49 protein-coding genes and 1 pseudogene (1 of these 50 running past the window's edge) are annotated in these 57,671 nt (G+C 61.0%); 29 read left to right on the top strand and 21 right to left on the bottom strand.

Annotated features, from left to right (window positions below):
* Both AQZ52_RS14225 and AQZ52_RS14220 read left to right on the top strand, forming a co-directional pair.
* A protein-coding gene (locus tag AQZ52_RS14225; RefSeq protein WP_205626498.1) for an HpcH/HpaI aldolase family protein crosses the window boundary here: on the top strand, nucleotides 1-328 show its final stretch. The gene continues 437 nt to the left of window position 1, outside the view; only the last 328 of its 765 coding nucleotides appear in the window; the start codon falls outside the window, past its left edge; it ends in the stop codon at nucleotides 326-328.
* Nucleotides 329-336: 8 nt separating this feature from the next.
* Nucleotides 337-1,548: an MFS transporter gene (locus AQZ52_RS14220; RefSeq protein ID WP_067912356.1), complete on the top strand. Its 1,212-nt coding sequence runs from the start codon at nucleotides 337-339 to the stop codon at nucleotides 1,546-1,548.
* A gap of 186 nt (nucleotides 1,549-1,734) precedes the next feature.
* Here the strand turns inward: AQZ52_RS14220 and AQZ52_RS14215 are convergent, their stop codons facing one another.
* The 5 genes from AQZ52_RS14215 to AQZ52_RS14200 all read right to left on the bottom strand — a co-directional run bounded on the left by AQZ52_RS14215 (nucleotide 1,735) and on the right by AQZ52_RS14200 (nucleotide 4,576).
* Nucleotides 1,735-2,100, bottom strand: a complete 366-nt coding sequence (locus AQZ52_RS14215) for a thermonuclease family protein (RefSeq protein WP_067912353.1) — start codon at nucleotides 2,098-2,100, stop codon at nucleotides 1,735-1,737.
* A gap of 180 nt (nucleotides 2,101-2,280) precedes the next feature.
* On the bottom strand, nucleotides 2,281-2,445 hold the full coding sequence (locus AQZ52_RS18595; protein ID WP_169793752.1) for a hypothetical protein: 165 nt from the start codon (nucleotides 2,443-2,445) through the stop codon (nucleotides 2,281-2,283).
* Nucleotides 2,446-2,562: 117 nt separating this feature from the next.
* Nucleotides 2,563-2,787 carry a helix-turn-helix transcriptional regulator gene (locus AQZ52_RS14210; RefSeq protein WP_067913971.1) on the bottom strand — a complete coding sequence of 75 codons (225 nt, stop codon included), beginning with the start codon at nucleotides 2,785-2,787 and terminating at the stop codon, nucleotides 2,563-2,565.
* 95 nt (nucleotides 2,788-2,882) lie between these two features.
* Nucleotides 2,883-3,377 (bottom strand): helix-turn-helix domain-containing protein, encoded by a 495-nt coding sequence (locus tag AQZ52_RS14205; protein ID WP_169793751.1) that lies wholly within the window; start codon nucleotides 3,375-3,377, stop codon nucleotides 2,883-2,885.
* Nucleotides 3,378-3,835: 458 nt separating this feature from the next.
* Nucleotides 3,836-4,576 (bottom strand): DUF7146 domain-containing protein, encoded by a 741-nt coding sequence (locus tag AQZ52_RS14200; protein ID WP_067912347.1) that lies wholly within the window; start codon nucleotides 4,574-4,576, stop codon nucleotides 3,836-3,838.
* Between the two features lie 89 nt (nucleotides 4,577-4,665).
* On the opposite strand from AQZ52_RS14200, the gene AQZ52_RS19295 reads away from it, so the two are divergent.
* Entirely contained in the window at nucleotides 4,666-5,358 is a 693-nt protein-coding gene (locus AQZ52_RS19295) for a lytic transglycosylase domain-containing protein (protein WP_420806454.1), read from the top strand.
* A 356-nt stretch (nucleotides 5,359-5,714) separates the two neighbouring features.
* Here AQZ52_RS19295 and AQZ52_RS14195 read toward each other — a convergent pair whose 3' ends face one another.
* From AQZ52_RS14195 to AQZ52_RS18590, 3 genes and pseudogenes are all read right to left on the bottom strand, one after another.
* Complete coding sequence (locus AQZ52_RS14195; RefSeq protein WP_067912344.1) at nucleotides 5,715-6,767, bottom strand: tyrosine-type recombinase/integrase; 1,053 nt, start codon at nucleotides 6,765-6,767, stop codon at nucleotides 5,715-5,717.
* A gap of 32 nt (nucleotides 6,768-6,799) precedes the next feature.
* Nucleotides 6,800-6,976: pseudogene (locus AQZ52_RS19290) on the bottom strand (hypothetical protein); the annotation flags it as partial.
* 53 nt (nucleotides 6,977-7,029) lie between these two features.
* The gene (locus tag AQZ52_RS18590) at nucleotides 7,030-7,248 is read right to left on the bottom strand and encodes a MerR family transcriptional regulator (RefSeq protein WP_156424960.1); all 219 of its coding nucleotides are present in this window, start codon (nucleotides 7,246-7,248) and stop codon (nucleotides 7,030-7,032) included.
* A gap of 109 nt (nucleotides 7,249-7,357) precedes the next feature.
* Between AQZ52_RS18590 and AQZ52_RS14190 the strand changes: the two genes are divergently transcribed.
* From AQZ52_RS14190 to AQZ52_RS19135, 3 genes are all read left to right on the top strand, one after another.
* The gene (locus tag AQZ52_RS14190) at nucleotides 7,358-7,747 is read left to right on the top strand and encodes a helix-turn-helix domain-containing protein (protein ID WP_067912341.1); all 390 of its coding nucleotides are present in this window, start codon (nucleotides 7,358-7,360) and stop codon (nucleotides 7,745-7,747) included.
* Between the two features lies 1 nt (nucleotide 7,748).
* On the top strand, nucleotides 7,749-8,186 hold the full coding sequence (locus tag AQZ52_RS14185) for a hypothetical protein (RefSeq protein WP_067912338.1): 438 nt from the start codon (nucleotides 7,749-7,751) through the stop codon (nucleotides 8,184-8,186).
* Nucleotides 8,187-8,278: 92 nt separating this feature from the next.
* On the top strand, nucleotides 8,279-8,983 hold the full coding sequence (locus AQZ52_RS19135; RefSeq protein ID WP_240481672.1) for a lytic transglycosylase domain-containing protein: 705 nt from the start codon (nucleotides 8,279-8,281) through the stop codon (nucleotides 8,981-8,983).
* A 17-nt stretch (nucleotides 8,984-9,000) separates the two neighbouring features.
* Here the strand turns inward: AQZ52_RS19135 and AQZ52_RS14180 are convergent, their stop codons facing one another.
* Nucleotides 9,001-9,510 (bottom strand): helix-turn-helix domain-containing protein, encoded by a 510-nt coding sequence (locus tag AQZ52_RS14180; RefSeq protein ID WP_067912334.1) that lies wholly within the window; start codon nucleotides 9,508-9,510, stop codon nucleotides 9,001-9,003.
* 761 nt (nucleotides 9,511-10,271) lie between these two features.
* Between AQZ52_RS14180 and AQZ52_RS14175 the strand changes: the two genes are divergently transcribed.
* The 19 genes from AQZ52_RS14175 (at nucleotide 10,272) to AQZ52_RS14085 (ending at nucleotide 30,822) form a co-directional block, all read left to right on the top strand.
* On the top strand, nucleotides 10,272-10,592 hold the full coding sequence (locus AQZ52_RS14175; protein ID WP_067912331.1) for a hypothetical protein: 321 nt from the start codon (nucleotides 10,272-10,274) through the stop codon (nucleotides 10,590-10,592).
* Nucleotides 10,593-10,675: 83 nt separating this feature from the next.
* The gene (traL, locus tag AQZ52_RS14170) at nucleotides 10,676-10,960 is read left to right on the top strand and encodes a type IV conjugative transfer system protein TraL (protein WP_067912328.1); all 285 of its coding nucleotides are present in this window, start codon (nucleotides 10,676-10,678) and stop codon (nucleotides 10,958-10,960) included.
* Nucleotides 10,961-10,962: 2 nt separating this feature from the next.
* A complete protein-coding gene (locus AQZ52_RS14165) occupies nucleotides 10,963-11,529 on the top strand; it encodes a type IV conjugative transfer system protein TraE (RefSeq protein WP_067912325.1) in 567 nt (188 codons plus the stop codon).
* A complete protein-coding gene (locus AQZ52_RS14160) occupies nucleotides 11,526-12,359 on the top strand; it encodes a type-F conjugative transfer system secretin TraK (protein ID WP_240481670.1) in 834 nt (277 codons plus the stop codon). Before AQZ52_RS14165 ends, AQZ52_RS14160 begins: the two co-directional genes overlap by 4 nt.
* Nucleotides 12,356-13,696 (top strand): TraB/TrbI/VirB10 family type IV secretion system protein, encoded by a 1,341-nt coding sequence (locus tag AQZ52_RS14155; RefSeq protein ID WP_067912321.1) that lies wholly within the window; start codon nucleotides 12,356-12,358, stop codon nucleotides 13,694-13,696. Before AQZ52_RS14160 ends, AQZ52_RS14155 begins: the two co-directional genes overlap by 4 nt.
* Nucleotides 13,697-13,709: 13 nt before the next feature.
* Nucleotides 13,710-14,528, top strand: coding sequence for a DsbC family protein (locus AQZ52_RS14150; RefSeq protein WP_067913965.1), 819 nt, complete (start codon nucleotides 13,710-13,712; stop codon nucleotides 14,526-14,528).
* Between the two features lie 4 nt (nucleotides 14,529-14,532).
* On the top strand, nucleotides 14,533-15,258 hold the full coding sequence (locus tag AQZ52_RS14145) for a hypothetical protein (RefSeq protein ID WP_067912318.1): 726 nt from the start codon (nucleotides 14,533-14,535) through the stop codon (nucleotides 15,256-15,258).
* Nucleotides 15,259-15,264: 6 nt separating this feature from the next.
* Nucleotides 15,265-17,814, top strand: a complete 2,550-nt coding sequence (gene traC, locus AQZ52_RS14140) for a type IV secretion system protein TraC (RefSeq protein ID WP_067912315.1) — start codon at nucleotides 15,265-15,267, stop codon at nucleotides 17,812-17,814.
* Entirely contained in the window at nucleotides 17,811-18,128 is a 318-nt protein-coding gene (locus AQZ52_RS14135) for a hypothetical protein (protein ID WP_240481668.1), read from the top strand. Before traC ends, AQZ52_RS14135 begins: the two co-directional genes overlap by 4 nt.
* Complete coding sequence (locus tag AQZ52_RS19130; protein WP_067912312.1) at nucleotides 18,121-18,630, top strand: TrbI F-type domain-containing protein; 510 nt, start codon at nucleotides 18,121-18,123, stop codon at nucleotides 18,628-18,630. The genes AQZ52_RS14135 and AQZ52_RS19130 overlap by 8 nt, the downstream gene beginning before the upstream one ends.
* A complete protein-coding gene (locus AQZ52_RS14125; RefSeq protein ID WP_067912309.1) occupies nucleotides 18,614-19,159 on the top strand; it encodes a S26 family signal peptidase in 546 nt (181 codons plus the stop codon). The genes AQZ52_RS19130 and AQZ52_RS14125 overlap by 17 nt, the downstream gene beginning before the upstream one ends.
* Nucleotides 19,156-19,809 carry a type-F conjugative transfer system protein TraW gene (gene traW / locus AQZ52_RS14120; RefSeq protein WP_240481666.1) on the top strand — a complete coding sequence of 218 codons (654 nt, stop codon included), beginning with the start codon at nucleotides 19,156-19,158 and terminating at the stop codon, nucleotides 19,807-19,809. Before AQZ52_RS14125 ends, traW begins: the two co-directional genes overlap by 4 nt.
* The gene (locus AQZ52_RS14115) at nucleotides 19,806-20,114 is read left to right on the top strand and encodes a hypothetical protein (RefSeq protein WP_067912307.1); all 309 of its coding nucleotides are present in this window, start codon (nucleotides 19,806-19,808) and stop codon (nucleotides 20,112-20,114) included. The genes traW and AQZ52_RS14115 overlap by 4 nt, the downstream gene beginning before the upstream one ends.
* Nucleotides 20,114-21,118 (top strand): conjugal transfer pilus assembly protein TraU, encoded by a 1,005-nt coding sequence (gene traU / locus AQZ52_RS14110; RefSeq protein ID WP_067913955.1) that lies wholly within the window; start codon nucleotides 20,114-20,116, stop codon nucleotides 21,116-21,118. The genes AQZ52_RS14115 and traU overlap by 1 nt, the downstream gene beginning before the upstream one ends.
* A gap of 10 nt (nucleotides 21,119-21,128) precedes the next feature.
* Complete coding sequence (trbC, locus tag AQZ52_RS14105; protein ID WP_067912304.1) at nucleotides 21,129-21,881, top strand: type-F conjugative transfer system pilin assembly protein TrbC; 753 nt, start codon at nucleotides 21,129-21,131, stop codon at nucleotides 21,879-21,881.
* A 41-nt stretch (nucleotides 21,882-21,922) separates the two neighbouring features.
* Nucleotides 21,923-25,624, top strand: a complete 3,702-nt coding sequence (gene traN, locus AQZ52_RS19125; protein ID WP_240481746.1) for a conjugal transfer protein TraN — start codon at nucleotides 21,923-21,925, stop codon at nucleotides 25,622-25,624.
* A 35-nt stretch (nucleotides 25,625-25,659) separates the two neighbouring features.
* Entirely contained in the window at nucleotides 25,660-26,589 is a 930-nt protein-coding gene (locus AQZ52_RS14095) for a conjugal transfer protein TraF (RefSeq protein WP_067912302.1), read from the top strand.
* Nucleotides 26,589-28,031: a conjugal transfer protein TraH gene (locus AQZ52_RS14090; protein WP_067912299.1), complete on the top strand. Its 1,443-nt coding sequence runs from the start codon at nucleotides 26,589-26,591 to the stop codon at nucleotides 28,029-28,031. Before AQZ52_RS14095 ends, AQZ52_RS14090 begins: the two co-directional genes overlap by 1 nt.
* A 19-nt stretch (nucleotides 28,032-28,050) precedes the next feature.
* The gene (locus AQZ52_RS14085; RefSeq protein WP_067912296.1) at nucleotides 28,051-30,822 is read left to right on the top strand and encodes a conjugal transfer protein TraG N-terminal domain-containing protein; all 2,772 of its coding nucleotides are present in this window, start codon (nucleotides 28,051-28,053) and stop codon (nucleotides 30,820-30,822) included.
* 6 nt (nucleotides 30,823-30,828) lie between these two features.
* Here AQZ52_RS14085 and AQZ52_RS14080 read toward each other — a convergent pair whose 3' ends face one another.
* Genes AQZ52_RS14080 through AQZ52_RS14055 form a run of 6 tightly spaced genes read right to left on the bottom strand, consistent with a single transcriptional unit; the run spans nucleotide 30,829 to nucleotide 45,971 of the window.
* Nucleotides 30,829-31,167: a hypothetical protein gene (locus AQZ52_RS14080; RefSeq protein WP_067912293.1), complete on the bottom strand. Its 339-nt coding sequence runs from the start codon at nucleotides 31,165-31,167 to the stop codon at nucleotides 30,829-30,831.
* A 56-nt stretch (nucleotides 31,168-31,223) separates the two neighbouring features.
* Complete coding sequence (locus AQZ52_RS14075) at nucleotides 31,224-34,523, bottom strand: DUF499 domain-containing protein (protein WP_067912291.1); 3,300 nt, start codon at nucleotides 34,521-34,523, stop codon at nucleotides 31,224-31,226.
* An 11-nt stretch (nucleotides 34,524-34,534) separates the two neighbouring features.
* Entirely contained in the window at nucleotides 34,535-37,342 is a 2,808-nt protein-coding gene (locus AQZ52_RS14070; protein WP_067912288.1) for a DUF1156 domain-containing protein, read from the bottom strand.
* Nucleotides 37,326-41,570 carry a sacsin N-terminal ATP-binding-like domain-containing protein gene (locus AQZ52_RS14065; protein ID WP_067912285.1) on the bottom strand — a complete coding sequence of 1,415 codons (4,245 nt, stop codon included), beginning with the start codon at nucleotides 41,568-41,570 and terminating at the stop codon, nucleotides 37,326-37,328. The genes AQZ52_RS14070 and AQZ52_RS14065 overlap by 17 nt, the downstream gene beginning before the upstream one ends.
* The gene (locus AQZ52_RS14060; protein ID WP_067912282.1) at nucleotides 41,567-45,070 is read right to left on the bottom strand and encodes a protein NO VEIN domain-containing protein; all 3,504 of its coding nucleotides are present in this window, start codon (nucleotides 45,068-45,070) and stop codon (nucleotides 41,567-41,569) included. The genes AQZ52_RS14065 and AQZ52_RS14060 overlap by 4 nt, the downstream gene beginning before the upstream one ends.
* A gap of 22 nt (nucleotides 45,071-45,092) precedes the next feature.
* Entirely contained in the window at nucleotides 45,093-45,971 is an 879-nt protein-coding gene (locus tag AQZ52_RS14055) for a BrxR family helix-turn-helix transcriptional regulator (RefSeq protein WP_067912280.1), read from the bottom strand.
* A gap of 87 nt (nucleotides 45,972-46,058) precedes the next feature.
* On the opposite strand from AQZ52_RS14055, the gene AQZ52_RS14050 reads away from it, so the two are divergent.
* Genes AQZ52_RS14050 through AQZ52_RS14035 form a run of 4 tightly spaced genes read left to right on the top strand, consistent with a single transcriptional unit; the run spans nucleotide 46,059 to nucleotide 49,217 of the window.
* Entirely contained in the window at nucleotides 46,059-46,295 is a 237-nt protein-coding gene (locus AQZ52_RS14050; RefSeq protein ID WP_067912277.1) for a DUF2188 domain-containing protein, read from the top strand.
* Between the two features lie 20 nt (nucleotides 46,296-46,315).
* Complete coding sequence (locus tag AQZ52_RS14045) at nucleotides 46,316-47,305, top strand: CBASS cGAMP-activated phospholipase (RefSeq protein ID WP_067913952.1); 990 nt, start codon at nucleotides 46,316-46,318, stop codon at nucleotides 47,303-47,305.
* Nucleotides 47,306-47,309: 4 nt separating this feature from the next.
* Entirely contained in the window at nucleotides 47,310-48,560 is a 1,251-nt protein-coding gene (locus AQZ52_RS14040) for a nucleotidyltransferase domain-containing protein (protein ID WP_067912274.1), read from the top strand.
* Nucleotides 48,561-48,572: 12 nt separating this feature from the next.
* A complete protein-coding gene (locus AQZ52_RS14035) occupies nucleotides 48,573-49,217 on the top strand; it encodes a hypothetical protein (RefSeq protein ID WP_067912272.1) in 645 nt (214 codons plus the stop codon).
* A gap of 24 nt (nucleotides 49,218-49,241) precedes the next feature.
* Here AQZ52_RS14035 and AQZ52_RS14030 read toward each other — a convergent pair whose 3' ends face one another.
* The 6 genes from AQZ52_RS14030 to AQZ52_RS14005 all read right to left on the bottom strand — a co-directional run bounded on the left by AQZ52_RS14030 (nucleotide 49,242) and on the right by AQZ52_RS14005 (nucleotide 57,635).
* Complete coding sequence (locus AQZ52_RS14030) at nucleotides 49,242-49,775, bottom strand: RES family NAD+ phosphorylase (RefSeq protein WP_205626497.1); 534 nt, start codon at nucleotides 49,773-49,775, stop codon at nucleotides 49,242-49,244.
* Nucleotides 49,772-50,134: an antitoxin Xre/MbcA/ParS toxin-binding domain-containing protein gene (locus tag AQZ52_RS14025; protein WP_169793750.1), complete on the bottom strand. Its 363-nt coding sequence runs from the start codon at nucleotides 50,132-50,134 to the stop codon at nucleotides 49,772-49,774. Before AQZ52_RS14025 ends, AQZ52_RS14030 begins: the two co-directional genes overlap by 4 nt.
* A gap of 93 nt (nucleotides 50,135-50,227) precedes the next feature.
* On the bottom strand, nucleotides 50,228-50,755 hold the full coding sequence (locus AQZ52_RS14020) for a hypothetical protein (protein WP_240481664.1): 528 nt from the start codon (nucleotides 50,753-50,755) through the stop codon (nucleotides 50,228-50,230).
* Complete coding sequence (locus AQZ52_RS14015) at nucleotides 50,752-52,200, bottom strand: peptidase M16 family protein (RefSeq protein WP_067912261.1); 1,449 nt, start codon at nucleotides 52,198-52,200, stop codon at nucleotides 50,752-50,754. The genes AQZ52_RS14020 and AQZ52_RS14015 overlap by 4 nt, the downstream gene beginning before the upstream one ends.
* A gap of 8 nt (nucleotides 52,201-52,208) precedes the next feature.
* Nucleotides 52,209-55,208 (bottom strand): MobF family relaxase, encoded by a 3,000-nt coding sequence (gene mobF / locus AQZ52_RS14010; RefSeq protein WP_067912258.1) that lies wholly within the window; start codon nucleotides 55,206-55,208, stop codon nucleotides 52,209-52,211.
* Between the two features lie 3 nt (nucleotides 55,209-55,211).
* Nucleotides 55,212-57,635, bottom strand: coding sequence for a type IV secretion system DNA-binding domain-containing protein (locus AQZ52_RS14005; RefSeq protein ID WP_067912254.1), 2,424 nt, complete (start codon nucleotides 57,633-57,635; stop codon nucleotides 55,212-55,214).
* Between the last annotated feature and the right edge of the window lie 36 nt (nucleotides 57,636-57,671).

The raw sequence follows: 57,671 nt of genomic DNA, 5'->3' as shown, positions 1-57,671 counted from the left end.
CGTTGCGCAGATCGAAGACCTTGAGGCAATCGACAACATCGATGCCATTGCGGCGGTTGATGGTATCGATGCGCTCTTCGTTGGGCGGATCGACCTCACCGTGGCCCTCGGCTGCACCTCACCGGATGATCCGTTGGTCATTGAGGCAGTAAAACACGTCCTCTCGGCAGCACAAAAGGCAGGGCGGCCCTCGGGACTGTTCACGCCTCGCCCGGCGGACGTTGCGCTTTGGCGTGACCATGGTGCAAGCCTGTTCCTGCTAGGATCGGATCATGGGTTTCTGCGTAGCGGTGCAGCGCAGCTGCGCACGCAGGCCGGTCTGGACTGATCAGGGGTATGGAAGCATCGAGCCAACCAAGCCCAGCCCGCCGGATCGGGGCTCTTGTCTTTCTGCTGGTTGGCTACTTCTTCTATGCCTGGTCGTGGAACACGGTTGACATCCTGCGCCCCTATTTCAGGGCAGATTTCGGACTTACGCTGGGACAGACGGGCGCACTGTACTCGCTCCAGGCCATCGGCGGCATTTGCGGAGCGATAATCCTGGGTCAGGTTGCCGACGTCATTGGTCGGCGCAACACGCTGGTGATCGCGATGTTGGGATATGGCAGCATTCTGGCTGCCGGCGTCTTCCTGCAAAGCTATTCCGAACTGGTCGCACAACGCGTCGCGATGGGGTTCTTTATGGGCGCGATGTATCCCGTTGCAGTCGGGATTTATTCAAGCCTCTTTCCCCGTTCGGTACGAGGTCTGATCGCTGGCATCGCTCTGGCCGTGTACAATCTAGGCGTCGCTGCGCTGGGATTTTGTTCTGCTGCTGCCTTTCGCTCCGGCTTGCACTGGCACACATTGTTGTGGGCGGGCGTCATCCCTGCGGCACTTGCTCTCTTGGCCTTTGTCTTTATTCCGGATGATCGCAGGTTGAAGCCTGTCGACACCATCGTCGAGGTCGATGCTACGCCTAAGGCGCGGTTTCCAATTGCCGAACTGTTTCGTCCTGCGGTCGCGCGGCAAACAATCCTGCTTGCGCTTATGTCCGGACTTAATCTCTTTGCCTATCAAGTCTTCACGGGTTGGGCGAGTATTTATCTCAAATCTGAACGGTCTTTCGATGACGCCATCGTTGGCGACATATTGGGCTGGCAGTTTGCAGGTGCAGCCTTGGGAGGACTATTGTGGGGCTGGCTCAGTGATAGATTTGGGCGGAGGACCGGGTCGATCGGGTTTCTGATCGCGGCCTCCATCATCCCCGTTTATCTGTTTGCGCCCTTCCCCGTAGCGCTCGTGAAGCTTGTTGGCTTCCTATATGGCACCATGTTGTCCGCATCTGCGATCTGGGGGCCCTGGTTGTCCGAACTCTACCCGCCACATCTGCGGTCGACAGCGGCATCTATTTACAACTGGGGACGAGGCCTGAGCATGGTGGCCCCCCTGGTGACCGCCCCGCTCGCTGAAGCATTCGGGCTAGGTCCAGTGATGGTGATCGCTTCAGGGTGCTTTCTCCTCGCGGCCCTGATTTGGAGAACCTTGCCAGAGACGATTCAATTATAAGATATATGATCCCATATTGGCAAAAAAATCCAAGCTAATTTCAATGACGACCAAAAATATAAAAATAAACTCCGATCAAATTTTCTAAAATTATAAAATATGTTGGATGTTTTTTGGTTAAAATGCATGAATTAACGGTCTTTTTTTGGATTTTTTCAACATAACTCAACAGATTTATCGTCGTAATTATTTCCAGCGCCGCGCGAGTCCTTGCGAAATGAGATAGCGTCCCGCATCTAGTCCGTTTACGCTGATCCGCGCCAATGTCCTGCCATAGCGGTCGGTGCCAAGACGCCAGATGCGCGGCTTACCAGAAGCCATGAACGACGACAGCGCATCGCGTGCCAGCATTCCCCGATAGAAATCACACCATGCGGGGTTCTTTGTATCCGCTAATTCCTGCGCGCGCGCGCGGCTGCAGCGTTCGGAACCTCGCAGCTCAGGCGCGTCAATGTTTGCGATGCGGATCCGCTCACCAGAGCATAGGCGCACAGTGTCGCCATCATGGACCGATGCGATGCAGGAAGCGGCGTAAGCAAGGGCGAAGATCATGCTGGCGTTCTCCAAGGCATTATCACGCAGTCATAGCCCAGCAACTTTCGGATTGTGGCGTGACCCTGCGGCGTACCTGCCGTGAACAGGTTGACCATCACGACGAGTTTGGAGCCGTCGCCAGGCCCTTGGCGCTCAAGGCGATAATGACAGCGACCGCAGAGCCGAAGATTGCCGTCATTACGGATGCGACATGATCGGGCACACCTCGGAATGATGCCACCATTTAGCCGAGCCATCGTCGAGCCTTACGTAGGCTTCCAACTCGCCGATCTCCGACACCAGCTGCTCAATGACGCCCTTGCGCAAATCGGGCAGCTGAACCGTCTGTCCCACCCTCAGCACGTGAAGCAATCCTTTCCCGTCGGCAGCGACCAATTGCTGGGCTATCGCCTCACCTTATTGCGATGCTCGCACGCAAGTCCAGCTCGGCAAGCAATCTGGAAAACTGTGAGCTGCGCATTATCTTTGTTGATCCAAAGGTTCGTCCTGCTCGTCTCCACTTGCAGTCACGGCGGCGATCCACGCGTCGATCTCTGCTTCAACCCATACCGTACACTTCTGCCCGAGCGAGCGCCCTTTCGGAAAGCGGCCCTCTGCCATCCGCTGATAGATCGACGAGCGCTTCAGCCCGACCCGAGCGATTACTTCCGGCAAGCGGATCAGGCGCGCAGGTGCGGCCTTCATCGATGCGGTCTCAAGAACAGGCTCAGCAGCGCGCTCTGCAAAAACTTGTGACATGGTCATGGTCTCCTTGTTTGGTCACGCCACCCCCGATCCCCTCACCGGCCGAGCACGAGAGAAATGTCGCGCTCGGTAAAATCATCAATATGTTTGGCCAGGAGCCGCGCAACGAGGCGCGAGGTGCCGATGGCCCAGCGCGGGCGCAGATCGGCAATGCGGGGGCCAAGTGTTTCGTTCATGGTCACCGGGAGTGCGGCGAGGAACTGATCGAGGAAGGCGCCCGCGTCCTCGCCGAGCCATTCGACGGCCAGATCCTCGTGCCCCAGGATGGCAAGCAGCAGGGCACCGTTGGAGGAAAACCCACAGGCATCGAGCACCCGCGACGTCTCCTCGATCGTCACGGCTTTCTCACCGCGGAGCACGCGCAGAAAGGTGTCCTTGTTCATCGCGGCCGCCCGGGCGACCTCGCGCCGCGACTTGCCCGACCTGTCCACGGCGGCAGTGAGAAGCCGTGCCAGTCTGGCGTTGATCCCTAAGGTCATATCGCTGCAGGTCATGTCCACAATCGGTCCTGGATGGTTCGACTCGGACATGTAGCGCGAGTCCGCTTCGCTAGGAACAGAAAAGAACATAGATGGAACATATCGGTTATCCTAGAATGAACCGATTCGGGGCGCTGTCTCGCAAAATGGCCTGCTTTGGCGCAGATTCTCGGCATAGATCGCATAATAATCCGCCTCACTCGGCCAACTGAGCAGCATGGCGGTTACGACAGTCGTCCAGATTTGTCCGAGAACGCTTCCTCGATTAGCCTTCTCTTTTCCTAGACCCAGTTCTCCGGCCAAGACGGTGGGGCAGCGGCGATGACCCGCTGCATCAACCCCGCTCGGAGAACGCTCCATGACCTTGCTTGCCCTCCCCTCGCCGCGCCTTTCCAAGGCCCATATCGCCAAGTCCGCTGCCCTCATCGTTCCGGCCCTCGCGCTCACGCTCGTCGCCGGTACGGCCTACGCGGGCACCGATGCCACCTTCACCACCGCGCTGACCAAGTTCACAGTTCGCTTACGCTCTCGGGGATCGAGGCCAGCCCGTAACGCTCGGTGCCGAGTGTTGCCCAGCAGGGGATGCCAAAGAGCTCCCTCGCAGAAAGGGCCGTCTCGATCCCCTCGGCGAGACCAAGCTTACCGCCGCGAGGCCCATGAAGGCGCACCGCTCCCCGGCCAAGCGCGCCAAGCGCGCGTTTCGGGCCGTCGAACCGGGCAACCGTAAAGGTCTTGAACTCCAGAAAGGTGCGATGCAGCGCGATGATCCCGAGGTCGTTGCGGACAGCAGCCAACAACGCGGGAAGGAACCTCACTGCGCCCTTGGGCCCGAGCGGGGTGCGCGGATGATACCGCAGATCGGGTGATCCCGCGGAGATGCCGCGACCTGCAAGATATCGTTCGGCAGGGCTGTCCGCGAGGCAAGTCGCTTCCCGCCAGAGCCGCTGGATATTCTCGCTCGGCACAGATTCCGGCAGAACGGTTCGAACGGGCTCGGCCCGTCCATCGAACAACGACGAAGCCTTCACGCCGCGCTGGGCCAGCGCAGCGAGCACAGCGTCATTCGGACATCCGGCAAAGCAGTGGAAAAGGATGGCCCGCGAGCCCAGCGTCACGCTGAGCGACGGCGTGCGGTCTTCGTGCGCCGGACATCGGCACATGCCGCGCGAGCGCGACCAGGTCCCGCCAAGGTCGGCAACGATCTGGCGGGCACGGACTTCGAGGCGATCGGTAACAGGGGCATTGAGCATTGGGCATCTCCATCAAGGATGCCACCGCCCGCGCAGCCTCCGCTCTGCGCCCATTCGAAACGCGCTTTATCGCGCGCTATGTTCTATATATGTTCTCACACGAGTCGGCTAGAGGAACGTTCGAGATGACCAGACTATCAGCATGTGTCTTGCCATTGGCGTTGGGACTGGCCTCGACAAGCACTGCATCGGCCGCCGAAGCTCCACTCGCGATGCCCGCACACGCTTCCAATCCTGCTGCAGGCGTAACGACTCAAACTGGACAAGGCGGGTTTGCGCTTGTGACGTTCGGTGCTTGGCCAAATCAGGAACTGAATCCGCGTCGAAGTCCATCACTCCCAGTGACCGTTCGCCCTCTTCGTGCGGTGGCGGGTGGCGATAGGCCTGGGAGTTTCAGACGAGCGATCTACCTCCCCCACGTAGCCGCGGCGGAGCGACAGTACGCGCTGCCTCCGGGACTGCTCGACGCTCTGATCTGGACTGAGTCACGCTACAACCCATGGGCTCGCAGCAAGGCCGGCGCAGTGGGCCTGGGGCAGCTCATGCCAGGCACAGCGCAGGCAGTCGGGGTCGCCAATCGCTATGACCCGAAGGCAAGTGTTTGGGGTGCTGCTCGCTATCTCAGCCAAATGATTCAGCAGTTCGGAGCGATCCACTTAGCCGTTGCAGCATACAATGCTGGACCTGGTGCGGTACAAGCGGCCAGAGGCATTCCAAGCAACGCGGAAACGCCAAAATACGTCCAGAAAACACTGCAGGCATGGCGACAATCCACGCGCTGATTCCCGAGAGTTCGAATTCTTCGGCCTCCGCCAAACGCCGATGGAAGAGACGGGCCTGAAGCTCTTCGTCAGGCTCGGCCGGCTCAGTCGGGTTCCCCGACCAAAAAACAGCAACCCTGAGGTGCAAATTGGGCCAAACCGCCCGTAATCCGGGACTGCCGAAAAGTGTGGGATAAAGTGTGGTCTGTTAAAAATCTTGTTTATAAATTTTGCCATATATTCCGATGTTTATCCAATTTTATCGGCTTCCTCCGTCTCCGCCATCGCCTTGATTTTGGGCGATTTTTCATAAAGCCGAAATCCTTTCGTTACCGGCCAACGGCTCAAAACCGTTGGTGCTGTGACCACTTTTGTGACTACCCCAGCTTGGCTGCCTGTTGCTGGTCGGGTGTCAGGAAAGCGAGATAGATCTCCGTCGTCTTGACACTCGTGTGACCCAAAATGCCCTGAAGTGCGTAGATTCCGCCGCCATCCCGCAGGTAGCGAACGGCGAAAAGGTGGCGCAAATCATGGAATTTGAAGCGCACGAAGGGGTGTCCGCGGTGTGACCACTTTTGTGACCACTTGCTCGCCAATCTTCGCGCCGTCGCCCCGAACTGGGAGGAGACCCAATCCATCGTTTTTCCATCCGCACGGTGGAAGACGATCTGCGATCGATTGGTCTTGGGCTGACGCCTGAGAATGGCGATGGCACCCTTGGAAAGCGGCACCGCACGAAGCTTGCTACCCTTCGTCTTGTGAATGGTCGCTACGGCCCGGTTGAAATCGATGCACTGCCATTCGAGCTGCACGATTTCATCCTGACGCATGCCGGTCTCTAGGGCGAACGCGCAGACGTCAGCTACCTTCGGCGGCAATTCCTCGAGCATCACAGCGATCGAAGAATCTGTCGGCAGAAGGATGGGGTCACGGCGTTCGCGAATGCGCTTCCGGTTGATCTGCAAAGCTGGGTTCTCGACGATCCAGCCCTCGTCCTGAGCAACCGAGAGAACTCCGGAAATCGCGGTGAGGTCACGACGTATCGTTGCATTGCTGACGCCGTTAGCACTGCGGGCCTTAATCAGGTCTCGCAAGCAAGCCGTGTCGATCTCGCGAATGCCCTTGTTGTCCAGCCATTCTCGGCATTGCGTCAGGCTGACCAGATAACGTTTATAGGTGCTCTCAGCGATTGAGCCCGAAGCGTGGTCATTCCAAGCAATCACGGCGTCCTGCCAAATCTTCGGCGGAGCAATGCCGTGATGGATCTGTTCCTCGATCTCTTGCCGGACTCGCTCTAGCGCCCGGATTGCCTTTGCCTCGGCGCGCTTCGCTGGCTCAACACGGACATGTAGTGACTTTCGGTACGTGCGTCCGGCAACCTGGAAACGGCCCCAGTAGACACCGTTGCGGATGGATATGTTCTTGGGCATGGCGTGACACCTTCGGGCGTTTCGCGCGCCCATTTCCTGAGTTTTGCGATATCGAACGTCCATCGGCCTGCGGGCTTGGCAGCACCCGGAATCGCCCCCTGAGCGGCGAGGTTCTGTAGGGTCCTCATCTTGAGTCCCGAAATCCGCATGGCATCCTCAATGGAGACCCGTTCGAGTTCAAATTGTGCAAAGGATTGAGACTTCCCCATGGAAATTCACCTCTTGGGGGATGATCGGATTGACGTGTTGAGCTCGGCTTCGATCACGCCGTCGAGTGCTGGATGTGATCGCCTTGATCCGCGCGCGGCGAGGCCGGCTCCACAAAGTGGTTGGCAACGAAAACATCGATCGCGTTCGACGGCAGCATCAGTCGTCCGTTCACGCGAATGTGAGGAAGTTCCTGATTGGCCACCAACCGCCGGATGCGGCAAACTGACCATCCGGTCTGGGCGGCAAGCTTGGGGAGAGTGAGGAATTGCATAGATCCTACCTTTGTTGTAATTCAGCTCTAATGGACCGCAAGAATCACAATCGAATGATTAACTCATGTTTGTGAGTATGATCAAGCGTTTTATGCAAAGCGCTGGCACATGAGCATCGGAGGGCGATTCCTGGAGGTCCGGAAGGCGCGGGGGATCAAGCAAACCGACGTTGCTGAAGCGATCGGCATCTCTCACGGCGCAGTGGTCAACTATGAAAAGGGCAGAGACCCGCCAGCAAACGTGATCATCGCCTTCAGTAAGGCATTCAACGTCAATCCAATGTGGTTGCTCATGGGCATCGGCCGGGCCGACCAGAGCAGCACCGACGACCTATACGGCCGATCAATTGAAATCGCCTGGACCTACCTCGCCCGCGGAGGGGACGAAGTCGCGAAAGCCGATCTCGTCAAGCTAGGCAGCGCGTTGTTCCAGTACCTCATGGAGCATGGCGACATCAGTGAAGCCATGGCCGAGAAGCTGCTTTCGTTGAGTGCATAAAATGAACGACAACAGGACTGATCCAATCTCCGACGCCCGGATTTTAGCCGCAATGCAGGCGGTGAACCCATCGCTGGAAGTTCTGATGGCTGACCGCCTCGCGCTCCGCCAAGATGCCAACCGGACTCGCGCCGAATTGGAAAGCGAGCGACAGCACGCAGCCGAACTTCGCCGCTTTCGCGAACTCCTGATCCCACGCTACATCGCTGCGGCAAAGACAATCACGCTGACTGCAGCCACGATTGGCGTAATCGCACTGGCGGCCGCCTTCTTCACGGGTCTGCTAGAGATCAAAACCACCGCCTCCCTCTTCATCTCTCTTTTGTTGCCGCTGTGGTTGGTCGAATTGGCCGAACGCAAATTTGGCCGTTGGGAGGTTTCATCGCTCGCCCCCGGCGGCATCAAATTCCGGCATGCGGGCAGCGCAGCCGAGGGGTGAATTCGCCAACACCTTGCGCCTGCGCTTGAATTCCATGACAATGATACCGCGATAACCGGACCCGGGCCGCTCGAAAGAACGGAGCCGAGTAGGTGAATTACATATTGCGCGGATTAGTCGCCGCAACGCTGATGTGGCCGACAGGCGCGGGTGCCCGCGACATCGATTTTCAAAATTTCGAGCAAGCCACAGCGCACGCGCCCAGTTTCGTCCTCGGCGAGCCCAAGGCAAGTAGCTCCGCGCCTCTGGCTTCGACGCAGGCGAACGACAGGCTTGCCGATGCATTCGGAGCGCTGGGCGATGCGGATTCGCCCCCCGCATACCTTCTTGGGGCCAGCTTGCCGCAATCGCCATGCTATTTAGCCCGTTACCAACCGAGCCCCGGTCTCTCACCTGCAGCGGAGCGACGACGTGCCGTCTGGTTTCCGTCCATGGCGGAAGCTGCTTGTAGGTCGGGTGTTCCGGTGCCGCTGCTTGATGCCCTCATTATCCAAGAGAGCCGCTACAATCCCTCCGCGCTGAGCCCGAAAGGTGCGTCCGGCATCTCACAGCTAATGCCCGAGCGGGCTCGAATTCTAGGAGTTCGGGACGTCTGGAACCCCGTCGATAATATGCGGGGCAGCGCCCGCTATCTCCGATCGTTGCTGGATGAGTTCGGGCGTTTCGATCTGGCCTTGGCCGCCTACAACGCCGGTGAAGGTCGCGTCCGCGTTCGACATCAGGTCCCGCGCATACGCGAAACTATCGGCTATGTGTCGCGAATCCTTCTGACGATGCGAAATGGGATTGCGCGCTGAAGTGGGCCCTCGCTTGGCTAGATCTCTGGCAACTTCATGAAAGTGTCACGCCGGTTCCTGATTTGCTCTTCGTTGGTGATGATGGTGTCGGCGAGCCAGTCCGAGAGCCGATCTTGCGCTGGCTTGGTCAAGGGCTGAATGGCGAAATCGGCTCGAGCCCGAAGCCTTGTGACGACTGGGTAAAGCAGGTGCATCACGACGCCCAAACCCGGGTCATCGTAGCATTGCCAGTCGCCAATTACCTCGATAGCGACAACCGCTCGAGCTGGATCGATGCGAAGCACTTCAGTGAGTTTCAGCAGTTCTGCGATGCGCATGGGGCGATGCCCATTCAACATTCTGCCCAACTGCCGTCGACTTATCTTCAGAATCTTGGCAATCGCCGACAAAGGCCGGGAATCCCGATCTACGTGATGATTGATCAAGGCCAGAAAGGCCGAGGCTCGAGGATCGATGTCCAAGTGACTGTCGTAATGGCCTGACTTTTCAATATTTTGCTCGGATTCGATTATCAGGTCTTCGCACATTCGGTCCCTCGCCGCGTTTCCGAGTGGGTCAATTCCGTGATGAGTGGCGCCGCATTGTCAAGTGCAACTCTCTTCGGATTTGGCGTCAACTCAGTTGTCGTTCATCCCGCTCTTACAGGCATAGATTGCTCCAGGCACACATACTGGCCTCCCAGGTCGCAGTTCAACATCATCCGGAGGTTCACGAAGACTGCCGCTGATCCTGGGAACAAACGATATCCTTCTCTGCACACTCCGTGACTAAAAACGAATTCATGAAATGCGACAAACAACTGAATGTATTATGCAAAATTTCATCCTCCCCGTTCCAAACATCGCAGACCAAAAGACGTCACGACAAATAGGCCGAACGTCCTCGAGCTGAGAAGTTGCACGCTGCAAGGCGCATGCCCCGAACGTGGCGGTGTCGATGTGAACCTGACGCGCGGCCTGCGCCAAGGCCCCTTCAAAACTTTTACATTTGTATCAGCCGGTACATCGCGCCCGCAGCAGCGGTTTCCGGCAAGGCGCTTATCGCCCATTCGTGGGCGCTGAGCGCCCGGCATAGGGCGTTAAGCGCACGCGCTCTGTCCTCATGCGCCCACGCGTGCGCGATGGGCGCGCGCTAACGGGCGCGATGGGATAAATGCCGCATTTTCTGAACGTACCATCAAGTTTTTTTCGCAAACCTGGCCGCGGCAACTTGTCGCATTGAATGGAACAGGAGGACTTTCGGGATCGGCAACCGCTCGGGTCGCCATACAACTCCGAAAGGACATCCCATGTCGACTGCGTCTCCCGATGCTCGCACCCGCGCATCGCTCCTCGCCTACCTTGTGCCGGCCGTCGTGGCAGCGGTGCTGGTGGCACCCGCGGCCTATGCCGGCACCGACACAACGTTCGGCACCGCGCTCACCCAGTTCACGAACTTCCTTTCGGGTTCGGGCGGCAAGGTGATCACCGTGCTCAGCCTCGCCGGCGGCATCGTCGGGCTCGCTTCGGGCCGCTTCTCGCTCGGCCAGGTTGCCGTGCCGGTCGGCACCGGCGTTGCGGCGGGCACCGGTGTTCCCATCGTCACCGCCATGGTGACGGCGACCATCTGACAAGAAGCCCGGCCGACCACCTGCCCCCTGGCGGTCGGACCGGGCTCACCTTCCCCCAAAACCTCATGTGACGGCGGGCCACGATGGATCGATATGCCATTCCAAAGCATCTGGATGACCCCGAGTTGATCGGGTTCTGGACGCTCGACGAATTTCTGGTGATGGTCATCCCCTTCATCTGGGGTGTCCTGGCCCAGCATATCGTGATCGGGCTGATTGTCTCAACCGCGGCCTGGTTCGGTTATCGCAAGCTTCGAGCTGGCCGGTCGATGTCCTGGATCCTTCACTTTGGATATTGGCATCTTCCCGGTGAGTTCTTCGGCCTGAAAGCGTTCCCGCCGTCACATCTTCGCGTTCTGGCGGGCTGACGATGGATCTCGATCTCGCTCATGCCAGCGCGCAGCGGGTGCTGCGCCAACGCAACGTCCTTGCCGTCGCCTCGCTTGTCCTCGGAGTCCTGCTGGTCGGCACTTTCGTTGTTGCCCAGAAGCGCGACCGCGAAGTGGTCCTCGTTCCCACCCTGCGCGCGCCGGTGACTCTGTCGAGTGCCGCAGTGGCGCCCGAGTATCTCGAGATGGTCACGCGTGACGTGGCTGCGGTCGCCCTCAACCGGTCGCCGGAAACGCTGACCTGGTGGATGAACTCGATCCTTGAATTCACGGACGAGCCGGCCCGCGGCCAGGTCAAGAGAGACCTGATGAAGATCGTCGCCGAGCAGCAAGGCTCGCAGATCACCCAGTTTTTCACGCCCGACATGATGCAGGTGGACCCGGTTCACCTCCAGAGCCAGGTCGGAGGCATCGTCCACACCGTCGTCGCGTCCAAGGAAGTGACAAATGAGCACCGGGTGTTCCGTTTCACCTGGGCCTACAACGGTGTGTCCTTGAAGCTCAAAGGCTTCGGCATGGTCACCAAGCCGACGGAACCGGCGAAATGACCGGCACCCTATCACAGGAACTGAACCGCATGGCATGGCTGGAATTGGCCGCGGGGGCGTCGTGCGCCTCCCGCGTGTGGCGGCGTGAGCGCCTCGTTGGCGCAGCCCTCGTCGCGCTTGGCCTCGCGGGCATCGCTGAGCCGGCCTTGGCCGATCAGAACGTGCTCGCCGCCGACAATGGCACGGTCCGCTGCGATGCATCGCTCAAGGACCTGACCCGGATCACGCTCAAGGACGACCAGTTCGCCTCGGTATCCAAGATCCAGACGAGCAGTGCCGCCGAGGATTTTCAGGTGGTGAACGAGCCGCTCCGTGGCGACATCTACCTTTCGGTCGGCAGCGGCTTCTCGCGACCATCAATTTCCTTTTTCGGCACGACCAAGAAGGGCTTCGTCTACAAGTTCGTCTGCGCCGTAGCTGGCAGCGAAGCCAAACAGGTCTTCGTCGCCAATGCCGACTCGGAGCATCCCGCGGCCGTTGGCGAACGCTGGCCCGTTGGTTTGTCGGAACAGGATGGCGCTGCGCGGCTGATCTCCGCGATGTACGTCCAGAAACCGGTCGAAGGCTTCGACATCACCTGGCGTCCGCTTGCGCCCGTCAATGTCGGAAGCCTCAAGGTCCAACTGGTCGGCCAGTATTCCGGGTGGTCGCTGACCGGCAAGCTGCTCAAGCTGGCGAACACCGGAAACAAGCCGGTGACCCTCAGCGAAGATCAGGTCGCCCCGGCCGATGCCCTCGCCGTGAGCCTTGCCCAGTCCAGACTCGAGGTAGGTCAGGAAACCACGGCATTCGTCATCATGCGCGCCGCGCGGCCGGGAGATCAGCCGTGACGCCCACCAACGCTAACCCGAAGGGTAGCGAAGCGCCTTCGGGCGCGAGCGAACTGGACCACAACGCTGTCACGCGCCGGCGCCAGCGGCTCGCGATGTACGGGCTCGGCGCCACCATCGTGGTCGCCGGGGTCTGGTGGATCACCAGTACCCCCTCATCCGATCCGAAACAGGCCGGGCAAGCCGACCCGACCAGGTCGGTCAAGATTTCGACTGACGACATGGTCAACCGCTCGATGGCCGACAAGGAGTGGATGGCGCTCTCGGAAAACCAGATCACGACGCAAGGCACCGAGATCAAGTCGCTCCAGAGCGACAGCACGCGGATCGATCAGCTCCAGCACCAGCTTCAGGATCTGCAAGGGCAGAACACCGCGCTCAAGGCGGACGGCGGCAAGGTTCTGTCGGCCTACCAGACCGAGAACGACCAGCTACGCTCGCAGATCTCCGCGCTATCTACCCAGGTCCAGCGGGCAACTGCCGGACCGACGTCGATGTATGGCGCGGGCGCACCTGGCACTTACCAGCGCGCCGCGACCGCACCGCAACCAGGCGGCACCGTGCCGGGAAGCGGCGAGCCCGCCCTGGCAGCGCCGCAGGTGCGCCCCAACGAAGTTAGGCTGATTGCCTTTGCCGGAGACGCCGGGGGCACCGCGACGCGCATGGTGCCGAGCAAGACCACCCAGTTCACCGACAGCGAAAACTACCTCCCGCCCAATTCGATCGCGACTGCCAAGGTCGTGGTCGGCGTCGATGCGACGACCAACACCAAGAGCCAGACGGACCCGCTGCCGGTGGTCTTGCGGATCACCGGGCCGGCGCGCTCGGTCTATGCGGGAGGCAAGCTCCTCAAGACCAACCTTGTCGGCTGCATGGTCAATGGCGCGGCGATGGCCGACCTCTCGTCCGAGAAGGTCTATGTGAAGTTGCAGCGCATGACCTGTCCGCAGCCCGGCGGGCGCGTGGCGGTCAGCGAGGTCAAGGGCTTCATCGCGTTCGGCGGCAAGACCGGCGTGCGCGGGCGGGTGGTGAGCCGCGCCGGCAATCTTGTCGGTCAGGCCTTCATCGCCGGCACGCTCGGCGGGTTCGGGCGCGGGTTCTCGGCGAACTCGCAAAGCCTGCTCACCGCGCCAACGGTGAGTGTGAACGGCCAGAAATCGACCCTGTCGCCCACCGATATTGCCCAGGGCGGTCTCGGCCAGGGCGTCGCCCAGTCGGCCGACATGGTCTCCAAATATCTGATCGAGCGCGCCGAACAGTACCAGCCTGTCGTCGAAATGCCGACCGGGCTCGATGTCGAGGTCGTGTTCCTCGACGGCGTCTTCATCCGCAATTGAGGGAATGCTTGCCATGACAGGTCTCAAACTCATTGGCCTTGCCGCACTGGCGGGCATCACCACCAGCCCGGCGCCGAGCTTCGCAGGCCCGGCGAATGGCGAGGCGGTTGCCCATGCCATCGCCGCACGGCTGCCCCGCACGCAGGTCGCGCATGTCGATTGCGCCAAGGTTCCGGGCATCTGTGAGGTCCAGGCCGGGACGAACATCTTTTACGTCGATGCCACGGCGCGCTACCTCATCGTCGGGCGCGTTTACGACATGGAAACGCGGCAGGATCTGACGGCGGCCCGCCTGCTGGAGATCAACCCGGATCTCCTGCTCGGCGGCGCGCCGTCCGCCAGCGATGAAGGCACGCAAACCGCCTACATCCGTGACGGGCACGGGCAACCTGCGCCATCGGCGAGCCCCAGCATGGCACAGAAGGTGTCGCTGGCGGGGCTTCCCGCCAATGGCGCGATCGAATGGGGCGGACCTGGTCCCAGCGTCACCGTCTTCAGCGATTTCCACTGCGGCTATTGCCGGATGCTTCACCAGACCCTCAAGACGATGGGGGTTCACGTCTCCGAACGGCCGATCTCGGTGCTCGGAACGCGCGCGATTTCCGATGCGGTGATCTGCGCGGAAGACCGTATCGGCGCGGTCGAGAAGGCCTATTCCGACCAGGAAATTGCCAAGAGGGCCTGCGATACCAGCGGCCTCGATGCCAACGAGCGGTTCGCGCAAGGTCATGGCTTTACCGGAACACCGGTGATTGTGCGCGGTGACGGCGCCGTCGTCCTCGGCTTCCGGCCCCGGGAATTCCTCGAAGCCTGGCTCAAGGGAGGAGCGTGATCCCATGCGCCTGGCCCCGCCGATCGTGCTTGCCAGCCTCGTCGCGCTGTCGGGCTGCTCGCTTTTCCATTCCAACATCAAGGGCGGGTTCGCCTGCTCGGCCCCGAAGGGCACCTGCGCGCCCTCGATGCGCATAGACGATGCCGCCATCCACGAGATTGGAGGACAGGACGAACATGGCAGCGACAAGTCGGCAGCCGATTCCGAATCGCGCGCCGAGCGGCCGCAAAAGGCTACCGACGCGGGACTGGGACGGACCGCGAGAAACCGCGAATGGGTCTTCGTGCGCGGCGCGCGCCCAGAACTCAGGATCGTCTATCCAGAGTGGCACGATGCCGCCGGCCAGCTGCACCCGCGCACCACGGCCTATACGCCGGTGGACGTTGCGCCCGCCGTGCCTCGCGCCATCACCCCGCTCGATCGCCGCAGCCTTGGCGGCACAGATACCGGCAGCCTGCTCGCGATTGCGGAAATGGCGCCCGAGATCGCGGCGATGCCCGCGCCGCCGCAAACCGCCGATCGACCCGCCAAGAGCGATGACAAGCTGGCGCCTGCGCCGGACACCCACGCCGGAACGCAAGCGGCTCGTCCCGGTGCGCTCGATGCGATCAAGGATCAGGTGAAGGAAATTCTGTCGAACGCAGGACGCGCAGGCGGCAGCGCGACGCCGGCGATGCCCGCAAAGCCCGATGCCAAGCCGGTCGCCAGCTTTCCGCCGGCGGGGAACTGACCTCAAATGCTGGCCCGTCTCACCGAACTCGTCACCGGCGACACGCAAAAGCCCGAGGCTCGTCCGGCCTCCCGGGATGTCCCGATGCTCGCGCATTTCCTTGGATACCGCGCCTACAGCCCCGGCGAGCAGCTGTTCCATCTGACCCGCTCGAAGGGCTTCATACTCGAACTGGCGCCACTGGTCGGTGCCGACGAGCGCATCGGCGACATCCTGAATTCGGTGTTTTCGGACATCCTGCTGCCCGGCTGCGAATTCCAGCTCATCAATTACGCCAGCCCCCGCATCGCCGAAAAGCTGCAGGAATGGGCGCTGCCGCGCGTGCGTGCCGGCGCGGTGTTCGACAAGCTCGCCCGCTACCGGCTCGACCTGCTGCGAAAAGGAGCCTGGTCTTCGCTGGCGAGCGACGGCCCGTTCCATCTGCGCCACTTCCGTGTGCTGCTTGCCGTTGGCGTCGGCCAGAGCGCGGGCATCGATGCCGAGCAACTGTTGGCAATCCGCGAAGGGCTCGTTTCGGCCTTCGATTCGATCAACGTCGCCACGCGCGTCCTCGATCCGACCGAATTGATCCGCTTCATCGACGACGTCGTGTGCCCTTCGACGGGCGCGGGCGACGATGCACCCGACTACTCGCCGTTCGATCCGATCAACGAGCAATGCGTGCGCCGCGATCTCGTCACCCGCATCGAGCGCGACAGGCTGATCCTCGAGGCACCCTCGCTGCGGCCGTCCGGTCTCGTCGCCGATGGCGCCCCCGACTTTGCCGAGTACAGCCCCCACGAGTTCGACGTGCGCACGATGTCGGTGCGCTATTTCCCCGAGCGCTGGGCACCCTGGGATACCCAGAAGGTCATCGGCGACGTGTTCAATCCCAAGCTTTGCCTGCCGTGTCCCGTGCTTCAGTCGATCTCCGGGGTCATCCCTGCTTCCGACGTGTCCGAGACCAAGGCGGGCTGGAAATTCACGCGCACGACCTCGCTGGCCGACGGCAAGGCGGCAAAACTGGTGCCGCAGCTCAAGAGCCAGTCGGTCGAATGGCAGCATGTGCAGCAGCAGGTCCGCCTCGGGCAGAAGCTGGTCCAGATCTACTACAGCGTTACCATGCTGGCGCCCAAGGGCCGCGGCGACGTTAACGAACGCACCCTGAAGGCGATCTACAAGGCCGCCGGCTGGGACCTGATCGACGAAACCTACCTGCAATTGGGCGGCCTGATGGCCTCGTTTCCGCTGCTACTGGCAGATGGGCTCTCGGCCGATCTCACACGGATGCGCCGCTTCCGCACGGTGCTTTCCGCCAACGTCGCCTCGCTGGCGCCCGTGCAGGGCGAGTACAACGGCGGGCATATTCCCCACCTGCTGTTTGTCGGCCGGCGCGGGCAACCGCAGTTCTGGTCGCCGTTCCAAAACTCGGCCGGCAACCACAATGTCGCGATTGCCGGCAAGTCGGGCTCGGGCAAGTCGGTTCTGCTGCAGGACCTCACCGCGAGCTTTGCCGGGGTCAATGCCAAGGTCATCGTCATCGATGACGGGCGCTCGTTCGAGCACATGGCCAAGGCGCTCGGCGGCACCTTCACCGAGTTTCGCCAGTCGGCGGGGATTTCCCTAAACCCGTTCCGGATGATCGACCTCGATCAGGCCGATGCGGACGAAGACTACCTCGTTGACTGCATGGCGATGCTCAAAGCCATCGTCAGCCAAATGGCGCGCTACGAGAATCGGCTTAATGATACCGAGCGCGGACTGATCGACGCGGCGGTCAACGCGGTGTGGTCGGCGCATGGACGCGATGGGACCGTCGATGCGGTGATGGCGGCGCTGCGCGAAGCAGGCCACCCCCAGGCCGACGATCTCGCGACCGCGCTGCTCCCGTTCTCGGAAAAAGGCACCTTCGGACAGTTCTTCCTCGGGGCAACCAATCTCGATCTCTCGGCCGATCTCACCGTGTTCGAGCTCTCCGACCTCGCCTCGCGTGAGGAACTGCGCAGCGTGGTGCTCACCTCGATCATGTTCGTCGCCTCGCAGACGATGCGCAAACTCGACCGCGCGCGGCCCAAGGCGCTGATCATCGATGAGGCCTGGCAGATGCTTCAGGGCGGCGCGATGGCCGACTTCGTCGAGACCTATTCGCGCACCTGCCGCAAGTACGGCTCGTCGCTCATCACCGCGACCCAGTCGATCAACGACTTCTACAAGTCGGGCGGTTCGAAGGCAGCGCTCGAGAATTCCGACTGGATGCTGGTGCTCCAGCAGAAGCCCGAGACGATCGCGGACTTCCGCAAGTCCGATCGCTTCGAGATGGACAACTACACTGATGCGCTGCTGCGCTCGCTGAAACGCCAAGGCACCGACTATTCCGACCTTCTGATCCGCGGTCCCGAAACCCAGACCGTCTGCCGGCTCGTGCTCGATCCGTTTTCGGCGACGCTCTATTCCTCGAGCCCGGCGACCTATGCCCGCATCGAAGCGCAGATCGAGCATGGCGCATCGATGGCGGACGCGATCGAGACGGTCGCCTTTGCCGGTCGCACCGATCCCCTGAAGGGCAACGCACCATGAGCGGGCAGCGCCATCCGCTCGACTGGGGCGCGATTGCCGCCGCAGCCTTGCGGCTTTCGGGATGGCTGGCGGTGAACACGCTGGCCGCAGCCGGCATTGTCGCGCTCGTTTTCTTCGCGATCGGCAGCTTCTCGTTGCCGCTCACCATGGCGCAGCTCGCCAATCTCGCCGACCGCTACGTCGCTGCATCGTCCGCGCGGCAGGGACAGTTCAACCACATCATCGCCTATGCCTTCGCGCTTGCCTTCGTCGCGGTCGCCTTCTTCCGCCGCGCCAGCTTCACGCGCGCCCTCGGAGTTTCCGACCATGAGTGAGTACGGCAGGTTCCGCGCCGAATACCGCCGCATGTTGGCTGTCGCCCTTGGGGCCGGGGTCCTGCTCTGGGGCGTATGGGCGAGCCACGCGATCATCGACCTGCGCCGCAGCGGCCCGCACCTCGTTAAGGTCCAGCTCGCCGAGCTGGTGCGTGAATTCGTTCAGAACGAGGCACGTTCAGGCGTCCCGTCCGGTCGCATCACCGCAGAAACCGCCACCTTCCTGAAGGCGATGGGCGACGCGGTAAACGCACATGGCGCGCGCGGCGAGACCGTGCTGCTCGCCAATGCTGTGGTGGGCGGCGACGTCCCCGACATCACGATGGCCGTCCGCCGCGAAGTCTATGCCCACGTGCCCCACCCGCAAACCGGAACGGCCGAGGGGCTGTCGCCGCAGATGCAGCAGTTCTTCGACGCCCAGGGCCAGCTTCAAGGGCCGGGCCAGATCCAAAGCCAGGGCCAAACCCAAAGTCAGGGAACGCAGGGTGGCCAGTCGAAGTGATCCGATCCGCCCCCCGTGCGAGCGGCGCCTTCCCGCGTGGGTGCAGCGCTGGGGCGGCGCGGGCCTGCTCGTCGCAATCGGGCTTGGCCTACAATCGCTCGAGGCCTGGCACGACCGGCATGCGATCTTCATCAATGCCAGCGAATCGCTGCCCAACTGGGCACTGTTCGTTGAAGCTGGGCGAGTGCCCAAACGCGGCGACTACGTGGTCTTCGATCCCGGCCGCGATCCGCTGGTGATCAAGCACTTCGGGACGAGCCCGAAGCCTTTCGCCAAGATCGCCTATGGCGTCGCCGGCGACACCATCAGCCGCGATGGCACCGGGGTCCTGGTCAATGGCCACGAAGTCGCGCGCCTCAAGCCGCTCACCCGTCAGGGGGAAGTCCTCACCCCCGGACCGATCGGGAAGGTGCCGCCGGGCTGCGTGTTCGCGGCGACCCCGCACAAGGACGGGTTCGACAGCCGCTATGCGGCGATCGGGTTCGTCTGTGGGCATCGCCTGCTCGGGGTCGGGGAGCCGATCTTGTGACCCGCCTCGCGCGCCCGACCCTCGTGGCCATTACACTGTTCGCCTGGCTGATCGGCATCGCGCCGGCCTCGGCGAAAGACTACGGCACGCTTGGCGCGACCTGGGCGATTGCCGAGCCTGATCTGCTGCAGGTGATCCGCGCGCGATTGCTGGCAGCCCAGCAGAGCGGGGCGCTTGATGCGATGAACCGCAAGTTCGTCGAGTCCGCCCAGGCAAGCGTACGGCGTCCCCATGCAGTTGCCGGCATCACGCCCGCCAGTTCCGATCGGCACTGGTCGTTCGATCCCAGCGTCACGCTCGCCGAGGACATCCGCAATGCGCGCGGGGCAATCATCGCCGCCAAGGGCCAGCGGTTTAATCCGCTGCACGTGGTGGGCATGGCCCATTCCTTTGCCTTCATCGATGGCGACAGCACCGATGAGGTGAGCTGGGCCCTGAAGCAGGGCGCGGCTGACAAGCTCTGGATCGTGCTGGTCAAGGGCTCGCCGACTGATCGGATGAGCGAGCTCAAGCGCCGCTTCTACTTCGACCAGCAGGGCGTGCTGACCGCACGCTTCGGCATTGAACACACGCCCGCGCTTCTCGTCCAGAAGGGCGATGCGCTCGACCTCCGCGAGGTGGCGCTCCCGCATGGAGGCGCAACGCCATGATGGTCACGCGGATCCGCGCCCGCCTTGGCGCAGCCAAGCGCTCGATTGGTGATCGGCTCCCTGCGCCGATGGCTGCGCCGGAAACGCCGCAGCTGCGCCGCATGCGCGTGACCTTGATCACCGGACTCGCGATGCTGGCGGTCTTGACCGCCGCGGTGCCGGCACTTTCCCAGGCCTGCCTGCGGGCGATCGGCGCGTTCGCCTGGCTGGCGCTTGCAGGCTCTAGCGTCATCGTCGGCTTGCGTTGGCTCACTGCCAAGATCCGCGCCGACGATGCGTGGGCGGTGCGAGAGCGCGAGGAATGATGCCGCGGCGCCTTCTCGCCGCGCTGCTGGCGCTTGTCGGGCTTGGGACCGCAGAGGCCGCGTCGGCGCAAGGGTCGGTGACCTGTCATGGGCACTTTCCGAACCCGATCACCGACATCTGCTGGGATTGCTTCTTCCCGCTGTCGATCGGCGGCTTCGACCTCTGGCCGGGCGACAAGCCCGATCCCTCCAATCCGTCGCTGCCGGTCTGCCTGTGCGGCCTCAGGCCCGGGCTGTCGTTCGGCTTCTGGGAGCCAGTGCGGCTCGTCGATGTGACGACCAAGCCCTTCTGCTTCCCCAACCTCGGCGGGATCACGATCAATCCCGGCATGTATGTCGGCAATGGGCACGTCTCGTCGGCGGCGCAGAAGGGCGGCAACACCGAGATGACCGCCCAGTACCAGGCGCACTACTACGTCTATCCGCTGTTCTACCTCCTGGAATTGCTCGCGGATTTCATCTGCTTTGAACAGGCCTCGTTCGATCTTGCCTACATGACTGAGCTCGATCCGACCTGGCAGGACGATACGCTGGCCGCGCTGGTCTATCCCGAGACGGTGGTGTTCGATTTTCCGCTCGCGCAGGTCGCCTGCGCGGCGGACTGCGTGGCCGCGACCGCCGCGCTTCCGCTCGATGCACTGTTCTGGTGCGCGGGCTGCAACGGCTCGATGTACCCGATGACCGGAAACATCGGCAACAACACGACGATGGACCAGTCGATGCGGCTCGCGGCCGAACGCATGGTCTACAAGATGCACCGGACCGCGCTCGCGTGGGGGACGATGGGCAGCCAAGGCCTTTGCGGCAAATACCTCATGCCGATCATGAAGAAGCAGCAGTACCGGCTGCAGATGGTGAACCCCGTGGCGGCGACCTCAGGCCGCTTCGCCTGCCAGCCTCCCGGCGGCTCGACCGTCGTCCAGCTCACTTCCCACACGTACCCGGTGATCGGCGAGGACGTCGGCTACCTCGTGTGGCGCAAGCGCAATTGCTGCGCATTCTGACAGGGGAGCCATGACAAGACGTCACCTCCTTGCCGGCCTCGCCATCGCGGCCCTCAGTATCGGCGCCGCGCTCGCGCAAACCACGGTCGATGGCCTCGATCTCGAGGCGATCGACAAACGGGCGAAGGCAGGTGCCGCCGACCTGTCACAGTTCGTGGATCAGGTGCTGCACGCCCAAGACAAGGCCAATGCCGAGCAGCACGCGAGCGTTGAGAGCCTCGTCGATGCCGCGACCGACAAGGTTGCCGCTCTCAAACCCACCGGCACCAAGCCGGGCGTTGATGGCGTCGATCTCGATGGGCTGGTTGCGGACGCCGGGCAAGCGATGAAACCCGAAGCGCGCTCGGCGCCGATGTTCATCGCCTTTGCCAGCCTTTCGATGCCTCCGGATTCGTTGTCACGTGTAATCGCCGACGTCTCGAAAGCGGGCGGCGTGGTCGTGTTCCGCGGCTTCTCGGCCAGCGGCGGCCGCACTTTCATGGAGCAATTGCGCAAGGTCACCGCCCAGGGCGAAGCCGTGCATGTCAGCATCGATCCGCGCCTGTTCAGCGCCTACCACGTCGAGGCCGTGCCGACCTATGTCGCGGCCTCTTCGAGCTTCGCGCTTTGCTCGGCACCTGACTGCACCAACGCCCCGCCGCCCTTCGATCGCCTCGCGGGCAACGTCACTACGCACTTTGCCCTCGAAACTTTCCGCGATGGCCAGGGCCCAGGGGCTCCGGTTGCCAAGCGCGCGCTCGCCAATCTGGACGCGCCTGAGTGAGGTGCCTTTCTGCCCTTGCCTGCCTTGCCGGCGCCATGTCGATGATCGCGACATCGGTCCTGCAGGCGCAGACTACCGATCCCAAGGCAACGGCGGCACAAATTGCCGGCCAGTTGCAGGATCAGGTGACGGGCACAGTGACCAGCCAGAGCGCGCCGAACGCGGTGCCCGGCTACAGCGGTTCGGACCTGCCGCAGGGCCAATACATGGCGCGGCCCGATCTCCTCGGCAGTGACGGCGCGGTCAAGGCGGTGACCAGCGAGCCCTATGCGATTGTCACCAATCCCAATCGTCCAACTGTGGACACGTCCACACTGGGGCTCACCAACGCCCGAACCGTCGAAGCGAGCCCGAACGCGTTCACCGGCGGCGGCATCGGCGCCGGCGGCAGCCAGGGCAATTGCCAGCAATTGCCGCCAAGCTCGGGCACGCCGAGCACGTACTACGATTCCTGCCAGATCGGACAGGCTGAAAGCGATACCAGCTTCACCTGCAGCATCGGGTGGAACAACCAGCTTTCCAGTACCAACCAATTCACCTGCCACACGTCCGAATGGGACGTCTTCAACCCGAACCTGAGCCAAACCTATTATCTGGCTCAGGTGTCGGACTGCGGCACGTTCGCAAGCCAGCCCACATGTTCACAAGTGAGCCAGTCCACGAAGGCGCCGCAGACCACCTGGCCGCCGGGTGCAGGTTGGGCCATGGTCTTCACGGAGACCGACAAAACCTATCAATGCACCGACGCTACTAACTACGGCACCGGCGCGTCGAATACCTACTGTATCAACCACACCACCTATTGCCTCGTGCCCCCGGCAATGGACCAGGCACCGGGAGTGCCCGGTGCCAGCGCCGATGGCCCGGTTCAGACTTACCAGGGCTCATCGATCGACAATTCCGATTGTCAGGCCAAACTCGGCACCGCCTCCGCCTGCCCGACGGGCTACGTCCAACAGGGCACCCAATGCGTCCAGACGACGGCGGCAACGGTTACCTGGTCCTGCTCTTCGGGATGGCACCTTGCCGGAAATGAGTGCAGCCTCGTCACCGTTCAGCCAGCGAATCTCACCGGCTATACCTGCAATGCCGGCTTCACGCTCTCGGGCACCACCTGCACGCAAACCCAGCCAGCCACGGTATCGGGATATTCGTGCCCCGGCGGCTTCGTGCTCGCTGGCACGAGTTGCACCAGCAACCAGAGCCAGGCCGCAACGCCGACCTACACCTGCCCCGCCGGTTGGAGCCGTTCGGGCACCTTGTGCTCGGGGCCGCTCAGGCAGGCGGCCGGCACCCAGTATTCATGCCCCACCGGGTGGACGCTGGCCGGCACGAACTGTACCCAAACGACCAGCCAGGCCGCGAGCCCCAGCTACTCCTGTCCGGCAGGCTACACGCTCAATGGCTCGGTCTGTCAGCAGGTCCTGACCCAGGCCGCCGCGCCAACCTACTCGTGCCCCGCAGGCTATGCCGTGTCAGGCTCGAACTGCGTCCAGACCACGTCCTATGCGGCCACTACGAGCTATTCGTGTCCTTCGGGACTGACCCTGTCGGGGACGAATTGCACGGGCGCGTCGAGCTATGCGGCAAGCGCAGCCTGGTCATGCCCCTCGGGCTGGACGCTTTCGGGCACGACCTGTTCGCAACCGGTCAACTACCAGACGGCAACCATGTCCTGCCCGTCGGGCGGCACGGCGAGCCAGTTCCGCTTTGCGTGCCATTCTTCGGAGTGGGACATCGTCTACTCGTACTCGACCCAGACATATTATCTCTCGACGCTCACGGACTGCGGCACCCTTGCCAGCGAGCCCACTTGCTCGTTGACCTCGCAAACCAGCCAGGCGCCGCAGACGACATGGTATAATTATTACGGTCTCGGCAGCCAGTTCACCCAAACCGACTACGTCTACACCTGTGCGGGTTCGACCAACCTCGGCACTGGCCCATCGAACACTTATTGCATCACCAGCAGCGGTTGCTACGACGAGACCGGTGTCGCCGGCGTGCCGGGGGTGCCCGGGGCCAGCTATGTCGGCGCAACCTGCACCGGCGCATCGACGCAAGCTGCAACGCCAACCTACAGCTGTCCCTCGGGCGGGACGCTGTCAGGTTCGACCTGCATCACCAGCACCTCGCAGCCTGCCGATGTCGCCTATGTCTGCCCGTCGGGCGGAACCCTGTCCGGCGCCAATTGCACGACCACGGCATCGCAGGCGGCAAGCGTGCTCTACACCTGCCCGATTGGCTTCACGCTGAGCGGTACCATCTGTTCCGAGACGCTGAGCCAAGGCGCCAGCGCCACTTATAGCTGTCCGCCGGCCGCCAAGCTGTCGGGGAACCAATGCGTTTCGACGGCCAGCCAGGCGGCGTCGGCAAGCTACGGATGCCCGGCCGGCTATACCCTCTCGGGCACCACCTGCACCGGGACCGGCACGCAGGCTGCCAGCATCAGCTATGCCTGCCCGACGGGCTGGACACTGACGGGCACGAATTGCACGCTGGCGACGACGATCGCCGCGAGCCCCGCTTACGCCTGCCCCACCGGGATGGCGCTTTCGGGTACGCAATGCATCGCGTCGGAGGCGGCAACGCCCGCCTATTCGTGCCCGACCGGCTTCATCGTCGATGGCACGACCTGCACCCAGAGCCAGGCGCAGGCCGCGAGCGCCACCTATTCATGCCCAGCAGGAACAACGGTTTCGGGTGCGAACTGCATTGCTACCGCGACCGCGTCGGGACCCGGCGGCGCGGGCGGGATGAGCTGCATGCCGCCCACGCAAGTCTGCGTCGACTCGTCACCTGCTACCCGGATCGTGGGGGGCGTGCCGGTCACCCACGACTGCTGGCAGTGGCAGGCGACCTACCAGTGCGGCACGCTGACCAGCGCCAACGACTGCTCGGCGTTGCAGGCCAAGAGCAATTGCAGCTTTGACCACGAGGTTTGCCTCGACGATCCGCAGAATGGCCCGTGCCAGGTCAGGAGCGAGATCTACAAATGCACGACGCCGGCGGCATCGACCGGCAGCCCGGCCTATTCGTGCAGCGGCGACGTCTATTGCCTTGATGGCAGCTGCACCCAGCTTCCCCGTTCGGCCTCGCCGGACCTCGCCAAGGCGCTGACCGCGATCAACGCAATGGGCGATGCCACCAAGCAGTTCGACACGGCCAATCTCACGATCTTCGACGGCCAGGCGACCGGTTGCCACAAGCCGCTGTTCGGGCTCGTCAACTGCTGCGCGGGCAAGGTGTCGGGTCTGCTGACCGGGGCCTCGGCCGTCACCGCCATGACCGGGCTGCTCACCGGCAACTTCACCATGCTGCTCGGCCTGGTCACCCAGTTCCTGCCGCTGCTCTTGTGCTCGCGCGAGGAGATGCTGCTCGACGTCAAGGATCGCCTGGGCCTGTGCCACTACGTCGGCGAATATTGCTCGTCGCACTTCCTGTTCGTCTGCGCGACCATGCGCAAAACCTACTGTTGCTACCAGTCGAAGCTTGCCCGCGTGATCCAGGAACAGGGCAAGGCGCAGCTCGGCCTCAATTTCGGGACGGCGAAGAGCGCCAACTGCGCGGGCTTCACCGTCGCCCAGTTCTCGCAGCTCGACCTCTCTAAGATGGATTTCACCGAAGTCTTCTCGGACTTCACCAGCGCGGTGTCGCTGCCGAACTCGCTCCAGACCTCGACCGAGATTCAGCAAAAGGTCCAGGCCTACTACCAGAACCACGGCCCGGGGACGGGACCATGATCCCGCGCCGGCCCCTCTCGACAAGGAACCCGACGATGATCGGACGTTTGACCGGCGGCACTGCCGTATCGGGGATGGCCGCCCTGGCTGCCCTCACACTCATTCCCGCATCGGCGCTAGCCGCGCCTGCGCGCGCGATGGATGGCAGCCACGCGGCCGAGGACATTGTCGCCGATAGCGACCGCGTGCCCGATCAGCCTGATACCGCGCCGGAAACGGTGACCGGCGTCGATGAGCCGGCAGCAGTGCCTGGGCAGGATCCGTTCTATTGCGGCGAGCGCAAGCTCGGAACCTGGTTCTATTGCGAGCGGCCTAAACCTGTGACCCGCAAACCCGCCGATCCGGCCGCGCCCAGCGTCACCTATCGCCAGCGGCTCGACCAGATCGGCGCACGCCTCGAGGAGCTGAAGGCCAAGGCCGTGCTCGAGCCGACCAGCGAAAACATCATCGCCTATGTCCGCTACCAGCGCGAACAGCTCGACCGTGCCTCGATGTTCGCTGATGTCTGGGAGCGGGCGATCTGGCAGCACCCCGATCTCGACTACACGCTGCAGCGCCCGGTGGGCACGCTCGGCAAATCGGCCTGGCTCGAACAGCGCAAGTCGGATCGCGAGGCGACGATCGCCAGCCTCTCGGAACGCTACGGGCTGTTCCTGTTCTACTCGGCGAGCTGCGGCGCCTGCGAAATCTTCTCGCCGATCGTCCGCAACCTCGCCAACAAGTACCACCTCTCGGTGCTGCCGGTCTCGATGGACGGCGGCCCCAATCCGGCGTTCCCGCGCTTCGTCATCAATCACGGTCAGTACGAAAAGATGGGCCTCGAAGGCGGACAGGTGCCGGCGCTGGTGCTGTTCGACACCTACCTCAAGAAGCCGATTCCCATCGGCTACGGCGTCATGGCCGAGGACGAGGTGCTGCAACGCATCTTCTACCTCACCAGCGTCAAGCCCGGGAGCGACTTCTGATGGGCGCCTCAGGGACAGGCTGGCGCGCCCTGCTGCGCGTAATCGGCTGCTGGCTGAGCGTGCTCGCCTGCTCGAACATCGTGCTGGTCTCGGCCGCCGAGGCCGACGTCAACGGCCAGTTGGGCTCCTTCTTCACCAGCCTGGGCGGGTCGGCCAACGTCACCGGGCCGGTCGCCTACAACGGCCAGCAGGGTGGCTACTACTCGGGGGGCAACCTCTGGGTCCGCTTCCCGGCGCAGCAGACCTATCAACTGGGCTCGCTCCAAATGCCGAGCGTCAAGGCCGGCTGCGGCGGCATCGACATCTTCACCGGCAGCTTCTCGTTCATCAACACCGACCAGATCGTCGCCGCCATGAAGGCCGCGGCAAACGGCGCGCTCGCCTTCGTCTTCGACCTCGCGATCAATGCGATCTCCTCGCAGATCGGCTCGTCGATCGAGAAGGTAATGCAGAAGCTCCAGCAGTTCACCCAGCACAGCCTCAACGCCTGTCAGGCCGGCGAACAGGTGGCGGCGGGCCTCGCCGGCATGGTCGGCGCGCGCGATTCCCACTTCTGCGCCACCATCGGCAACAGCCAGGGCATCTTCTCGGACTGGGCTGCCTCCGCGCAGGGTTGCGGCACGGGCGGTAGCCAGACGTCGACGCTGTCGTCGAACGCCGACAAGACGATCCCGGCCGGCCCCTACAATTACACCTGGTCGATGCTGACACAGAAGTACCCGAACTTCGACACCACCTTCAAACAGTACCTGATGAGCCTCGTCGGCACCGTGATCTACCAACCCGGCACCAGCAACTCCCAAGGCCCGACTTACAAGTTCCTGGGGCAAGGCGATCCGGCGCTGATCACCGCGCTGCTCGACGGCGGATCGAGCGCGCAGGTCTTCACCTGCGATTCCACCGACCAGTGCCTCAACCCGACCCAATCGACGCTGACGGTGTCGAGTGCATCGGCGCTCAAGACCAGGGTCTACAATCTCTTGATCGACATTGCCGGGCGCATCCAGGGCAACCAGCAGCTGACCAGCGAGGAGATCGGCCTGCTCGGCGCTACGACCATTCCGCTCTACAAGATCATGGTGGTCAATGCCGCAGCGAGCTTTGGCGGCATGAACACCGCCGACCTCTCCAGCCTCGCCGAGATCACCTCGGTCGATCTGCTCGAGACCGTCGTCCAGCAGTTCTACAAGATGGTCACCGATGGCCAGGCGTCGTTCCAGAACGCCGATCCGATGACGCTGAAGCAGTGGCAGGACCAGCTGCGCGAAGTCACCCATACCCTCGATGCCCAAGTGATGCACAATTCCGAGCGCCTGACGCGCACCGAGCAGATCCTCGACCGCACAATCCGCATCGAGGGAACGCTGCGCAATTCGATGTCCCCGCAGATGACCGCCGCGCTCCAGTTCGAGAAGTCGCTGGGCCAGCACCCGCTGCAATGAGAAACCGGGAGAGTTGGGCATGACCGTCAACGTCATCACCAGCGGCGGTGGCCAGTATATCGTCAACGTCCTGAACGCCGTCGCCGCCTGGACTGGCGGCGGCGGCTTCCGCTCGATGCTCCAGGTCGTGATGGTGATGGGGCTCGGCTACAGCCTGCTCATCATGGCCTTCTCGCTGAACTGGAAGGTGCTGCTGAACTGGTTCCTGTCGGCGACCGCCATGTACATGTGCATGATTGTGCCAACGACGACCGTGGTCGTCTCGGACACCATCAACCCAACCATCGGCAATGGTGCCGTTGCCAATGTGCCGCTCGGCCTCGCGGTCGTTGCCTCGTTCTCGAGCCAGGCCAACAACTGGCTGACGAACACCGCCGAGAGCGTTTTCACGATGCCGGCGGCGCTTGAATATACCTCAGGCGGCATGGTCTATCCGACCCGGCTCAACGACCTCACCAAGCAGTTCACGATTGCCGACCCCGTGATGAAGGCCAATGTCGAGAGCTTCCTCCAGCAATGCACCTTCTACGACATCCTCCTCGGCCAGGGGAACGGGTGGTCAACGCTGGCGAGTTCGACTGACCTGCTGACCGCTTTGGGCCCGGGGTCCGCAGCGCGCTCGACGACATGGATACCAAACGGCGGCGGCACAGCCTCGATCATTGGTTGTCAGACGGCATATCGGAACATCGTGGCCGCTTACCCGGCACTCGGCACTGCCGGAATTCACGCGGCAGCCCCCTCGTTCTACCCGAACCTGCCCGCTACGAATGCGGTGACCCAGCTCCAGAACGACCTGCCGTCGATGGCGCAGACCTTCTACGGCGGCACCAGCATGAGCGCGCAAGCGATCTTCCAGCAGCGCAGCCTCGTGAACGCCTTCATGGAGGCGCGCGCGAACTTCGGCGCCGGCGGCGGCGACACCTTCGCCGCGCTCCATGCCGACGTCCAGGCGCAGAATTCCTACATCTCGGCGGCGCGACAGGCGATGACCTGGGTGCCGGTGCTGAATCTCGTCCTGACCATCGTCTTTTACGCGATGTTCCCGGTGGTCTTCCCGCTGTTCCTGTTTCCGCAGACCGGGACCGCAGCGCTGAAGGGCTATCTGACCGGCTTCTTCTATCTCGCCTCGTGGGGGCCGATCTATGCGGTGCTCCACATGTTCATCACCCAGTATTCCGCCGCGCAGCTCACCGCGCTGGCGCCGGGCGGAATGACCATGGCCACCATGTCCGGGATCGACGCGATCGACCAGAACATGGAAACGCTCGCCGGTTACCTGCTGATGTTCGTGCCGGTGCTCGCCGCCGGCATGGCTAAGGGAGCGATGTCGATCGCATCCAATACCAGCGCCATGCTCGCGCCCGCCATGCAGGCGGCCGAGGCCGCCGCGGTTGAGCGGACGACCGGCAACTACTCCTACGGCAACGAACACTTCCAGAATGCCACAGGTGGACAGGTGAACACTGCGCCGACCTGGAATTTGGCAGCGAGCGGCGTCCCGCAGATCAATATGCGCGGGAGCAACGGTACGATCACCAGCACTATGGCGGACGGGTCGGCGGTCTACAACACGACGCCCGGGATCAGCCATTTCGGCTTCTCACCTTCCGAAATGCAGAGCGTCACTGCCAACCTTCAGCAGAGCGGGGCGCAGTATCACTCCCGGGCCAATCAGCTGCGCGATACGTCGAGCGAACGCTGGTCGCATGGACTTCGCACGCTCAATGCGTTTTCGTCGGGCTCGCGCCATGCATCGGGCAGTGAGGGCTCCGCCGGCGTCCAAGGTGGCAACACGACGAGCCAGTTCGATCGGCAGGGCGCCGATGCCAAGAACCAGACCGGGTCGAGCCGGACGATCGGCGACATGACGTCGTCGGGCCGCTCACTGGGACATGCCGAAACCAACACCTGGAGCCTCAATGCTGGCGCGAAGGCCGGTGTTGGCGGCAAGTTCGGCGTCGGTGAGGTCGGGGCGTCGGTCGGTGGTGGATGGGACCACAAGTGGGCCAAGACCACGGCCGATCAGGAAGCGCGCAATGCCAGTGATGCGCAGAACGAGAGCCAGAGCGCCAGCGTCGCCCACTACCATGCCAATGGCGAGGACATCACGCTCACCGATGGCGGCTACTGGCGTAACGGCACCTTCCACCGCGTCGAGAATTTCTCGGAAAAGCGTCATGCGGTCGAGCGCGACTTCTCCCAAGCGCAGTCGTTGGAGCGCCAGGCCTCGCAGTCCGACGAGGTCGGTGCGCGGCTTGAACGCATCGCGTCCTACTCGCAGGCACACGGGTATCAGATTTCGGACGACATGAGCCAGGTGGTAGCCTCGCGCTATGCCGCAATGGCGGGCTCACCCGAATTCCGCGATCTTGGCGCGCCCTCGCTCACCAACACCGCCCCCTCCGCGCATCAACGCGAAGTCCGCAACTTGATCGTCGCGAAGATCCTTGAGGACTACGCGGCGAACGGCACCCGCCCGGTCGAGGCGATGCTGGTCGATCCTTCCGCGACCATGGGCCCCGTCAAGGGGCCAGCGCAGATCCACCTGTCCAATACGCTGATGGGACCGGCGGCCGGCGGCGGGGGCCCGCATCAGGCGGGCGGGCACGCCGGGTCAGCGCCAGGTGTTGGCGCGCATCATGCGCCGGGCGATGACGCCGCGCGCGCGGCGATTGCAAGTGGGGCGGCTAAGGTTGCTGGGGAGGATGCGGAAGCGAAGGCAAGCTATGCCAAGAAGCGCCGGGACGCCGACGATCGGAATCGTCACATCAAGGGTGATGTCGATTAAATGGCTTCAATGCTGAGACGGTTGCTGCTGGAAGTCCTTCTCCAACGCACCATCCAATTGCCTCAGTTCCGCCGATCGTTGGTGATCCCGATAGGCGTTGATCCCGCCAATGACGGCGACCGCGACCAGCACAATCGGGACGAGGATCATCACCGCTGTCGCGACCCGGCGCTGGAAGGCGATCGCGTGCGGGGTCTTCGCGACGTTGGGGATGCGGTCATATTCAAATGCAAGCAGCGCCTCGGCCTTCGATCGGCGAAAACCGTCCTCGCCAAGGCTCGCGTTCTCGGCGCTGAGGGTGTCGACTTGGCTCTGGAGGCGGGTGATTTCGCTGCCTTCGGTCATGATTTCAGTCTAATGCAATGCGGAACGAAAGGCAAACATTGTCATGTTCAGTGGCATCACTCAATCGATCTCTCGATGAAATTGAGCGTATTGGCATTCTCAACCAATGTTCTGACCTTCGCTCGATCAAGACCAGATGGCACGAATGCCTCGATCTCCAACCGCAGTTTCACCGCGCTACCTGGTAAGGTTGTAAGTTGCTCGACGATGGCCTCGACGATCTGATGGATGTCTCTCGCGGGTCGGTCAGCGGAGATCATGACGGCACCGGTAAAGCGCGTTGGCACCTTTTCCGCCGGCGGAGGTTCGGGTGGGCCTCCCGGCGAAGTCTCGCCAGGGCCTGACGGCGTCTTTGAGCCGCCGTCGGTTTCTCCACCGCCCGACGTCGGCTGCTGTGGTGCCGGACGGTGCGCTTCAGCTGCATCGGGCTTGATAATCACGCTGTCCCCGTCGATCACGACGGCCGCATTAGTCGCTCTCTCGATCGCCAGGCCAAGATACGTGTCTGACTTCTCATCCCAGCGCTCGGCATAAGCAAACGGTCCTGGCAGCATGCCGGTAACCGCCGCTTGAACGGCTTTGATCAATACCTCCTGATTCTTCAGGCGCGGCAAGTAAATGTAGCGGTTGAGATATTCCCGCAGGTCTTTCAGACTAAGATGCGGTTTGCCATTCCAGATGTATTTCTGGAGATCTCGATCCAAGCGCGTCGGCCCGAGTTCGGTGAGCAATCCTTCATCTGCGACGAGCTTCTTGCTCGCCCGTGCCAGCAATCCATCCTGGGCAGGAATCTTTCCGGAAACCCACTCTACGTCAGCCTGCGCGCTTTCCTGAGAAGGATAGTGCAGGTAGCACCACGCTTCCTTCAGGCGCGTCTTCATCGTTTCTTTCGCTTCGGCCAGCTTCGCCTCAGCAAGCTTTTGGTCACTGGGGCGCAGTTCCAGACGTTCCTTGTCCCGAACAATCTCTCCCCACGCCAGAACTGAGCGCACCGCGTCCTTCAAATGGTCGAGCTGGCGAGCATCAGCCGCGATGAAAACGAGCATGTTGCGGTAGACACGAGGCGTGCTGCCACGTTGCAACAGGATGTCTTTCGCCTCGTTGAGCGCCTCAGAGCCGTCCCGGCCATGGTGGGGGTGGGCGACCCCTAGGACAACGGCACGCACACCGCCCGCTTCGTCAGGCACTTCTCCCGACGTGGTTGGGGCGACTTGCACTGCATCGAAATGGCCACGATCAGCCAAGCCGTTCACATATTTGCTCAGCTCGGCATCAATGGTCACATCGACCAGCGCCGCTTCAATCTGTCCAGCTTTGTCAGCCGCTATGCGATTGAGACTCGCTGACATCGAATACCAGTACCGGCCGAGGTCGGCATGCATGAATTTCGCTTGGTTAGTCAGACGGCGTAGGGCATCGCTGAAGATCGCGGGGCGCTCACCGGGTTGTACGACGCCTAGGTTTATCTGCTTGTCATCAAGGCCCGTATTCTGCTGTTGATGGGTCGGTGCCGTCCCCATGAAGATTGCGCGGGCAACACGCCTCGTCGCTGAGTAACGATTGAGGTTAGGCGCCGACTGATCGACCTTGTAGGGCGTCGATGCCGCTCCATCGACATCACCAGCGATGATCGATTGCCAGCTGACGTCCAGGTAATGCAGTAGCTCGGGCTCGACGCGGGGGGAGCTCACTGCAACGCTTCCCGGCATGATCATGACTGATGGGTCGCCGTTCATCCAAAGCTCGTGAATAGCTTGCGCCATCAACCGCAGCACGCCGCGCGTGCGCTGAAATTTTTCCAACGAACCCCAACTCGTATAAAGCTGGTCGAACAGCTCGGGGTGGATCGGGTAAGCTTTTTCCAGCTTCCGCCGGTAATCTTCATCCGCACATCCCTGCGGGAAGTCGTCGGAGTTCTCGCGATAAAGCTTGGCAAACTGCTTCAGCGTGTTGTCGCGATGATGGAACTTGTCTCCCGGAATTTCTTTGAACAGCCGCCGGCGAACGATCTCATAGCTCTCCTCCTGGCTCGCAGGACGCCACGAGGATTCCACACGGCTGAATGTCTGCTTGAGGCGGGCGAGCGCTTCCTGACCGCCTTCGCCACCGACCTCGATCTGCGAAGCAGGCAACGACGCGACAAGTAAGGTGCCGGGGCTGGCCTTGACCGCCTCTGTCAGGGACTGGACGAACGAAAGGTTAGCGTCGAACGACCCGGATGGCAGCCCTTCAACTTTGTAAACCTGACGGAGGTAGGCGACCCATTCGTCGATCAGGATGAGGCACGGCGAGTACTTCTTGAAGATCGCTTCGAGAAGATGGGAACCGGGCGCAATGCCGTTGGCGTCATTCTCGGCGATCATGTCGAAGGCTTCGGAGCCACCAAGCTGCCATGCCAGTTCACCCCATGTGGTCCGGATCTTGCGGCCACCGTCGGCGTGCATGACATCCTGCGGCCCCCGCGACGTGCCGACGAGGACTGCCCGGTTGATACCGTCAGGGACGCTCAGTCCATGTTGTTCGAGCAGCTGGTCGAGGCCCGACAGGTCCTGCGTCGGCGTAGGACCGGCCATGTGGTACAGCGCTAGCATCGAGTGGGTTTTGCCGCCACCGAAATTGGTCTGAAGTTCAACGACTGGATCGCCACTGGTACCGGACAGCCGCTTAGCTGCGCCGACCAGAAGTGCGCTGAGGCCTTCAGTCAGATACGTGCGGCTAAAGAACTGACGCGGATCGCGATATTCCGGTGGTGCGCTGCCTGAATGGACCTTGGCAAGGTCGGCAGCGAATTCAGCCTGCTGGAACTCGCCAGTGGCCACGTCCTGGTGCGGTTCAACCACTTCGCGCCATGGCAGCAGACCCGAAACCGTTTCAACGGAGATTTCGAGGCGCTGAGTTTTCCGCCGCTCTTCATTCCGCGCCAGTTCGGTAAATTTGGTGCGCAGGATCGTATCACGCATCCTGCCGATCTGTTCGGCGACTTCACCAGCGCTGATCGCCTCCATGAGGCGACGCATGGAATCGAGGGCTCGTTCCGCATCGTCGTAGGTGAAATTTTCATTGTGGGAGAGCTTGTTCCGCACATCGAGCAGTTCAGAGACGTAGGAGCGCTCAGGATGACCCAGGACCGTTGCAAACGCTTCCTTCCAGAATGCCATCATGGTCTTGAGGAGGCCTTGCTGGTCCCATCCCACCTCGCCGGCGGAATTGGGCCGTAGGCCTTGGACGCGCTGAACTACTTCAAGTTGCCAATGGCCCTTAACCGAGTTCTCCAAGCGTTTCTCGACGAACGGTGTGAGCGCGGAAGGAAGCAATTCCATGCCTTCGAACACATACTGGCGCGTACTTTTTGCCATCGTAAATCCCTTTAAACGTCGAGGCGCATCTGGCCGTCACGCCGCGTATCGTGGACAGTGGCAGCCTGCCGCGTCAGTTCAGTCCAGTCCGCAATCAGCGCGTTGTAAGCGGTTGCCTCCTTGGCATCTTTCCGCTTGTTCGCGCTGATGTCGTAGAGGCAGTAAGCGAGGTCTTTGACCGCTTCAGCCTGATTGCCAATTTTCTTCAGAAGAATCGCAGAATCGTGCGAAAGGCCATCTCGTTCGTGCACCTTAACCAAATGCTGTAGGCACTCCCAAATCGTCAGGTGGCTATCCGTTTCAGGTTCCCAGTCCTCATCTAACTCCTCGCGTTTGAGAATGCGGACTTTTCCTGCAGCACTTTCGACGATGCCGGCGTGCTTGACACTTTCAACGGAAATGCCGCGGGCGCGTGCGAGATTGTCAGCCACCCCGTAGTCGCCCTTGCCGTTTCCATTCTGCTCGAACCAAGTGATCGCAAAGCGTGTATCCGCATCAAATTCGCCTTGAATGCCACCGAGATACTCATCGAGCTCTCGATTAATCAGCTGAAGTGCTGTCTTCACTGCCATTGGCCTGTCGTCCGATTCTAGTACCGCCTTGTAGCGGGAGAAGACCCCCATACCGGGTCCAATCGACGATTGCGGCATATCAGCTGGAGCAATGTTAGCGGCTTGCAGTTCAGCGATTGCAGGGGGCAGCTCTCTCTTTAGCGCTCGTATAAATTCCGCGCGTGTAATAATCTCAGCCGTAAGTTCCTTCTTTCGGCAAACCAAAACGACAGAGTTGGCGAGCGCATTTGAGCCCGAAGCTCGCGTTCGATTTGCGAGTTCAGTTCTGACTGGCCAAGTACCAACGACGGCGAAGCCTGCTTCAAAAACTGCCTGCAAAAACGTTGCCCAGCCCGTTGAGCTAATACCCTCGAGAGCGACTTCGCTTTGCTTAAACGCATAGTAGATTGTGACCGGAAATCCGCTACGTGCCTGCGTCGCCATTTTTGCCATGGCATGCCGCATCCCATTTAAAAAGAAGCTCTCGGCTGCCTCACGTCCGCCCTGACGGTAAGGAGCCGCAATTAATTCCTCACCCTTTGGAGCCGAAATGTAATTGAATTCGTCCGGAAAAATATCTTTGAGAGATGGTTTCATCCAGCAATAAAAGAAGTCAGACAGATCCGAATATCCTATGTTGTCATAGTAAGGCGGATCAGTCGAAATCACCTTTCCTTCACCTATATCCTGCGTTTGAGCATCCCGTTGAACGAGTGTGCCGTTTTCTCCGGAAGGCAAGGCTACAATTACTCGGACAATCCAATCCAATGAGACAAGAAAATTTCCTGAAGAAGATGAGAATGGATTACCTTCGGCATAATCCCATACAATTGGGAGCGCCTGCCTTGAGAATACGTGACCAACCCCCAAGTTCTTAGGGTCAGAGCGCCAAGTGCACAAATTTGACCAATAATCGGCTGATTTGCTAATCCCGAATGCGAGATATAGAGCAATAGCTTCAGAATATGCTGTTGCTCCACTGCCGCCGCTCCGAAGACTGGCATTACTATCCGAAATGTGACTGGATTGTGCATCAGCCAATATTACGCTGCGGACCTCGGTGACCAACTTGCAAAATGTGTCTAAGGCTACCAATTGCCTATCAGTGAACAAGTCGCCGAATGTAGCCATCCCATAGTCTGGCGGCGTGAATGCGCGCCTATCCTCAGATATTTTTTCGATCGGGCGATACGTTGGCTGCGCCGATTGAGCTATTTGCGTCTGCAATTCATCAGGAGGTAGAAAAATCCGCCCACCGCGCCCCTCTGCAGCGATCGCAATCAGCTGCGAACCTAGTCCAGTCTCAGCCACTTTTCTAATGTATTCGGTAGTAATAGCAGCTCCTGAAAGAACACACCTAAAATTCGATCCACGTCCGACTTTCGTGCCTTCTTTAGCTTTCTGAATGTCTTCATCAGTGCCACGCTCCCTAATCTGGTAGGTAATTTGACGACTGGTACGATCAACAATCGGTTCGATCCATGCCATCTTCCCTTGCTTCGTGCTCAACATAAATGTTGAGGCAATCGGGACCTGAATATCTGCGAAAGCCGGATCCGGACTGGGTACGGTCCGCGCCCAAATCCATGCAATGACGGTCGCTTTGCCCCCACCATGATCCTTCGGTAGGTCTGCTTGCGGATAAAGATGCCCTATGCGTTCCCTCGCTTTTTCTCGCATCCATTCGCCGTAGTATCTCACATCCTCTGCAAGCCCTTCGGCGTTTCGATAAAACTGACGATCATTTGCGCCAGGGTGGATGGGGGCTTGGTCTTTGAATTTTGGCGGGATTTCAATCATCGCCTTACCGATCATCACCGCTACGGGGTTTAAGTCTGATCCATACGCCGGAAGTCCAAGCCTCTGTGCTTCAAGAGGGATTGACCCACCCCCCGAAAATGGATCGTAGACAGGCGGCAGCTCACCGCCGCAGCTATTTCGAATTTCAGTCTTGGCTTCTTCTAACACTTCCTCATTGGTTGAGTTTTCCCATTTCACCAGCTTCTCGATAATTGCGAACAGCCGCTTGCGCTCAACCTCCTGATCCTCATGTGTCGGAAACTTGTCGGGATGGCTGGACGGATCGTCTACGAGCTGCGCAAACAATACAGCACGACATGCCGCCAATGGTCGCCGCGCCCACCACAGATGTAGCGTGGAGGGATGCCCATGGCGGATCGACTTCTCCCGCGCCGATGCCTCATTGATAGCCTCCAGCGGAATTGCCACCTCGATGAGCTTCTTTTTGTATCTATTTGTCGAGGTCATAAACCAGCCTGTATGTTGCAGGGTGAATGGTAATTTCGCCGCCGTCGCGCAGTGCGCACAAGCGAGCGCCTGTCATTTCGACAGGATCACCCTCAGTGTTGACGAGAATGAACGAGTATGAGTCCGGCTTTTGATCAAGCAGCCCCCAAACATCTGCCTCGATCTGAAGCGGTTCACGCTCCAGGCAGTGTTCCTTGGGAAGGTAGTGGGCCAATACATCTCCACCAGCGGAGCGTCGTTCCCAAGGGAACCGTCCGCCGTGAACTCGGGCGATCCAACTACCATCCTGATGGTAGAAGCGATCTTCCCCGTCCGCTTTGTAGCCGAGAGACAGTGCGTAGCGTGCAATTACGCTTGGGCGTAACGGCTTCGCTGGTGGACGCGGACGGCTGACCGTGTCTGGCTCCAGTGCTCCAACGCTAGCGCCTGTGGGCAACGGATCGGCTTCCGGCGGGGGTACAGCACCGTCGGCTTCAGACAATTCCTGATCATTTGTCGTCGGGAGCTCGCCGAGCTGTGGCGCAGCCTTCTCGGCAAAATCGGATTGAACTTCCTCGGTATCGCTGTGGGCAGGCTCGCCAGAAATCGCAGATTCAATCGCAAGATCGTGCTTCGATGGCTCAGGGCCTAGTGTGAAGTTTTCTTCGAGATAGTCTTTGATGTCCTCGGGCGACCGCTCAAACGCGTAGGCCAGCGCGGCGCGAATGTCTGCGCTCAAGCTCCTGCCGATCTCCTCCGGGACCCGTTTCGCAAGTTTTGCCTTTGAAAGCGGACTGACAAACAGCTTGCCGTCGAGCCAAAGGATGTCCGTGAGGCGAGCCGTTCCGGCAGGAATGCTATCGAGATAGGGAATGACTTCCAACTTCGGCGCTGCGATCCAATCCGTCATCGCAATGTCGGCTGCAATTCCGCGCACACGCTCCGTTTCGGCGGAATCTGACAGCTCAATCCTTGCCAATTGGGTTCCAAATGCCGTGAGCCACACACGCCGATCTGCCAGACTCGGGATCATAGGTGGCTGATTGAAGCGCTCCTCGACGAGATCTGAAAGTGCCTGCAATGAAGAGAATGGCGGGTTGCGCACCATATCGGCTGATAATTGACGGAAATCAGCGGTCTTGCGCTTCACCCAGTCGTGAAGGTGACCATAGGTGAACAGGCTTTGCATGCTCAGCCCGTACGCCAGCGTGTCGATTGCAACCCACTCGCCCGCGAGGTTCACCCAATTGCCGCACTCTTCCCAAATGCGGTTCGGATAACGCGATATCAGTGTCCGGACGCGACGTGCGTCGTCCGTCGAGAGTGCTTTGCCGGGTGTCAGGCTGCCGAGCCATTGGAGCGCAAGATCTGCAGAGGGCCGCTCGGCGACTCCGACTCGGCGCCACAGGCTGAGATCCAGCACTGAGGCGCGAATGATCGCGGCTCCAGGTACATCCTCTTCATCGCCAGCCAGGAAGGCGCTGCCCGATGTCACCCAGGTCCCGTCATGTGACAGGATCAGCTTCTCTGTCCCAAACGCATCTTTGATGCTCTGCGCGTCGGCAGTCGAAGCACCATTGAACATCTGGTCGAGACGGCGATACCATTTTTCTACCTCGTGAGCTGGCGCTCTTTCCGACTTTGCCAGAGCGCGCACCCGATCAAGCAGGCGCCCTGGACCGCTCGGCGAGCTTCGGACCCCGAGTATATCCAGGAGTGGTCGCGTTGTTTCGCGATCGAGCAAGCCATGAACGAATGACTCAACATCGAGTAATGACTCCGTTTCTGGGGTACGCCTGAGCAAATCTATTGGCTTTTGGACATAGCCACGTGTGTCGCGCAGGCACGGCAATTCGCGAAGTCGAACGGCCCACATAGGCAAAACATCCCGGCGAAGGACAGTTCGTTGATGCCCGTTGGAAGCCTCCTCAATGACGCGAGCAGACACCTTTGAGGACCAAAATTCGCTCTTTTCCGCAAACAGCCGCTCGGCGACAGCGACCCATATCGTGGGATCGTCCTTTGCGAGACTGTCCCAATATGCCCAAACGTCTGACGCAAAATCCCAGTCGTAAATGTAGAACCAGGGATCCTTGTAACGGATGTCGAATGCCCCAGCGAAGCCGCGGTTCTTCAGTTCGTCGTCGAGCGCACGCCGTCTTCCAGAAAGGGTGCGCACCTCAACGAGGGGAGGAAATGATTTGAGCCCCGCCTTGCCCGTCGAAACCCACTGGAGCCAGTCCTCCTTAGAACAGGATGTGAACCCTGAATGATAGCTTGGATGTAGTATCTGCGTTTGCTTCAGCGCAGGAGGCAGGAGGTCATCGAGCGCACCATTTTCATCAAACAAAATCGTGTTCGAGATCGCGCGAAGCTTGAGGTCAGCGCAGGCAAAGCGGAATGCGCCGCCAACCGTCGCGCCCAACTTGGCAGCGATTTGGGCAAGCTGAATACATTCGGCCAGTTTGATTCCGCTTGATCCAAAAAAATCGTCTGCCACTCGCTCGAGAACAGCGTTGACGTCGCTGGTCTCGTCGAGTCCGATCTCCTCTAGAACCGCAAATGCGGCTTCGACGCCAACTTGCCGTTCGTCAAACCCTTCTCCCTTTTCTCTGCGCTGATCCGCAATGAAGCGGGTCCAGTTCTGATTCAGAACAATCAAATGCCCCGCGAGAAACTCCCAATCTTCATCTGATTGGAGCAGCTTTTTCTCCCCAAGCCGCACGACCTCGGATGCAGAATACAGGACTTCCTTGCCTTGGACTGGAACGATTCGAAGGGCATCAGCATCTCGGCACTGCCAGCTTGTCACCTCGGGCGCGATATACGCCCATAGGTTGAGCAAATGCCGCCAAGTGGAAGGACGTGGTAGATGGCTTTTTCGGAGGCGGCCAAGGAGATCGCTCTTCGAGAACTCCGTTATCATGTTCCAATGGATCAGCTTGGTTCGATCAGCGAGAGAAACGTGCTGGCACAATGGAGGTCGGGATTCTTCATCCAGCAGAGCCATGGCTTGCTCGGCCGGCCAAATGTCGAAAATCGGCAGCGGAATTACGATAGCTGCGCCGGGCGCAGCCAATTGCCCTTCTTCCGTGAGCAGGATCGGCCGATCCTGAATCGCATCCGCAAACGCCAGTTCAACAATCGCCCCGCAGGATCCTTCAAGAGAGCTCGCTTCTCGATCGACGTCAGGAAGCAGGCCATAGGCAGCCGCCCGATCGAGAGTGCCGGGATTGGACTGTTCTAGCCACTCGAACATGGCTCTCGCCGCCAAATCACCGGTTCTCTTTAGGAGCCAGCGGTTTGTAGGCGATGTCTCCGGATCCTTGATCTTTAAACGTGCGGGATCTTGGATGAAGGGAGCGTTGCATGCGAAAGGGAGAAGCGTTTCAACGCCCGTGGGTAGCACGACATAAAGCCTCCCCTTCGCGCCCAAAACAATCTCGACTCGGCAAGGCGGAAAGTCGCCACCATCCTCTGCGCCCAGCAACCGCTCCTTGCGAATTTCATCGAGCGCGTCTGCTGGAAAAGCCTCGTGAGCGGACCGCACCAGCAGGAAGGCATCATCCCCCTTGTTGTCCAACGACATCCATTCGCTGTCAGCGACGGGGCCAGGACCAAGGCTTTGCCAATGGACCTCTTGCTCGCCAATCTGGAGGCGCCGGATTTGCTTGAAAAAGAGCAGAGAAACAGGGCTTTTTAGCCATTCATCTAGGTTTTTTTCAACTTCGCGGCGGAGAAGTGGATTTGCGATCTGCACTTCGACCCTGGTGACGCCCTGCTTGGGCAGCTCATCGTCAATCCAAAGCGGTTCCGTGAAGCGGCTGCGCTCGAAAGCGACCGCCAGTGTGGGGGTGAATAGTTCAACCCGATCACCCAAACTGAACGTGCTCTTGAAACCGATGCCACGAAATCCGATAGTGTGCAGCGCTCGCTTGTTTGAGTATCCGAACCGGCAGATCGAAGCGAAGTGAGCTTCGACAAAATCTTCGCCATTGTGCTGGAACACAAAGCGATCACTTTCAATCCAAACGCGTGCCTCGGTAGCCCCCGCGTCGTCTGCGTTCTGAAGCAGCTCGGATAGTATATGGCGGGGACTCTGGACCTGCTTGAAAAGTTGGTGCCACGGCCCAGCAAGCTCGGGATCGGCCTCAAGCTGATCCCATCGCTTAGAAGCTCGCTCCCTGATCGAATGGAAGTAGTCTGGCGGTCTCTTTTTGGCCGAATCGGAATGCTGCAGTGTACTCATGACGGCGCGCGCGCCCGTTCAAGAAGGCGGCGTAAGTCGAACTGAATTGCAGTCTCCAGGAATGATGGCTCTCGTTCCGTGAGCGAGCCTCGAATATAGCGCGGCTCATGCGCGAAACCGCCATTAACCGAGACTACTGCTAGGATGAATTTGTCCGGCTCATGCAAGGACGTAATGATTTCCTGCCTGGTGATCATCACAGTATCTGCGCCATCAATCCGGCCTTTGACCTCAATGAAGCGTAAGTGCCCTGTGCCCGGATCGTGCGAAGCGATGTCATAACCGATTTTCTGCGCCGAAACGTCGACCGGGGCATTACCGAGCGCACGCTCCGACGCCATGACGGCTTCCATCGCTGCGAGTTCGATTGCGCGGCGCGCTGCAGGGTCTTCAGAAAAACGGTTAGGCATCGCGGGAGCCAGGCGCTCCTCCAGCAAGCCACGCGGGATAACGACCATGCCGCCGCGGACCCGAGGTGGCTGCGACGAAATGAACCGTTCCTTTTCCAGCTGGTCCATCCGACGTTTTTGGCGCTCCGCTAGGTCCTCGGCACGGCGCTGGGCATTCTGCCAATTTAGGCGGGTCTTTTTGCCAGCCTTCTCCTCTTCCTTGAGTTCAAAGGCGCGCGAGTCCCAGTAGTTGATTTCCTTCTTGAGCCGGGCACGCACCTCCCTCTCAACTTTCTCGATTTCCGGTATCCGCCGAGCCTTCACCTCGGCGACATGGCCTTGGGCCAACTCGACCGTGGCGAATCGAATGGCGACCTTTTCAAGCTCGGTTGTCAACCAATCCTCGTCGAGCAAATCGCGAACGACATCGATTTCGTCGGGAGTTGCTGGCCGAAGGTTGAGGTGGGGGGCAATGCCTGCGCTGACGGCGTGACCCGCCTTGTCGATCGCGGCGAACTGAAGCCGCTGCGAAATCACATGAGGCTTGCCGACACTGGTCGTTCGACCATCCTGAATGCTGTGCTCGAGCAGGAAAATCGCGGAGAGCGAATTGCCAGCCTCGGTATCATCGACGAGGATTGCACCCTGCCGCATGATTTGGTCATATTGTTCCCTGATCAGACTTATGACCGCCTCAAGCAATGGATGCCCGGGGCAGACGAACGCCGCAACTGGCTGTTGGTTGATCTTGCTCTTCTCAAAGCAAATGCGCTCATACTGCTTCTGAACGGGAGCTGCCGTGCCAATTTGACGATCTCGCTCACGAATTCGGACCGGCACATGAGTGATCTCCCATCTACCCTCCTCACGGCGCTGAATTCGGCCGCCAAGGTGCTGGAAGGCCTCAACAAAAAAGCTCTGAATATGATGCGGTTGAAGTCGCAGCGCTTCAGCTCGCTCCATATCGAGTCGAAGCTCGTCAACCTTTGCCGCTGGCATCGTGTCATTGGTGAGCGCCCGGCGGCGTAACAGTTCGAGCAGGTGCCCTTGATCGACAGCGCCATCAACCTGTTGAAACAGGCGCGCCTTTACATCCTCTTGCTCGCCATACTGGATGGCCTCAAACAAGAGGTCTTTTAGCGCCGTACCTTCAAATAGCTCGCCCAGCACGTCATAGACGCGCCCCCCGAGCGCTTCGCGGGCAGCTTCTAACTTCTCAAGTAGGCGAGCATAGACTTCGCCCTCGCGCGTGTCTGCGGCTACTAGGTTCCACAGGTGGCACACCTCCGTCTGACCGATCCGGTGGATGCGGCCGAACCGCTGCTCGATCTTGTTGGGGTTCCAAGGCAAATCGTAATTGACCATCAGATGGCCGCGCTGGAGGTTCACACCCTCACCGGCTGCATCATTGGCGATCAGGACCAGCATGTCCTTGTCTTGCATGAAGCGTTCGACCACCTTGCGGCGTTCTTCACGCGACACGCCGCCATGTATGACATCGACAGCGTCAGGGTTGCCAAGACGGGCACGTACCTTGTCCAATAGGTAGTGGAGTGTGTCCTTTGGTTCGGTGAAGATTATTAGTTTGCGACGATTCCCAGCAGAATCGACCATCAAATCATCGTCAAGAATCCGGTTGAGTTGCGTCCACTTGGTATCAACGCCCGAGCGTAGGACACTCAGAGCCATCGACTCCAAGCCTTTGAGCGTGTCGACTTCAAGCGCCAGCTGCTCGACCGTCTCCGCAGTCGTAGCGCCGGTTGAGATTAGCTCTTCAAGTTCGTCGATCTCCTCCTGTCCATATTCTTCGATATTGCGCAGCATGTCGGGATTGATCTTGGGTGCATCGGCCCCTGCGCGGCGCCCCCTCGAAGCGAGGCGTGCTTCGGCCAGCTCATTCTCCAGGCGTTCGCGGCGGCGCTTCAATGACTGATAAATTGCCGCCGGCGACGAGGCGAGACGGCGTTGGAGGATCTGCAGTGCGAAACCGATGTTATTGCGCTTCTTCCCGTCGCCCTCGGCAAATCGCTGCACGCGGTTCATCTCGGTGCGCACATATTCGGTCACCGCGGTGTAAAGAGCGGCCTCACCCTCGGACAGCTGGTACTTCACGGTCCGCGCACGGCGCTCAGGGAAGAGTGGCCGCCCGTCAAACTTGAGCAGCTCTTCCTTGGTCAAGCGCCGCATCATGTCGGCCGTGTCGGCGTAGTGAACGCCGTCGCGGAAGCGCCCTTCAAAGCGGTCGCCGTCGAGCAACGCCATGAACAGCTGGAAGTCCTCTTCCTTACCGTTATGCGGAGTTGCCGACATGAGCAGCAGATGGCGGCAAGCCTGCCCAAGCTTCTGCCCCACCTGATAGCGCCGGGTATATTTGACCTCGCCACCGAAATAGGTGGCCGACATGCGATGGGCTTCGTCGCAGATAATGAGATCCCATTCGCGGGCGCTCATGAGCTTGTCCTGAAGCTCTTCATTACGTGCCAGAACGTCGAGCCGGACGATCAGTCGATCGCGATCACTAAATGGGTTCCCCGACCGCGAATTCTCGATCATGTCGCGGCTGAGAATGTCGAATTCCAGATTGAACTTCTGGCCCAACTCATCCTGCCACTGCTCGACCAGGCTGCCCGGGGCGACGACGAGGCAGCGCTCGAGATCGCTCCGCGCGATCAATTCCTTGATCAATAGCCCGGCCATGATCGTCTTGCCGGCGCCCGGATCGTCCGCCAGCAGGAAGCGCAGTGGCTGGCGAGGCAGCATCTCGCCGTAAACCGCGGAAATCTGATGCGGCAGCGGATCGACCAGACTGGTGTGGATGGCGAGATAGGGATCGAAATAATGGGCCAGCTTGATCCGGTTTGCCTCGGTTACCAGACGCAGGAGCGCGCCATCGGCATCGAACGACCAAGGTCGCCCGTTCTGCTCGACTTCGAGGCGATGTTCATCGTCCCGGTAAAGGACTGCTTCGGCGACCGTGCCGTTGTGATCGCGGTAGACGACATTGATCGCCTGATCGCCAATCCAGTCAATAGACAGAACCTGCGCCGACTGAGCAGAGGCAATACCCCGCACAGATGCGCCGTTCTTGATGTCCTCAAGCTTCGCCCCCATTACTTGGCACTTTCCCAAAATGTCATAGCCGCAGCTCCGCCTTCTCAAGCGCAGCCTCTGTTTCCTTGCGGTTTATCGCAACAATATGTTGAGTGCGAGCACTCTGCCTTGCTGCATCCCCAAGCAAGCCAAGTCGCTTGAGGACATAAAACAGCATCGCATAGCGAACGCTGAGCACACCGTTGCCGTCTTCGAGCCCGTAATCCTTGGCCACGACCTTTTTCTGACTGTCGGTCAGGTCCGGATGAGGCCCGATCTGGACATCAAAATAGTTGTTCCAGAGCCAGTCTTGATCACCGGTCGAGCCAGGCTTGTCCTTGTCTCCCACCTCAAGAATACGAGGCAGGAGGAAGTCTTTGAACTTGTGCTCAAGGTGGCAAAAGCCGCGCACGTGCCAGCGGAAGCCATCGTGACCGAACGCGTGGGGTGTCATGCGACGCCAAATCGGTTCGGGCCGCACCGCATTCATGGACTGGTAAAAAACCTCAATCGACGCGCCTTCACGCACCGCATCAAGAACCTTGCGCAGGACTTCGATATCAACGCCGCGCTTCGGCGTCAGCGCAACGTCAGCGCTAGGCAGGTTGGCAATCCACGACTCGCGGGATGATACAGCGCCTTCGGCTACCGACCGCAATTGCGAGAGGTAAACGTAGGGGTCGGGATCAAGGAAGCGCAGCATGAACTTTTCGGCGGCGACGTAGCGCTTACCGCGCTTGTCATACTCCATGTTTCCCGGGGCTCGCTCTTGATAGAGCGAAAGGTCCTTTGACGCCTGGGGCACCGAGACAGCGAAGTAATCCACGATGTCCGCGCGGTTGATAGTCCCCTCCCAGAACAGGCGGAACTCAATAAATTCAAGCCTCTGCTCGATTCCCCAGCGCACTCGATCGCCCTTCATGAGAGTAGAAACTATACGCACTTGACAAAAGTCACGTATAGTTTCTACTCTCATGGTGTTGGTGAGTCAACGGCAAAGGAGATTCTCATGGCCGACCGATACGTAACGAAACATGCAAAGGGCTGGGCCGTGCAGGCTCCCGGCGGCGAACGCGCAAGCAGCGTGCACACCACCCAGAAAGCTGCCGAACAGGCGGCCAAACAGACGGTGCGCAATCTGGGTGGCGGCGAGGTTCGTATCCAGGGGCGCGATGGCCGCTGGCGCGACTCGGACACCGTCGCACCAGGGAACGATCCCTGCCCGCCCAAGGACAAGAAGCACTGACAATGGCGAGTGAGCCGATCATGCCCGTGCCCGCGGAAAAGTCGGTGAAGCGGATACTGACCATCGACGGTGGCGGTATCCGCGGCACGTTTCCGGCCGCATTCCTTGCGAACCTTGAACAGGATCTTGGCGAGCCGATTGGCCGCTATTTTGACCTGATCTCCGGCACTTCAACCGGCGGCATCATCGCGATAGGTCTCGCGCTCGGCTTACGCGCCGCCGATATTCTGAAACTATACGAGGAGCAGGGGCCGGCGATCTTCGCGCAAACGCGCGGTGGTTTCGGCGGCTGGATTGATCGCCACCTGCACACCGGCCGGTGGCTGTTCTGGGGGCCGAAGTACAGCACGCAGCCCTTGCGCGACGCCTTGCACGGTGTGCTGGGCGATCGCACCCTTGGCGAAGCCCAGACGCGTCTTGTCATTCCGGCCTGGCATCCGCAGACGCAAGGCGTCTACATCTTCAAGACCGCACACCATCCCCGCCTGAGGACCGATTACAAGGAACTCGCCATTGACGCGGCCTTGGCTACCGCCGCCGCACCCAGCTACTTCGCCCAGCATGTTACGGCCAATGATGTCGGGCTCGCAGATGGCGGAATGTGGGCCAACAATCCGACCGGCATCGCGGTGGTTGAAACGATAGCGACGCTCGGTTGGGCGGCGGACCAGATCCGCGTCCTGAGCATCGGCTGTCTCGATGATATCAAGCTGGTTCGCGAAGCCTACGGCGCTGCGCGCCTCGCGCCGCAGATGGCCAGCATGTTTATGGCAGGCCAATCTCACGGGTCGCTCGGTATTGCCCAGATCCTGACCGGCGACCCTCACGATCGCAAGGCGATCTACCGTGTGTCTCAGCCCGTACCCGACGGCTTTTACTCGCTCGACGATACCCGTCGCATTCGCAGTCTGAAGGATCGCGCTTTCACTGAAGCGCGCATCCAGAAGCCCATACTCCATCCGCAATTCTTTGGCGCGCCAGCCGAGGAATTCGTGCCGCATTACAGGTGATGCCATGACTATCTACGACAAGAATCTCGCCACGTCGCACGACGACATCCTCGAAAAAATTGCCGAAGCGCTCGACATTCCGCCATCCAAGTTCGAGGAAGCTCGCAACCGATACCACGCCATCGGTAACTGGCTCGATCGCCCTGAATCCGAAATTGCGCAGTTCAACCCCGCCATTTCGCCGCAGGGTTCCTTCCTGCTTGGCACTGTGACACGCCCCTTCACCGACGCCGAAGAATATGACGTCGACCTCATCTGTCGCCTCGAAGCCACCAAGGCCGACTTCACCCAGAAGGGCCTGAAAGAGGCAGTGGGCCGCGAGGTCGCGTTGTATGCTGAGGCCCACGGCATGGCCGATCCTGATGAGGGGCGGCGCTGCTGGACGTTAAACTACGCAGCAGGCGCGCAGTTTCACATGGACATCCTGCCCGCTCTGCCCGACGCCCAGCGCTATCAGGGTGTCCTGCTCGAAAAGGGCTTCCGGGCCTTGGCGAGCGACACGGGTCTCACCGGGCAAGCCATCGCGATCACCGACAACACGCATCCGCACTACGAATTGGCGTCCACCAACTGGCCACTCAGCAACCCTTCCGGGTATGCGGCCTGGTTCCGGAACCGCATGAAAGTGCGGCTCGATGAGGCCAAGCTGGCGTTTGCCAAGCGGGCGCATATTTCCGCCAGCGTCGACCAGATCCCCGACCACAAAGTGAAGACACCGCTTCAGCGTGCCATCCAGCTGCTCAAACGGCACCGCGACTGCATGTTCGTCGGCGACTGCGAGTTTCGGCCTATCTCGATCATCATCACGACGCTGGCCGCCCACGCCTACAACGAGGAGCCCACAATTGCCGGTGCGTTGCAGAGCATCCTGACCAGCATGGACCACCATTTCGAGTATCATGATGGCATCGCTTGGGTCGCGAACCCGGTCAACCCGAGCGAGAACTTCGCCGACAAATGGGTGGGCGTGCCCAAGAAACGCGAGAATTTCGTCAAGTGGCTTGAGCAGGCCCGCCGCGATTTCGGCCTCTACCTGCGCGCCAGCAAGTTCGACGAAATGCCGACAGAGCTGCGCAAAAATCTCGGGGAAGATTTCGTCGATCGCATGATGAAGGCGGCGACTCCCGCCTCAGCCCTTGGCATGCCCGCCGTTTCGGCAAGCGCTGCCAGCGCCGACGACCTGCGGCGTGCCGAACGGGCCATCCACCAAATCCACCAGACGGGCTCGCAGTCAAAGCCCTGGGCAAAGGCATAGGATCACCGCCCCTTGCTCTCGCTCGATGCGGTAAAGGCGGCGATTGCCTTCGACCAGCCCAAACTGTCGGCCCGCCTGGACGGCGCGAACATCCTGATCGAAGGCAGCTATCTGGTGGTCGAAGGGGCGCCAGCGGCGGCTTCTGGCCCAATCACTGAATTCGCCATCCGCATGGAGGTGAACCCTCGTTACCCACATCTTGAGCCCAAAGTGTTCGAGGTGGAAAGCCGGATACCACGCAATCCCGATCGGCATATCAATGGCGATGGCGACTGCTGTGTCACGGTGTGGGAGCATTGGCTCGCCACATCCGCAGACCATTCGATCGCCAGCTTTCTAAACGGCCCGCTCAACGAATATTTCCTCGGCCAGTTTTGGTTCGAGAAGACCGGGAAATGGCCGTTTGGCGAACGGCCGCACGGCGCACCCGGGATGGAGGAAGCTTATGCCGACGCGCTGGGTATCGCCAATCGGCGAGACGTTCTGATCTACCATCTCCGGTTGTTGTCCCAGGCATGGCCGAAGGGACATTGGGCCTGCCCGTGCGGCAGCGGCAAAATTATCCGGCACTGCCACCGCAAAGACTTGATGGGCCTTCACAGCAGAATCCCGCCGCACATCGCCAAAAAAATGTTGCGTCGGCTCATGGCAAACTGATGCCTCAGCCGACGTTCTGCTATCTCACTTCCAGGACCGATCATCCTTCGGCAGCCGGCCATGATCATCGACCACGCAGACCTTGTACGGAGCGTCCTTCCCCCACTTCCAAAAGACCAGGTTGCGGTCGTACGGCCCGGCGTGGTCAGCGAAACTTGGGATTATGACGCCAGCGGCGCCGCCGGCGATCAATCGGTCGGCGAGCTGCCAAGTGGGTGGGGTCTCTCCGCGATCGGCCATATCCTCCCATGGACAGGCAAGATCGCCGGGGTCGATGCCTAACGCATCTATCGCCGCGTTTGACGTCAGATCCACCACGCCGTCGCAATGCACTTCATAACCACACATGGTCATCGGCTGCGCCTTGAACGGAAAACCCTGCTGGGCTTCAAGCCAGGCAGTCTCCATGCGCAGAGCAGTATACAGAGCTGCTGTTCCAGGACGATTGAAACGCCCGCCATGGCGACTTGCGCCCAAACCGGATTCAGGATCGTAGGCCCATCGGGGATGGTGCGCGCGGTAGACGAAACCTGTGAACGTGATCGATGGCAGGCTCAAGCAAAGCCGCCCTCAGCAATCCTGCTTAGGTAGCGCTTGACGGCCTCGCCGCGGCCAGCATGTACCAGATCTTCCGCAGTCTGGTCCCCGAACGACGGCAGGGGCTGCGAGCGATACCAGGCAAAAGCGGCTAGCTCCGAACCTGCCCAAGGAATGACGCGATTGATGATCTCGAGGACATCGCGCAAGCGCCGCTGCGTCGCGACAGAAGCGACGCGGCTTTGCTTCGAAACCGAATCGCGCGAAAGCCCCAGTGCCGAAGCCAGCTCAGTCTTGGTGATCTTCAGACGGCCGGATACGATGTCCGGCGACACGGTTCCGGTCTGTCCGACCATATCCACTAGAAACGCCGAAGCCATCATTGCCTCACTAATTGCCTTCAATTAGGGGCAATATACGCGACATTGGCCAAAAATCAAGTCTGATGCCTACGGCAGAATGGCTCACCGCCTTCAATCGCTGCCGGTCCGACCAAAGTGGAAGCGAGCAAGGTTTTGCGGCGTCGCATAGCGGCGATACGCCTCTATCCAGTTGCCTGCGATCTCCTTTTGCGCGGTCCGAAGCGTTACCTCATGGCGGCAAACCAGACGCCACAGCACGAATTCCAGAGCGTCCTTGTCGGTGGCATTCATGGCCCCCGTCCACGGCTCCAACCAGAGATTGCGCTGGTCGGCGGGCGCCCCGCCGAGCGCAAGCGGAATGAGGTGATCGAGCTCATATCCGGCAAACCTCTCGCCCGAGTGTTCGGCACGCATCAGCTGCCGCTTGATCCGACCGGTGACGCTATACGGCGGCCTCACTGATCGCGCATATCCTGAAACACATATGGTCGTGTCGATGGTCTCGGGTGTCACCGCCGGATTCACAGCGCCAGGCACGCTCGGCATGTTCGGCGATCGATTTGCTGGGCTCGCAAGGACGCTGCTCGCGCCAAACACACCGCTGATAAGGCCACAAAGGGCCAGCGCGAGAAATCTCATTTGAGCCTTCCTTCGTTTGCGGCAGGACCGGCGCTATTGCTCACCACTATTATGGGAGCAATGCCTCGGCAAAGTCGTCGGAAAACTGCCGCCACCGCACGCCTGTCGACACGCTGGTCCCCAGCTTCGGCTCCCAGAGCCTGGGCAGTTCCCTCATCCCGCAACACCACACCGAGGCGCTGCGCCCACCAATCGTTGCTCTCCACCTCCGCGCGATGCTCGGCCGTGACGATCTGCCGGGCGTGAGCCAGTTCAGCGGCGGTGAACCGTCCGAACGCGAAACGCTTCAAGATGCTGGTCGAGAAGTCGCGGATCTGAGGGACCGCCATACCGGGCCCGCTGAACACGATGCCGAGATAGCCCCCGCCCTTGATGTCGGCAGGCGCAACGGCGCGAGCAACAGGCGGAGATGCCACCGTTGAAGCTGGGAATATGGATTGCGCCAGCCTCGCCTCTATCATTGCAGCCGCTACGCGCGCTGGCCGATCATCGCGGCGCCCACTGCGATAGTTCGGCAATGTCCAATAGAGGCCAAGCCGGACAGGACTTGCAGCGCTGGCATTCACGAAATCCATGGACCGCATTCCAGACATCGGCATCGCGATTGACGGGATGCTTCGGCTTTCGACCGGTCGCGCCCCACCGGCAGCCAAGGTTGCCGCCACTGCCCGGATGGCTGCATCGACCTCGATATCTCCGACAATGGCGATGTCTGGCGCCATTGCGAGCGACCGCTCGAGGAGCGCCGGCATTTCGGCACCAGTGGTAGCCTCGATTTCCCTTTGCTCCGGCAGTTCCTGGTACCGCGAGCCGTACAGGGTGCGCTGAACGGCGCGCGTGAACAGCGCGGCGGTATCGCCTTCGATCTGCATTCCCATCATCTGCCCAACGCTGGCGATCTTCGTAGCCATGTCGGATCGAAACCCCGGTTCACGGGCATACGCCGTCAGAAGTGCCAGTTCGGCTTCCAATTCGCCGGACGGAACTTCACCTTGCAGCCGGAAGGCGCTGGCCGCCGGCACGAGGGTCACATTGACTGGGTGCCCGGAGCGTTGCTGCCACGCATCAAGATCCGAGTACGACATTTGGTGAGTGCCGCCGACGGGAAACAGCGTCGTCGCCCAAACGGCATGAACCAAATTCTCCGGAACCCCTGACCGACCTGCACCGAATGAGGCGACGACAGATACTTGGCCCGGCGAAAATCGCGTTGGCTTGACGATCAACCGTGCGCCCGTGCTGAACATGACGATGGTCGCGCCAAGCCGCGGGTTGTTCTGGCTCGCCACCACCAGGGCTGGAGCGCCAAACCGGTCATGGGGAAAGCTGGCAGTAGACGCCAACTGGGCTGATGACTGAGCCGACGCAGGCGGTGTGGTGAGCAGCGGCGCCATGCCAAATGCGAGCGCGAGCGAAACGGCAAGGACAGCGGGAGGTCTTTTCATGCTGGGGCTCACAATCCGAGTTCAATGGTTTTTTCGGGGACATGGGTGAGTTGCGGACTCGGTGCCTGGCCATGCTTCTCCGGGTCGACCCGCAGTGATGCTGGATCGATGGCGAAGGGATCGGCGCTGGCGGAACTCTTGGTCGAGCCGTCGCGTTGCGCCGCAGCGTTGGCCGAGCGTTCGACCACCTTCTCACCGATCTGTTCCAGCGCACTGGTCTTGTCGCCTGGATTTGCCTCGATGGCGCGGAGCAGCTGGTCCCGGTCGTTGGTGAAGATCGTGATGTCGTCCCGCACGCGCGTCGCCATGACGTGGGTGAGACGCTGATTGGACAGCTGCCGCTCGCCTGAATGCATGACCCCGATGCCGTGGTCGCTGGTCATGCCCTGCGCCTGGTGCATGTTGATCGCGTAGGCGAGGCCCAAGCGGCTGAGCATGCGATCGCCGGGCGCAAGCAATATGTTCACACCTTCACTTGTGCGCACCTCCACACCCTCACGCGTGATCGCAAGGATCTGCGCCTCGGCCGAATTGTAGAGCCCGCGCGCCTTGTCGTTGGCCGTCCATCGGATGCGCTCGCCCTCGTGGATGCGAATGGTCTCCCGCGCCGAAAGCGTCAGAGCCTCGCGCTGGTCATTGGGATCGAGGCGATCAGGCCGGAAGCTGTGCTTGCGACCATTGTCGTCGCGCAAGACAACGCGACCAGTGGGTGTGACATCGACCACCCGATAATGCCCATGCTCAAGCCCGGCCGGACGAGAACCGCCGATCACATCGACAAGCTGGCCTGGTCGATAGGTTCGCGCATAGCGAAGCTCCTCGCGGGTGACGTGGACGGTCTCAATGCGCGAAAGCGCCTGGCCCTCGCCGCGCAGTACACCCTCGGATTTTAGTCCGTCCTGCACCATTTCATTGAGAATCGCCCGGGTCTCGCGGCCCGATGCATAGAGCGCTGTCCGACCGCGATCTTCGGCCGATAGTTCGAGCCATTTGCGCGCAGCCGCCTCGCGATAGTCGAGCCCCGCGCTTACAACGCGCTCGCCCAGAACGCGGAAAGCCCCGGGAAATTGACCGACCCGGGACAAAGCCGCCACCGCCTTCATGTGCTCGGTCCGCTGGCGGAGGCTGACATCCATCCGGGCCATGGTCGGGCGGTGAGACTGCACAAGGCTGAACGCCTTACCCGCATCGATGGGCTGCAGCTGGGCGCGGTCGCCGATCATCACCAGACGGTTGATCCCAAGGCGGTTTGCAATTCCGACGAGGTCGTTCATCTGTTTGTTGGCGACGAGCGATGCTTCATCGAGGACCAGGACTGTGTTCTTGAGGATCGCGCGGGAAGCCTCAAATTCCTCGCCCTTACCGGCATTGGCGCCGCGCAGATGCTCATGTACGAAAGACGAGAGTGTCTGGGCCGGGATGCCAGCCTCATCTCGCAGCATGGTGACCATCTTGTTGGCCTGGGCAAGCCCGAGCACCTGCCTGCCCTCTGGCTTCAGCGCATCGGCCATTGCAGAAATCAGGGTGGTCTTACCTGCCCCGGCGACGCCCTGGATGACAACGACACGATCCCCGCTCGATAGCGCCAGGATCCCGGCCTCCAACTGTTCCTGCCCCAACGGCCGCGCTGCACCTTCAGGTTGGAGCCGCTGGGCCGCAATGTCAGATGCCAGCAACTCACCGCCAAAGCCGCGGCCTGCATCAATCTCGGCCAACAAGAGCCGTTCTTCCGCGATATGCTCAGGGGTGGTGACATGGGTGATCGTGCCATCGCTGCGCGCGGATTTCCCAAAGATCAGCTGGCCCGTGTCGGCCAGTTGCCGAACCCGTTCTTCGACGAGGTCGATGGTGACGCCCGGAAGGCCGAGGTCGAGCGCGGTTCGCGAAACCTCGTGGATCGGAAAGGCGGCTTCACGTTGACCGAGGATGCGAATGGCGGATGCCACCGCCATTTCGGCACCTAGGCGCTCGTGCGACATACCAAGCCGGCCAATCCCGTTGGTCACCAAGGGATCGTTTGGACGGATCCAATCGCGCAACTGTCGAGCCAACTCGCCCGCCGATGACAGCAACTGCCGCGCCGCTTCAAAACCAGGACGGTGCGGAGAAGCACCGCCAACCCGTTCCTCTGCCGACGCCACAACAGCCTTGCCGTCGAACCCCAACCCCGCTGCCCGCTCCCGCCACTCCGCGCGCAAAGCTTCACGGTCTTCGAGATTGATCTTGTCGTCACGTGTCCGCTTGGTAATCTCGCGAAGCAAGGCCGGACGGTCTGCACCTCGCCCCAGTTCGGCGGCCTTGGCGAGGATATCCTCGCGGCGCTGGCTGAACTGCCGAATGACGGATGTGGCGACGCCCTCGATCTCGAACTGACCGTGCTTACCGGATAGTTCGGTGCGGTAGCCGAGCGCCTCAATGCGGGTGCGGAGTGCCGCATGATAGACGCTGCCGATGATCGAGTTGTTCTTCCACAATTGATCATTGTGAACCGCCTGCCACCGCTCACCGACCTTGGTGAGATTGGCGATGACGACGTGGAGATGCGCTTGGGGATCGAGCTTTCGGCTCGTGTCGTGCTGGAAGATGGCATAAGCTAGATTGCCGGTCCTGACGGGATCGCCCTTCGGATTGTCAGCATACGTGCGGCCTTCCGCGAAATGCTTCTCGACCCAGGCCATCGTCTCGCGCACGGACAGCATGTGGGCGGAGAGCAGACGTTCATCGCCCGCGACATAGGCAAGGATGCTGGCGGACTTGGGCATTGAGAAGGTCAGGTCGAGCCCGGCGCGGCGGCGCTCGGGATCACCGACCTGTTCGCCATCGGGCAGCTTGCCCTTGAGCAGATTTTCAAAGGTCGCCTTGTCAACTTCGCCCGCTAGGCCAAGTTCGGCGGCGCCCACTCCTCCCCAAGCGCTTACTTCGCTGGCATGCTCGCCGGCATAGTAATCGTCCTTGGCGAAATAGGTGGCCGCACCGCCTGCGGACCTGACCGGAGCAACGGACAACATTAGCTACATCCCCATATCCATCCCGTCGTCGAGACCGGCGGGAGGTTGAGGATCGTCGTGCGTCGGGGCGCCGTGGCGTCGCGCCCCGCGCTCGGTCGGATCGGCGAAAGCCTGCCCGGTGCGTTCTTCGATAGTGATCTGCTGCTCTCGCCGCGCCGTTCCATTGGCAGCGTCCGATGGTTTCAACCCTGTCTGCTGCTCGCCCTGGACTTTGGTGCGTTCCTGAGCATCCCTGATGGCGGACCGATGCTGCCGCAGGCTAGCCTTCCAAACATCGTCATTCGGCGCGATTGCTGGTGCGTCATCGTCGGCGCGGCGCGCAATCTCGCCCTCGGCACCCTTTGGCTGATCGAACTGGAGAATGCCCTGGACGGCCGGGTGTGAAGTGGCGTCGGCGTCGGGCGGCACGACCGCATTGGCGAGTGCGTCGGCAGCGGGGGGTTCTTTGCCCTCATGCATGGTCGTCGTGGGCAGCGAGCCGCCATCATCGCCTTCACCGTCCTGCTCCGGAGCGACATAGGACGCCATCTGCATGTCGGACTTGCGCTGGAAGGGAGCGGCAACCGGCGGGTATTCGGTCCAGTTGAGCTTGATCCGTGCTGCCGGGAATCCTTCGGGAAACTTCACATAGCCGTGGAGTGACGGCAGGTTCATTATGTCATCGGGGATGACAAGCGGCTTGACCTCGGTGCGAGGCGTGATGGTCGCGGCATCGCGCGAACGGCTCGCGCCAATCGAATAAGCCTCGTCGGTCTCGCGCACTTCCCGAAAGCCGATAAAGTTCGAGCAGACCTCAGCGGTATTCTTGTCGGCGGTCGCGAGAATCAGCTTGGTCCGTGCCAGCGACGCGAGATTGATCGCGCCTTCCTCGCCATAGGTCTCGGCCAGCTTGTCGAAGCTGTGCATGCCAAGCACGAAGGCACCGCCAAAGCCACGGGCCGTCTGAAGGCCGTGTTCGATGGCAGGCAAACGATGCAGCGCATGCACCTCGTCGAACAGGTACCACATGCGCAAGTTGCGGGTGCGCGGCAGCCCCATCAGCGCGTTGACCGCCAGGTCCATCCAGAGGGTTAGCAGTGCACGGTTGAGCGTGAGATCGGTGTGGGTCGAGGTGATGAACAGGATCGAACCCGGGACCGGGGTTTCTTGAACCCAGCGGCGGATCGAAAATGGCGGCGGCCCACCGGGCACAGGATCGGGAAGGAATCGGATTGCCTGGGCATTGGTGTTGAAGACGGCACGGATCGATTCCGCCATTCGCGCAGCCTCTACGGCTGTCAGTGGGCTGGCGATAGTGTTGGCGAGCTTGCGGTGGACGGCCTTGAGGTCGGCCTCCATTAGATGGTGCGAGATCGCCCCGTTCGAGGTCTCGCCGATGCTGGCAAGCTTGATGCACATTTCCACGAACAGCGTGCGCGCGGCCATTGCCCAGAATGGCTCGGCGTTGCCGCCATCGCTTGGAATGAGCGCGGCGGCGGCCGAGATGTAGTCGGCGTAGTTCTGGCAATCGTTGAAGATCGTCCAGGGCGGGCAGCGTTCATCCATCGGATTGAGGATGTGATCGGTGGCGGGACGATAGAAGGCTTCGACAAAGGCGCCGGTCAGATCGAACACGACGCAGCGCTGCCCCCGCTCGCGCGCCTCGACGACAAGGTTCCGCAACTGCGTGGTCTTGCCAGCACCGGTCGTGCCGATCAGCATCGCGTGGGTCTGTTCGAGACGCCAGGGATAGGACACCCCGGCAATCGTATAAGGGACGTGGAGCCCGAGCGCCGTTCGAGCCGGGATAGGAAGTTTGGCGACTGCCAGTGGATCAAGGTCAGGATGGGCCTCGGCCAATTCTTGCCCAAACTCGTTGTCGTTGTGCGCGCCGATCTCGCCGATCAACACGTCGCTGGTGACGAGCATCGCACCGCGCTCGTGACGCTCCTTGAGGATGTCCGTGCCGATCTGCTGCGACAGCTTGACGAACCAGGTCGCCAGCGGACTGGTGAGGAAGGCGGCGGCGGCCATGGCGACGAGGATACAGCGAACGAACTTGGTCCAGGCCCAGGCCACGTCCGGATAGTCCAGCACATCGCCGATCGCCATCGGCAGCACGGTGTTGTCCGGGAGTGTGAGATTGACGACATGGGTCGCATCGAGATCGACCAGACTCCAGAAGTCCGCGAACAGCCGCATTTCGATCAGCTGCACTTCGTGCTCGTGCATGAGGAAGGCAAGCAGGAGGATCAGGAACAGGCTGAAGCTGATGAGGGCGGCAAGGATCGGCCAGCGCAGCCCCTCCATCATCATCATGTAGCGCAGGCGAATGAGCTGCGATCCGCGGGTGAAGGCCCCGACGTTGCGCACGACCTCGCCCCGCGCGGACTGGTGCTCGACAGCGACTGGTCGGCGGTCGAAGCGGATGTCATCCTTCCGAGGCATGGAACTTCTTCAGGTGCTCGACGGCAAGATCGAGGG

The organism is Novosphingobium fuchskuhlense, from assembly GCF_001519075.1.
Lineage (GTDB): Bacteria > Pseudomonadota > Alphaproteobacteria > Sphingomonadales > Sphingomonadaceae > Novosphingobium > Novosphingobium fuchskuhlense.
This window is presented reverse-complemented; position numbering and strand designations above follow the sequence as displayed.

Bases quoted from the DNA above. Each gene is read 5' to 3' on its own strand.
- AQZ52_RS19130 (WP_067912312.1), top strand. From the start codon at position 18,121: ATGAGTGAGTACGGCAGGTTCCGCGCCGAATACCGCCGCATGTTGGCT.
- AQZ52_RS19295 (WP_420806454.1), top strand. From the start codon at position 4,666: ATGTTCTCACACGAGTCGGCTAGAGGAACGTTCGAGATGACCAGACTA.
- AQZ52_RS14215 (WP_067912353.1), bottom strand. From the start codon at position 2,100: ATGATCTTCGCCCTTGCTTACGCCGCTTCCTGCATCGCATCGGTCCAT.
- AQZ52_RS14115 (WP_067912307.1), top strand. From the start codon at position 19,806: ATGATGGTCACGCGGATCCGCGCCCGCCTTGGCGCAGCCAAGCGCTCG.
- AQZ52_RS14055 (WP_067912280.1), bottom strand. From the start codon at position 45,971: ATGAAGGGCGATCGAGTGCGCTGGGGAATCGAGCAGAGGCTTGAATTT.
- AQZ52_RS14015 (WP_067912261.1), bottom strand. From the start codon at position 52,200: ATGAAAAGACCTCCCGCTGTCCTTGCCGTTTCGCTCGCGCTCGCATTT.
- AQZ52_RS14135 (WP_240481668.1), top strand. From the start codon at position 17,811: ATGAGCGGGCAGCGCCATCCGCTCGACTGGGGCGCGATTGCCGCCGCA.
- AQZ52_RS14165 (WP_067912325.1), top strand. From the start codon at position 10,963: ATGGATCTCGATCTCGCTCATGCCAGCGCGCAGCGGGTGCTGCGCCAA.
- AQZ52_RS14020 (WP_240481664.1), bottom strand. From the start codon at position 50,755: ATGAGATTTCTCGCGCTGGCCCTTTGTGGCCTTATCAGCGGTGTGTTT.
- AQZ52_RS14175 (WP_067912331.1), top strand. From the start codon at position 10,272: ATGTCGACTGCGTCTCCCGATGCTCGCACCCGCGCATCGCTCCTCGCC.
- AQZ52_RS14160 (WP_240481670.1), top strand. From the start codon at position 11,526: ATGACCGGCACCCTATCACAGGAACTGAACCGCATGGCATGGCTGGAA.
- traL (WP_067912328.1), top strand. From the start codon at position 10,676: ATGGATCGATATGCCATTCCAAAGCATCTGGATGACCCCGAGTTGATC.
- AQZ52_RS14205 (WP_169793751.1), bottom strand. From the start codon at position 3,377: ATGTCCGAGTCGAACCATCCAGGACCGATTGTGGACATGACCTGCAGC.
- AQZ52_RS14040 (WP_067912274.1), top strand. From the start codon at position 47,310: ATGACTATCTACGACAAGAATCTCGCCACGTCGCACGACGACATCCTC.
- AQZ52_RS14070 (WP_067912288.1), bottom strand. From the start codon at position 37,342: ATGACCTCGACAAATAGATACAAAAAGAAGCTCATCGAGGTGGCAATT.
- AQZ52_RS14190 (WP_067912341.1), top strand. From the start codon at position 7,358: ATGAGCATCGGAGGGCGATTCCTGGAGGTCCGGAAGGCGCGGGGGATC.
- AQZ52_RS14090 (WP_067912299.1), top strand. From the start codon at position 26,589: ATGGGCGCCTCAGGGACAGGCTGGCGCGCCCTGCTGCGCGTAATCGGC.
- AQZ52_RS14065 (WP_067912285.1), bottom strand. From the start codon at position 41,570: ATGAGTACACTGCAGCATTCCGATTCGGCCAAAAAGAGACCGCCAGAC.
- AQZ52_RS14220 (WP_067912356.1), top strand. From the start codon at position 337: ATGGAAGCATCGAGCCAACCAAGCCCAGCCCGCCGGATCGGGGCTCTT.
- AQZ52_RS14200 (WP_067912347.1), bottom strand. From the start codon at position 4,576: ATGCTCAATGCCCCTGTTACCGATCGCCTCGAAGTCCGTGCCCGCCAG.
- AQZ52_RS14145 (WP_067912318.1), top strand. From the start codon at position 14,533: ATGCGCCTGGCCCCGCCGATCGTGCTTGCCAGCCTCGTCGCGCTGTCG.
- AQZ52_RS14180 (WP_067912334.1), bottom strand. From the start codon at position 9,510: ATGTGCGAAGACCTGATAATCGAATCCGAGCAAAATATTGAAAAGTCA.
- AQZ52_RS14095 (WP_067912302.1), top strand. From the start codon at position 25,660: ATGATCGGACGTTTGACCGGCGGCACTGCCGTATCGGGGATGGCCGCC.
- AQZ52_RS14085 (WP_067912296.1), top strand. From the start codon at position 28,051: ATGACCGTCAACGTCATCACCAGCGGCGGTGGCCAGTATATCGTCAAC.
- AQZ52_RS14025 (WP_169793750.1), bottom strand. From the start codon at position 50,134: ATGGCTTCGGCGTTTCTAGTGGATATGGTCGGACAGACCGGAACCGTG.
- AQZ52_RS14045 (WP_067913952.1), top strand. From the start codon at position 46,316: ATGCCCGTGCCCGCGGAAAAGTCGGTGAAGCGGATACTGACCATCGAC.
- AQZ52_RS14210 (WP_067913971.1), bottom strand. From the start codon at position 2,787: ATGAAGGCCGCACCTGCGCGCCTGATCCGCTTGCCGGAAGTAATCGCT.
- AQZ52_RS14005 (WP_067912254.1), bottom strand. From the start codon at position 57,635: ATGCCTCGGAAGGATGACATCCGCTTCGACCGCCGACCAGTCGCTGTC.
- AQZ52_RS14185 (WP_067912338.1), top strand. From the start codon at position 7,749: ATGAACGACAACAGGACTGATCCAATCTCCGACGCCCGGATTTTAGCC.
- AQZ52_RS14060 (WP_067912282.1), bottom strand. From the start codon at position 45,070: ATGGGGGCGAAGCTTGAGGACATCAAGAACGGCGCATCTGTGCGGGGT.
- AQZ52_RS14075 (WP_067912291.1), bottom strand. From the start codon at position 34,523: ATGGCAAAAAGTACGCGCCAGTATGTGTTCGAAGGCATGGAATTGCTT.
- traU (WP_067913955.1), top strand. From the start codon at position 20,114: ATGCCGCGGCGCCTTCTCGCCGCGCTGCTGGCGCTTGTCGGGCTTGGG.
- mobF (WP_067912258.1), bottom strand. From the start codon at position 55,208: ATGTTGTCCGTTGCTCCGGTCAGGTCCGCAGGCGGTGCGGCCACCTAT.
- AQZ52_RS14050 (WP_067912277.1), top strand. From the start codon at position 46,059: ATGGCCGACCGATACGTAACGAAACATGCAAAGGGCTGGGCCGTGCAG.
- AQZ52_RS18590 (WP_156424960.1), bottom strand. From the start codon at position 7,248: ATGCAATTCCTCACTCTCCCCAAGCTTGCCGCCCAGACCGGATGGTCA.
- AQZ52_RS14195 (WP_067912344.1), bottom strand. From the start codon at position 6,767: ATGCCCAAGAACATATCCATCCGCAACGGTGTCTACTGGGGCCGTTTC.
- AQZ52_RS14150 (WP_067913965.1), top strand. From the start codon at position 13,710: ATGACAGGTCTCAAACTCATTGGCCTTGCCGCACTGGCGGGCATCACC.
- AQZ52_RS14080 (WP_067912293.1), bottom strand. From the start codon at position 31,167: ATGACCGAAGGCAGCGAAATCACCCGCCTCCAGAGCCAAGTCGACACC.
- traN (WP_240481746.1), top strand. From the start codon at position 21,923: ATGATCGCGACATCGGTCCTGCAGGCGCAGACTACCGATCCCAAGGCA.
- trbC (WP_067912304.1), top strand. From the start codon at position 21,129: ATGACAAGACGTCACCTCCTTGCCGGCCTCGCCATCGCGGCCCTCAGT.
- traC (WP_067912315.1), top strand. From the start codon at position 15,265: ATGCTGGCCCGTCTCACCGAACTCGTCACCGGCGACACGCAAAAGCCC.